General features: G+C 63.4%; 48 protein-coding genes and 8 pseudogenes (1 of these 56 running past the window's edge). 27 read left to right on the top strand and 29 right to left on the bottom strand.

The genetic code is table 11. The features are described 5' to 3' along the window. Positions 1 to 118: the 5' portion of a hypothetical protein gene (locus BF95_RS29090; RefSeq protein WP_235209702.1), read on the bottom strand. 74 nt of this gene lie to the left of the window's left edge; 118 of the gene's 192 nt are visible here — the first part of the coding sequence; it begins with the start codon at positions 116 to 118; its stop codon lies beyond the left edge, outside the window. Here BF95_RS29090 and BF95_RS29085 point away from each other — a divergent pair. The 3 genes and pseudogenes from BF95_RS29085 to BF95_RS12055 form a co-directional block, all read left to right on the top strand. Continuing rightward, positions 56 to 319: pseudogene (locus BF95_RS29085) on the top strand (sensor histidine kinase); the annotation flags it as partial. The gene BF95_RS29090 and the pseudogene BF95_RS29085 overlap by 63 nt on opposite strands. A 70-nt stretch (positions 320 to 389) precedes the next feature. After that, the gene (locus BF95_RS12060) at positions 390 to 1,166 is read left to right on the top strand and encodes a COG4705 family protein (RefSeq protein ID WP_043151663.1); all 777 of its coding nucleotides are present in this window, start codon (positions 390 to 392) and stop codon (positions 1,164 to 1,166) included. Positions 1,167 to 1,213: 47 nt separating this feature from the next. Further along, complete coding sequence (locus tag BF95_RS12055; RefSeq protein WP_043151646.1) at positions 1,214 to 1,810, top strand: DedA family protein; 597 nt, start codon at positions 1,214 to 1,216, stop codon at positions 1,808 to 1,810. A 598-nt stretch (positions 1,811 to 2,408) separates the two neighbouring features. Here the strand turns inward: BF95_RS12055 and BF95_RS12050 are convergent. Continuing rightward, positions 2,409 to 2,952, bottom strand: a pseudogene (locus tag BF95_RS12050) (thiamine phosphate synthase); the annotation flags it as partial. Positions 2,953 to 2,975: 23 nt separating this feature from the next. On the opposite strand from BF95_RS12050, the gene BF95_RS12045 reads away from it, so the two are divergent. Further along, the gene (locus BF95_RS12045; protein ID WP_043151645.1) at positions 2,976 to 3,710 is read left to right on the top strand and encodes a YggS family pyridoxal phosphate-dependent enzyme; all 735 of its coding nucleotides are present in this window, start codon (positions 2,976 to 2,978) and stop codon (positions 3,708 to 3,710) included. Here BF95_RS12045 and BF95_RS12040 read toward each other — a convergent pair. Further along, positions 3,688 to 6,489, bottom strand: a complete 2,802-nt coding sequence (locus tag BF95_RS12040; protein WP_043151644.1) for a TonB-dependent receptor — start codon at positions 6,487 to 6,489, stop codon at positions 3,688 to 3,690. The genes BF95_RS12045 and BF95_RS12040 overlap by 23 nt on opposite strands. A gap of 188 nt (positions 6,490 to 6,677) precedes the next feature. Then, the gene (gene pdeM / locus BF95_RS12035; protein ID WP_043151642.1) at positions 6,678 to 7,337 is read right to left on the bottom strand and encodes a ligase-associated DNA damage response endonuclease PdeM; all 660 of its coding nucleotides are present in this window, start codon (positions 7,335 to 7,337) and stop codon (positions 6,678 to 6,680) included. 67 nt (positions 7,338 to 7,404) lie between these two features. Between pdeM and trhO the strand changes: the two are divergent. Then, positions 7,405 to 8,055: pseudogene (trhO, locus tag BF95_RS12030) on the top strand (oxygen-dependent tRNA uridine(34) hydroxylase TrhO); the annotation flags it as partial. 169 nt (positions 8,056 to 8,224) lie between these two features. Here trhO and BF95_RS26390 read toward each other — a convergent pair. The 4 genes from BF95_RS26390 to BF95_RS12015 are packed head-to-tail and all read right to left on the bottom strand — an operon-like array spanning position 8,225 to position 10,266. Further along, positions 8,225 to 8,485: a hypothetical protein gene (locus BF95_RS26390; protein ID WP_081764139.1), complete on the bottom strand. Its 261-nt coding sequence runs from the start codon at positions 8,483 to 8,485 to the stop codon at positions 8,225 to 8,227. A gap of 5 nt (positions 8,486 to 8,490) precedes the next feature. Next, positions 8,491 to 9,231, bottom strand: coding sequence for a M48 family metallopeptidase (locus BF95_RS12025; RefSeq protein WP_081764138.1), 741 nt, complete (start codon positions 9,229 to 9,231; stop codon positions 8,491 to 8,493). Further along, complete coding sequence (locus BF95_RS12020; RefSeq protein ID WP_043151640.1) at positions 9,188 to 9,625, bottom strand: YcgN family cysteine cluster protein; 438 nt, start codon at positions 9,623 to 9,625, stop codon at positions 9,188 to 9,190. Before BF95_RS12020 ends, BF95_RS12025 begins: the two co-directional genes overlap by 44 nt. Beyond that, entirely contained in the window at positions 9,613 to 10,266 is a 654-nt protein-coding gene (locus BF95_RS12015) for an SCO family protein (protein WP_043151638.1), read from the bottom strand. The genes BF95_RS12020 and BF95_RS12015 overlap by 13 nt, the downstream gene beginning before the upstream one ends. A 42-nt stretch (positions 10,267 to 10,308) precedes the next feature. Here BF95_RS12015 and BF95_RS12010 point away from each other — a divergent pair, with 42 nt between their 5' ends. After that, the gene (locus BF95_RS12010; protein WP_152542680.1) at positions 10,309 to 10,920 is read left to right on the top strand and encodes an ankyrin repeat domain-containing protein; all 612 of its coding nucleotides are present in this window, start codon (positions 10,309 to 10,311) and stop codon (positions 10,918 to 10,920) included. A 170-nt stretch (positions 10,921 to 11,090) separates the two neighbouring features. On the opposite strand, the gene BF95_RS12005 is transcribed toward BF95_RS12010, so the two are convergent. From BF95_RS12005 to BF95_RS11955, 11 genes and pseudogenes are all read right to left on the bottom strand, one after another. Further along, complete coding sequence (locus BF95_RS12005) at positions 11,091 to 11,585, bottom strand: MmcB family DNA repair protein (RefSeq protein WP_043151661.1); 495 nt, start codon at positions 11,583 to 11,585, stop codon at positions 11,091 to 11,093. Between the two features lie 109 nt (positions 11,586 to 11,694). Next, entirely contained in the window at positions 11,695 to 12,366 is a 672-nt protein-coding gene (locus BF95_RS12000) for a cell wall hydrolase (protein WP_043151636.1), read from the bottom strand. 179 nt (positions 12,367 to 12,545) lie between these two features. After that, positions 12,546 to 12,857 carry a DUF1491 family protein gene (locus tag BF95_RS11995; protein WP_051519979.1) on the bottom strand — a complete coding sequence of 104 codons (312 nt, stop codon included), beginning with the start codon at positions 12,855 to 12,857 and terminating at the stop codon, positions 12,546 to 12,548. A 28-nt stretch (positions 12,858 to 12,885) separates the two neighbouring features. Continuing rightward, positions 12,886 to 13,353: a PaaI family thioesterase gene (locus BF95_RS11990; RefSeq protein WP_051519975.1), complete on the bottom strand. Its 468-nt coding sequence runs from the start codon at positions 13,351 to 13,353 to the stop codon at positions 12,886 to 12,888. A 1-nt stretch (position 13,354) separates the two neighbouring features. After that, positions 13,355 to 13,822, bottom strand: a complete 468-nt coding sequence (locus tag BF95_RS11985; RefSeq protein WP_043151634.1) for a PTS sugar transporter subunit IIA — start codon at positions 13,820 to 13,822, stop codon at positions 13,355 to 13,357. A gap of 129 nt (positions 13,823 to 13,951) precedes the next feature. After that, positions 13,952 to 14,557, bottom strand: coding sequence for a ribosome hibernation-promoting factor, HPF/YfiA family (gene hpf / locus BF95_RS11980; RefSeq protein ID WP_043151633.1), 606 nt, complete (start codon positions 14,555 to 14,557; stop codon positions 13,952 to 13,954). Between the two features lie 78 nt (positions 14,558 to 14,635). Continuing rightward, entirely contained in the window at positions 14,636 to 15,328 is a 693-nt protein-coding gene (dnaQ, locus tag BF95_RS11975) for a DNA polymerase III subunit epsilon (RefSeq protein ID WP_043151632.1), read from the bottom strand. A 33-nt stretch (positions 15,329 to 15,361) separates the two neighbouring features. After that, on the bottom strand, positions 15,362 to 15,955 hold the full coding sequence (gene coaE, locus BF95_RS11970) for a dephospho-CoA kinase (RefSeq protein WP_043151631.1): 594 nt from the start codon (positions 15,953 to 15,955) through the stop codon (positions 15,362 to 15,364). After that, positions 15,955 to 16,778: pseudogene (gene aroE / locus BF95_RS11965) on the bottom strand (shikimate dehydrogenase). The gene coaE and the pseudogene aroE overlap by 1 nt, the downstream one beginning before the upstream one ends. Beyond that, positions 16,775 to 17,380, bottom strand: coding sequence for a Maf family protein (locus BF95_RS11960; protein ID WP_043151630.1), 606 nt, complete (start codon positions 17,378 to 17,380; stop codon positions 16,775 to 16,777). Before BF95_RS11960 ends, aroE begins: the two are co-directional and overlap by 4 nt. Before the next feature lie 10 nt (positions 17,381 to 17,390). After that, the gene (locus tag BF95_RS11955; protein ID WP_043151628.1) at positions 17,391 to 18,218 is read right to left on the bottom strand and encodes a pyruvate, water dikinase regulatory protein; all 828 of its coding nucleotides are present in this window, start codon (positions 18,216 to 18,218) and stop codon (positions 17,391 to 17,393) included. 296 nt (positions 18,219 to 18,514) lie between these two features. Between BF95_RS11955 and hemE the strand changes: the two genes are divergently transcribed. Together hemE and BF95_RS11945 are read left to right on the top strand one after the other, a co-directional pair. Continuing rightward, a complete protein-coding gene (gene hemE, locus BF95_RS11950; protein WP_043151627.1) occupies positions 18,515 to 19,570 on the top strand; it encodes a uroporphyrinogen decarboxylase in 1,056 nt (351 codons plus the stop codon). Next, entirely contained in the window at positions 19,570 to 20,010 is a 441-nt protein-coding gene (locus BF95_RS11945; RefSeq protein WP_043151626.1) for a CopD family protein, read from the top strand. Before hemE ends, BF95_RS11945 begins: the two co-directional genes overlap by 1 nt. A gap of 192 nt (positions 20,011 to 20,202) precedes the next feature. Here BF95_RS11945 and panC read toward each other — a convergent pair whose 3' ends face one another. Further along, positions 20,203 to 21,048 (bottom strand): pantoate--beta-alanine ligase, encoded by an 846-nt coding sequence (panC, locus tag BF95_RS11940; RefSeq protein ID WP_043151625.1) that lies wholly within the window; start codon positions 21,046 to 21,048, stop codon positions 20,203 to 20,205. A 110-nt stretch (positions 21,049 to 21,158) separates the two neighbouring features. On the opposite strand from panC, the gene BF95_RS11935 reads away from it, so the two are divergent. From BF95_RS11935 to BF95_RS11880, 12 genes are all read left to right on the top strand, one after another. Beyond that, on the top strand, positions 21,159 to 21,965 hold the full coding sequence (locus BF95_RS11935) for a division plane positioning ATPase MipZ (protein WP_043151624.1): 807 nt from the start codon (positions 21,159 to 21,161) through the stop codon (positions 21,963 to 21,965). Next, on the top strand, positions 21,965 to 22,387 hold the full coding sequence (locus tag BF95_RS11930; RefSeq protein ID WP_043151623.1) for a J domain-containing protein: 423 nt from the start codon (positions 21,965 to 21,967) through the stop codon (positions 22,385 to 22,387). The genes BF95_RS11935 and BF95_RS11930 overlap by 1 nt, the downstream gene beginning before the upstream one ends. Further along, a complete protein-coding gene (gene pgmG / locus BF95_RS11925; RefSeq protein ID WP_043151622.1) occupies positions 22,384 to 23,757 on the top strand; it encodes a phosphoglucomutase/phosphomannomutase PgmG in 1,374 nt (457 codons plus the stop codon). The genes BF95_RS11930 and pgmG overlap by 4 nt, the downstream gene beginning before the upstream one ends. 408 nt (positions 23,758 to 24,165) lie before the next feature. Next, positions 24,166 to 25,464 (top strand): OmpP1/FadL family transporter, encoded by a 1,299-nt coding sequence (locus tag BF95_RS11920; RefSeq protein WP_043151621.1) that lies wholly within the window; start codon positions 24,166 to 24,168, stop codon positions 25,462 to 25,464. Positions 25,465 to 25,574: 110 nt separating this feature from the next. Further along, a complete protein-coding gene (gene ispG, locus BF95_RS11915; RefSeq protein ID WP_043151619.1) occupies positions 25,575 to 26,735 on the top strand; it encodes a flavodoxin-dependent (E)-4-hydroxy-3-methylbut-2-enyl-diphosphate synthase in 1,161 nt (386 codons plus the stop codon). 8 nt (positions 26,736 to 26,743) lie between these two features. Then, positions 26,744 to 27,652, top strand: coding sequence for a DMT family transporter (locus BF95_RS11910; RefSeq protein ID WP_043151657.1), 909 nt, complete (start codon positions 26,744 to 26,746; stop codon positions 27,650 to 27,652). After that, the gene (locus BF95_RS11905) at positions 27,649 to 28,134 is read left to right on the top strand and encodes a GNAT family N-acetyltransferase (protein WP_043151618.1); all 486 of its coding nucleotides are present in this window, start codon (positions 27,649 to 27,651) and stop codon (positions 28,132 to 28,134) included. The genes BF95_RS11910 and BF95_RS11905 overlap by 4 nt, the downstream gene beginning before the upstream one ends. Positions 28,135 to 28,393: 259 nt before the next feature. After that, complete coding sequence (locus BF95_RS11900) at positions 28,394 to 30,712, top strand: DNA translocase FtsK (RefSeq protein WP_043151617.1); 2,319 nt, start codon at positions 28,394 to 28,396, stop codon at positions 30,710 to 30,712. A 101-nt stretch (positions 30,713 to 30,813) separates the two neighbouring features. Next, positions 30,814 to 31,449 (top strand): LolA family protein, encoded by a 636-nt coding sequence (locus BF95_RS11895; protein WP_043151616.1) that lies wholly within the window; start codon positions 30,814 to 30,816, stop codon positions 31,447 to 31,449. Between the two features lie 244 nt (positions 31,450 to 31,693). Next, positions 31,694 to 32,491: an exodeoxyribonuclease III gene (xth, locus tag BF95_RS11890; RefSeq protein ID WP_043151615.1), complete on the top strand. Its 798-nt coding sequence runs from the start codon at positions 31,694 to 31,696 to the stop codon at positions 32,489 to 32,491. After that, a complete protein-coding gene (gene ribA, locus BF95_RS11885) occupies positions 32,491 to 33,552 on the top strand; it encodes a GTP cyclohydrolase II (RefSeq protein ID WP_043151614.1) in 1,062 nt (353 codons plus the stop codon). The genes xth and ribA overlap by 1 nt, the downstream gene beginning before the upstream one ends. After that, a complete protein-coding gene (locus BF95_RS11880; protein ID WP_043151612.1) occupies positions 33,549 to 34,052 on the top strand; it encodes a L,D-transpeptidase family protein in 504 nt (167 codons plus the stop codon). Before ribA ends, BF95_RS11880 begins: the two co-directional genes overlap by 4 nt. Here the strand turns inward: BF95_RS11880 and BF95_RS11875 are convergent. Then, positions 34,049 to 36,809 (bottom strand): annotated as a pseudogene (locus BF95_RS11875) ([protein-PII] uridylyltransferase). The gene BF95_RS11880 and the pseudogene BF95_RS11875 overlap by 4 nt on opposite strands. A gap of 9 nt (positions 36,810 to 36,818) precedes the next feature. Continuing rightward, positions 36,819 to 39,460: pseudogene (mutS, locus tag BF95_RS11870) on the bottom strand (DNA mismatch repair protein MutS). A gap of 123 nt (positions 39,461 to 39,583) precedes the next feature. Between mutS and BF95_RS11865 the strand changes: the two are divergent. The 4 genes and pseudogenes from BF95_RS11865 to BF95_RS11850 all read left to right on the top strand — a co-directional run bounded on the left by BF95_RS11865 (position 39,584) and on the right by BF95_RS11850 (position 44,727). Then, a pseudogene (locus BF95_RS11865) lies at positions 39,584 to 41,844 on the top strand (NADP-dependent malic enzyme). Positions 41,845 to 41,896: 52 nt separating this feature from the next. Then, a complete protein-coding gene (locus tag BF95_RS11860; RefSeq protein WP_043151611.1) occupies positions 41,897 to 42,394 on the top strand; it encodes a flavin reductase family protein in 498 nt (165 codons plus the stop codon). 141 nt (positions 42,395 to 42,535) lie between these two features. Next, positions 42,536 to 43,516, top strand: a complete 981-nt coding sequence (locus BF95_RS11855; protein ID WP_043151656.1) for a polysaccharide deacetylase family protein — start codon at positions 42,536 to 42,538, stop codon at positions 43,514 to 43,516. Further along, positions 43,513 to 44,727 (top strand): carboxylate--amine ligase, encoded by a 1,215-nt coding sequence (locus BF95_RS11850; protein WP_043151610.1) that lies wholly within the window; start codon positions 43,513 to 43,515, stop codon positions 44,725 to 44,727. The genes BF95_RS11855 and BF95_RS11850 overlap by 4 nt, the downstream gene beginning before the upstream one ends. On the opposite strand, the gene BF95_RS11845 is transcribed toward BF95_RS11850, so the two are convergent. Then, complete coding sequence (locus tag BF95_RS11845; RefSeq protein ID WP_043151609.1) at positions 44,696 to 45,247, bottom strand: arsenate reductase/protein-tyrosine-phosphatase family protein; 552 nt, start codon at positions 45,245 to 45,247, stop codon at positions 44,696 to 44,698. The genes BF95_RS11850 and BF95_RS11845 overlap by 32 nt on opposite strands. An 807-nt stretch (positions 45,248 to 46,054) precedes the next feature. Here BF95_RS11845 and BF95_RS11835 point away from each other — a divergent pair. Beyond that, positions 46,055 to 47,017 (top strand): amidohydrolase family protein, encoded by a 963-nt coding sequence (locus BF95_RS11835; RefSeq protein ID WP_161774288.1) that lies wholly within the window; start codon positions 46,055 to 46,057, stop codon positions 47,015 to 47,017. 125 nt (positions 47,018 to 47,142) lie between these two features. On the opposite strand, the gene BF95_RS11830 is transcribed toward BF95_RS11835, so the two are convergent. The 6 genes and pseudogenes from BF95_RS11830 to BF95_RS11800 form a co-directional block, all read right to left on the bottom strand. Continuing rightward, on the bottom strand, positions 47,143 to 48,501 hold the full coding sequence (locus BF95_RS11830; protein ID WP_152542677.1) for an efflux transporter outer membrane subunit: 1,359 nt from the start codon (positions 48,499 to 48,501) through the stop codon (positions 47,143 to 47,145). Then, positions 48,501 to 51,583: pseudogene (locus BF95_RS11825) on the bottom strand (efflux RND transporter permease subunit). The gene BF95_RS11830 and the pseudogene BF95_RS11825 overlap by 1 nt, the downstream one beginning before the upstream one ends. A gap of 20 nt (positions 51,584 to 51,603) precedes the next feature. Further along, positions 51,604 to 52,683: an efflux RND transporter periplasmic adaptor subunit gene (locus BF95_RS11820; protein ID WP_043151604.1), complete on the bottom strand. Its 1,080-nt coding sequence runs from the start codon at positions 52,681 to 52,683 to the stop codon at positions 51,604 to 51,606. A 715-nt stretch (positions 52,684 to 53,398) separates the two neighbouring features. Continuing rightward, positions 53,399 to 54,462 (bottom strand): IS630 family transposase gene (locus BF95_RS26380; RefSeq protein ID WP_152542675.1). Its coding sequence is split into 2 segments (ribosomal slippage): positions 53,399 to 53,968 and positions 53,971 to 54,462, totalling 1,062 coding nucleotides; the frame shifts between segments, so codons are not numbered across the junction. Positions 54,463 to 54,735: 273 nt separating this feature from the next. After that, on the bottom strand, positions 54,736 to 55,515 hold the full coding sequence (gene map / locus BF95_RS11805; protein WP_043151600.1) for a type I methionyl aminopeptidase: 780 nt from the start codon (positions 55,513 to 55,515) through the stop codon (positions 54,736 to 54,738). A gap of 1 nt (position 55,516) precedes the next feature. Continuing rightward, positions 55,517 to 55,723 carry a ParD-like family protein gene (locus BF95_RS11800; protein ID WP_043151598.1) on the bottom strand — a complete coding sequence of 69 codons (207 nt, stop codon included), beginning with the start codon at positions 55,721 to 55,723 and terminating at the stop codon, positions 55,517 to 55,519. A gap of 304 nt (positions 55,724 to 56,027) precedes the next feature. On the opposite strand from BF95_RS11800, the gene BF95_RS11795 reads away from it, so the two are divergent. Both BF95_RS11795 and BF95_RS11790 read left to right on the top strand, forming a co-directional pair. Next, positions 56,028 to 56,588, top strand: a complete 561-nt coding sequence (locus BF95_RS11795; protein ID WP_327195449.1) for an AraC family transcriptional regulator — start codon at positions 56,028 to 56,030, stop codon at positions 56,586 to 56,588. 65 nt (positions 56,589 to 56,653) lie between these two features. Next, entirely contained in the window at positions 56,654 to 57,301 is a 648-nt protein-coding gene (locus BF95_RS11790) for a glutathione S-transferase family protein (RefSeq protein ID WP_043151597.1), read from the top strand. Positions 57,302 to 57,494 lie beyond the last annotated feature (193 nt).

Genomic DNA, 57,494 nt, shown 5'->3' with positions numbered 1-57,494 from the left:
TATGGAAGCAAGCGGCCATCTGCTCGTCACAGCGATAGCCCCCGCGATATGGACGATGGGCGATCGACGGCTGCTGCAACAGCTTGTCACCAATCTCCTCGACAACGCGCTTCGCCACACCCCCCCTGGGACGACGGTTCGCGTCGAGCTGGAGCGTGATGACGCCATTGCTCGCTTAACGGTCGCCGATGATGGACACGGTGTAGCACCCGAAGATGCGTCCCGGCTGTTCCAGCGGTTCGCGCGCGCGGAACGTAGCCGATCGTCGGAAGGTCATGGCCTGGGGCTGGCACTCGTCGCTGCGGTCGCGACCGCGCACCGGGGCACGGTTTCGCTGCTCGCGCCGCCCGGATTTGGGGTTGTCGTCGAACTACCAGTTGGGAAAAATGATGAAGATCGGCGACAGGCGCGAACTCCTGAGCAAGGTGCCGGCGATCACGCTGGGCTTCTGGATCATCAAGATTCTGGCGACGACGCTCGGCGAAACCGCTGGCGATACCGTCAGCATGTCGATGAACCTGGGCTATCTTGTCGGCACCGCGATCTTCCTGACGGCGTTGATTGCGCTGGTCTGGTGGCAGGTAGCGGCGACGCGCTTCCACCCGTTCCTCTATTGGGGGACGATCATCGCATCGACCACCGCGGGAACGACGATGGCGGATTTCGCCACACGGTCGTTGGGCATCGGTTATCCCGGAGGTTCGACCCTGCTGTTCGTATGCGTGCTGGCGTCCCTGTTCGCCTGGTATCGCACCCTGGGCTCGATCTCGGTCGATACCGTGCGGGAACCCAAGGCGGAGCTGTTCTACTGGCTCACCATCACCTTTTCGCAGACGCTCGGCACGGCGCTCGGCGACTGGACAGCGGATACCGGGGGCCTCGGCTATCTGGGCGCAGCAGCGATCTTCGGCGCGATGCTGGCGATACTCGCTGGCCTCTACTTCTGGACGAAGGCAAGCTGGATATTCCTGTTCTGGGCAGCGTTCATCCTGACCCGGCCGCTCGGCGCGGCCGTAGGCGATTTCCTCGACAAGCCGATCGCAAAGGGCGGGCTCGATTTCAGCCGTCCGCTTGCTTCGGCAGTGCTCGCGGCGGCCATCCTGGCCCTTATCCTGATCCTGCCACAACGCGCAAGCCAACATCCTGGTGAGAACGGGGCCGGGTAAATTGAACCGGTTTCTCGCCACGACACCCGACCATTGAAAGACTGCCTGTGTTCGATCGCCTAATCGAGTTCCTTAACGAAGCCGGCTACCTTGGAATTGCCGCGCTGATGTTTCTTGAAAATGTGTTTCCGCCAATCCCCTCCGAAATCATTATGCCCGCTGCCGGTTTTGGCGCGGGGCAAGGGCGATTGAATCTGTTCGGCGTGATCATGGCCGGCGCGGGCGGCTCGGTCGCGGGCGCGCTGTTCTGGTACTATGTTGGAAAGTGGATTGATGCCGATCGGCTGCGGCGCTGGGCCGAACGGCACGGGCGCTGGCTGACGCTTGCACCACGGGATATCGACCGCGTAGACCGCTGGTTCGATCGACATTCCGGTAAAGCCGTGTTGCTCGGTCGGCTCGTCCCGGCGCTGCGAACGCTGATCTCGGTACCAGCAGGCGTGTTCGGTATGAGTCTACCGCGTTTTCTGCTGTTCACGACGCTTGGGACCGCGCTCTGGACGACACTGTTAGCAGTGGCCGGCTACCTTCTTGAAGGGCAATACCGGATCGTTGCCGCCTACCTGAATCCGATTACCAACATCATCGTCGGGCTGGTGGTCGCCGCATATCTTTATCGTGTGGCGACGTGGCGTGCCACCTAAAGTCAAAACCGAACGGTTGTGACACCGAGAAACGGCGGCTTTCGACCGTTCCGATCTTGGAAGCTGTCTGGCGGGAAAGTCCCAAGGTCCGGCCATTCCACCGGCCATGAAGGACCGTGCGCCGATTGTCGCTCTTAGCCGAAGGACGGCTCCTGTCCGATCCGGACACTCGCTACAACCTTGGTGAACGACTTGGCTTGGTCGCGAACTGCCCTAAGGCCGCGTCGAAGCAATGGTGATATGCAAATTCACGTTCGTCATGTGCAGATTGCTGTGGATTATGGTAGACGCAGATAGATAGAAAAAAATTGTCAGAGCGGCGAAAATGGGCATCGCACCGCGCTGCTTTTTTGCTTGCGGGTACAATTGAGGGTATCCACACAAGTCATTTTCGACGACTAAGATTTTAAAACAATTGAGTAAATTCTCAATTCGAGTCCTCTTCTGGCACCATTTTTCATTTGTTGATAACGCTTGAGCATCGTCGTCCGGACGGTCCTCTCAGCGCGTCCTGTCTCGACGGTTCTCGCAGCCGCAGGGACTTTGGCGCTACTGGGTTGGCAGCACCCATGCGCGGCCTACGCGCCGCTACCCACCAACCGTCGATTGCTGCCCAGCCATCCGCGCCGATGCCACGCAGCATCCGTCGATGGCATGGCTTCACTCCGCCCAAAGCGATAACCGGCACGTCCGCCTGCCCCGCCAAGGCGGCAAAGCGCGCTCGCCCCAGGCTCGCGGCGCCGGGGTGCGATCGGGTTGGGAAGAGGGGTGAGAGCAATATGAGGTCCGCCCCGCACCGCCGCGCCGCGGCCATTTTCGCGCGCATCATGCGCGGCCATGCTATGCACCATCGGCCGCGCCAACTGCTGCGTGTCGCGCCCATGCCAGCCATCGGCCTGCCACGCGGCCGCCGTCTGCGCGTCGCTCGCGAGCAGCAGCACCAGCCGCCGCTGCCGCGCGATCCCCCGCACCGCCTCGAACAACGCCCGCCGCGCCTTACCCTCGGTCCGATAATGCCGGACCACAATGCCCGCCCGTCCCTTGGGCAAACGCGCCACCGCCGCCAGCAACGCCGCGTCCGCGATCCGCTCGTCGGTCATCAGCCAGATCGTCGGCAGTTTTTTGCGGTGGCGGCGGGTCATGACCCTGCCCTATAGCAGCGCGCATGACGACCGACAGCCCGCAAGCCGCCCTCCGCCTTTCCACTCTGCGCGACTCGATCGATCGGGCCGCCCGCCTGACCAATCGCAGCGGCGACGCCATCACCCTGATCGCCGTGTCCAAGACACAAGGGGCCGACGCCATCCGCCCGCTGATCGCGGCGGGCCAGCGGGTGTTCGGGGAAAATCGCGTGCAGGAAAGCCAGGAGAAATGGCCCGCCCTGCGCGAAGACCATCCCGATATAGCACTGCATCTCGTCGGCCAGTTGCAATCGAACAAGGCCGCCGATGCGGTTGCCCTGTTCGACGTCATCCACAGCCTCGATCGTCCCTCGCTCCTGACCGCGCTGGCCAAGGCGATGGACGCGGCCGACAAGCGCGTCCCCTGCTATATCCAGGTCAATATCGGGGCGGAGGCGCAAAAGGGCGGCTGCGCCATCGCCGACGTGCCCGCGCTGATCGCCGCCGCGCGCGATGCGGACATTCCCCTGCTCGGCCTGATGGCCGTGCCCCCTGCGGACGTCGAACCCGCCCCCTATTTCGCGCTGCTCGCAAAAATGGCGCGGGAAGAGGGCCTCCCGCGCCTGTCGATGGGTATGTCGGGCGATTATGAAACCGCCATCATGCTGGGCGCGACCGATATTCGTGTCGGCACCGCTCTGTTCGGCGATCGTCCAACCCCCGCCCGCCCTGTGCCCAAGAGCGGCCGGGGAATGATCAGAAACTCCCCCGCAACGTGATGCCATAGGTGCGTGGTTCGGCCAGATAGGCGGAGATCAACTGGTTGGCCATCGGCGCGCCCTGAGCGAATTGACCCGTGGTCGACGTGCCGGGGCTGCTGGACTGGAGCGGACTGCTGAACGCCACCTGGGTATAATCCTGGTTGAAGATATTCTGGCCCCACAATTCGATCGCCCAGCGCTGGTTCGGGCCACGCAGGCCGACGCGCGCATTGACGACGGCGAAGCCGTCCTGATTCTTCTCCGGGAACAGGTCAGACCCGGTGTTGAAGTCGCTGGTCATGCGGCCATCGACATAGAAGAGCGCCGAGAGGCCGCCTGAACCGATGTCCGGGGTCCACGCCGCGCTGGCGGTCGTCACCATCTTGGGCGCATTGCTGTTGATGGATCCGGGCAACAGGAACAGCGCCGGGTCGAGCGGCACGCTGCCATCGCCGCTGCCCACCAGACGGCTGGCGAACTTGGCTTCGGCATAGGTGAAGCCACCGGTCACCCGAAAATTGCGCGCCGGGGTGGCAGTCATTTCCAGTTCGACGCCCTGGCTGATCAGCCCTGGCCCCACATCGTCCGACCCGCACGTGCGCGCGGCCGACAGCGCGCTGTCGCAACCATTGATATTCTGCACGACGAAGCTGGTGCCGTTGAAGGTGTTCAGCTGGAAATTCTTGAACTCCTGACGGAAGGCGGCGACGTTCGCGCTCCATTTGGGCTGGCTGTATTTCAGGCCGATTTCAAACGCATCGACCTTTTCGGCGGCGAAGCGCAGACTGGTGACGTCGGCATTGGTGCGCGGCGCGAAGACGGCGGGAACGGCATTCAGCCCGGTCGATCCCAGCTGGAAGCGGTCAAGGTTGAAGCCGCCCGCCTTATAGCCCTTGGAATAGCTGCCATAGAGCAGCAGATCGTCGGTTGCCTTCCACGACAGGACCGCCGTGCCCGACAGTTCGCCGTCGCTGATCTTGTCATTGAGGTCGAGCGCATTGAGGCTGGTCGAAGCATTGCCAAGGCAGCCGAGGGTCAGGATGCCGCCCGCCAGCGTCGCTGCACTGCCCAGCGCCGGGTTGGTGGCAAGGCCCGGCAAAGCGGAGGACTGCAACGCCGCACACGTCGCGTTATTATTGTTGAGGTCCGCTGAAAAGCGCTTGCTTTCATGGGTGTAACGCAGGCCGAGCGTCAGATCGAGCCGCTTGGTCACGTGAATGATATTATGGGTGAAGATCGCCCAATTCTCGCTCTTCTGGCGATAGATCGACCCAACGTCGCCCGTGCCTGACGGGATCGCAGCCAATGCGCGCAGGCCATTGCCCAGGCCCGTCGAGATTGCGCCCGCTTGCCCCGCCGCAACTGGGGCTGGCAGTCCGGCGCTGATCAACGCCGCGGTCAGCCCGGCATTGAGATTGGCCTGCGTCCCCGCGATCAGCGGCTGGGTGGCCAGGCCACTGCCGCAAGCCGCAAGTTGCTGTGCGGTGAAATTGCTGTTCACCCCGGCGCCTGCCATCAGGCGGCAGGCGGCAAAGCGGCCATAGTCCGCCCCGAAGCGGATATTGTCCTGCAAGGTCAGCCGTTCATTGGCGTAATAGCCGCCAACCAGCCAGTCGAGCGCGTCGTTGAACGCCGACCCCTGCGCACGCAATTCCTGGGTGAAGGTCTTGAACTGGCGATAGGTGCCCGGATCGCGATAGAGAAGATCGGCGCGATTATAGTCATAATCGCCATAATCGCTGGACTTGTAATCGCGATAGGCGGTGATGCTGGTCAGCGCCACGCCGCCGAGGTCGTAATTGATCTCGCCCGAAACGCCCCAGTCCTTCAATTTACTCACATAGTCGCGGCCCGGCGTGATCGTCAGGTCGCGGTCATAGGGGTCGGCGGGAATGACGCTGCCCTGTCCGGCCAGGATCGCCGCGATCCGGTTGAACGGCGCATCGGTGAAGCCACCGCCTGCGGCGGGGCGACGCTCCCGCGCTTCGGTATAGGTCGCGCCGCAGCAGCTTTCATCGCGGTTGGTATAATCGCCGATCAGGCGGATCGACAGATCATCATTGGGTTCGATCAGCGCCTGCCCGCGCAAGAAATAGCGGTCGCGATCATTGGTATCACCGACCTTCTCCCCCGCCGTATCGCGCAGCGTGAAGAAGCCGTCGCGCTTGGACCATACGCCATCCAGGCTGAGCGCGATGCCGTCCGCCACCGGCCCGGTCACGCGGCCCGACAACCGCCAATAATCATAATTGCCATAGGTGATCTCACCCTTGGCATGGAAGGTCTGTTCGGGGGCCTTGCTGATGATGTTGATGAGGCCCGCCGATGCATTACGGCCAAACAAAGTGCCCTGCGGCCCGCGCAGCACTTCGACCCGTTCGATCTCGCCCAGTTCGTTGAGGCCCGCGCCCGTGCGCGAACGATAGACGCCGTCGATGAACACCGCGACCGAACTTTCGAGGCCGGGATTGTCGCCGACCGTGCCGATGCCGCGGATACGCGCCGATGCATTGGCTTCGGACCCGGTGGAGGAAACGAGCAGCGAGGGGGCAAGCTGGTTGAGCGTGCGGATGTCGCTTGCGCCGCTATTCTGCATCGCCTGCGCGCTGACCGCCGACACGGCGATCGGCACGTCCGACAGCGCACTGGCGCGGCGGGTGGCGGTGACGATGATTTCCGCTGAGTCCTGCTCGGCGGCGGCCTGCGGTGCCGCACTGTCCTGCGCCTGCGCGCCGGTCGCACCCATGACGAGCGCAATCACCGCAGCGGTCGATGCCCAAAGGCTCTTGTTGGTCATGATGGTCAATCCTCTCCTGCCCGCGCGGCTTTTTGCCGGGTCGGGACGTGCGGGTGATTATGCTGCCACAGCAGGGTGAAGGCAAGAGACCCTAGCATTTCTGCGCTTTTTTGCGGATGCGGTGACAGAATATTCATGCTCTGTTGCTTATCGGCAACGGCTTAATTTCCGGTTTCCGTAGCGTCGCTTTACGATAACGGAAAGCGCAGCATTCGGTCCGCAACCGGCACCAGCGCGGCTGCACCCGGCCCCACGGCCCGGCGAATCTCGCCATGGTCCGCATCCAGCCCGCCAGTCAGGGCTCCCAGCGCAGGCAGAATCAGCTTCGTTTCCGACGCAACGAAGCAGCGCCGCGCCACATGGCGCCCGCGCAGCGACAGGCGCAGCTTGGGGTGGAAGTGACCGGATATTTCGGGCCGCACATCATCGCGCGCCGCCTCATGCCGCAGCCAGACCCCCTCGACCAGCGCTTCGGCGACCCGTCGCCCGCCCGGCATCGCCGCCATGCCGACATCATGATTGCCCGTGATCCAGGTCCACTCCAGCCGCTGCGTCAGCGCATCGAGCCGGGCGCGCGCCTGCGGATCCAGCCGCGCCGCGCCATCGGCATCGTGGAAACTGTCGCCCAGCGACCAGACCGCCCGCGCACCCGTGCGCGCGACCAGCGCCTCGATCACGTCCAGCGTCGCTTCGCTGTCATGGGGGGGCAGGAACTGACCGAAACGGGCATACCAGCTCGCCTTTTCGAAATGCAGGTCGGCAACCAGCAAAGCGCCCTGCGCCGGCCAGAACAGCGCGGCTTCGGGCAGCGCGAGGAAAGCATGACCAGCGAACGAAAGGGGAACCATGCCCCTGCCTATGCGCCTGTCCGTGGCCGCTTTCAAGAGGCCGCCCAAAGCCCTATAGGCCACCCCCATGTCCTATACCGTCGCTGCCCTCTACCGGTTCGCCACATTCCCCGATCCCGACGCCATTGCCGCCGATCTGCGCGCGCGCTGCGCCGATCTTGGCACCTGCGGCACGCTGATCGTCGCGCGCGAAGGGATTAACGGCACCGTGGCGGGCAGCGCCGAGACAATCGCGCCGCTGGTCGCCCATATCCGCACCCTGCCCGGCTGCGCCGACCTCGACGTCAAATATTCGACCGCCACCAGCGCGCCCTTCGCCCGGATGAAGGTCAAGGTGAAGCCGGAGATCGTCACGCTAGGCGTCGACGACCTTGACCCCGCGAGCCAGGCGGGCACGCATCTCGGCCCCGCCGAATGGAATGCGCTGATCGCCGACCCCGACACGATCCTCATAGACACGCGCAACGCCTATGAAGTCGCGATCGGCACGTTCGAGGGCGCGATCGATCCTGAAACCCGCGCCTTTCGCGATTTTCCCGGCTGGTTCGACGATTTTGCCCAAAATCTGCGCGATCAGGGCCGGACGCCCAAGATCGCGATGTTCTGCACCGGCGGCATACGCTGCGAAAAATCCACCGCGCTGGTGAAGGCGCGCGGCTTTGACGAGGTCTATCATCTCAAGGGTGGCATATTGCGCTATCTAGAGGAAATGCCGGAGAGCGAAAGCCGCTGGCAGGGCGATTGCTATGTCTTCGATGAGCGGGTCGCGGTGGGCCATGGCCTCACGCTCGGCGACTATAGCACCTGCCGCGCTGTGGCCTGCCCTATCCCAATGATGCCGAGCATATATGCGAGGCCGATGGGTCAGGGGTGTGGCCGCATCGGGGCTAAGCTGGCGTCTCGACCAACTCCGCAATCTCGAAGCTATAGCTTTTCCACCCCCGCATCCGCGCGCCATCCTCCGCCGCTGTCCGCTTCTTGCGCGCCTCGGCCAGCGAACGCGCGTGGCCCCAGAACGCCTCCGTCTTGCCATTGTCGAGCAAGGCGACGATCCGCCAATAATGGGTGAAGGGGTCCGCCGTCGGCCCGATCGTCTTGACATAGCCGTCCGCCATCGTGGCCGTCAGATAGCGTTTTTTGCGCGCCATGCGCCCTACCCCGTATAGCGATGCAGCCCGGCCCCATGCGCGCGCAGCCACGCGCGCGCAGGCTTGGGGTCGGCACCATAAATGCGCGCATGGGCGGCGTGGAACGCCGGGCTGTGGTCCATGTGCAGCAGATGCGCCAATTCATGTGCCACCGTCGCGCGCCGCACGTTGGGCGGGCACAGGATCAGCCGCCAGCTATAGCGGATCGCGCCCGACGACGTGCAACTGCCCCAGCGGCTGCGCGGATCGCCCACGCCCACTGACGCAACGATCAGCCCATGGTCGCGCGCCAATTCTTGCGTCTCGGTCTCCAACACCGCTTTGGCCCGCCGCACCAGCCAGCGCAGCACCCGCGCACTGACCGATTCCGCCGCGCCGCCCAATAGCAGCCGGTCGCCCTCCAACCGGATCGTCCGGCTCGCGCCCGCCTCCCAACAGATACGCACCTCGCGCCCCTCCAGCGGAAAGACCGCGCCATCGATCAGCGGCGTCAACACAGGCTGCCGCGCGAGTTGCTGCCGCACCCAACCCTCATGATCCTGCGCCCAGCCCAGCGCCCGCTTCAAATTCGCGCGCACCGGCATCGACAGACGCAATTCACCCCGCGTCCCGTCAATCGTCAGCCGGTAAGCGCGCGCTCGTGCCGACCGTCGCACCCGTACCGGCATCGGAACGCCGTCGATCAGGATCGCGGCGTCGGGATCAGATGTCCCGGTCGACAAGATGATTCTCCCAGTCGCCCGCATCGGCCTCCGCCACGGTCCAGCCGCGCACCGATTCGCGCGCCCGATGCACCGATTCCCGGTCGCCCGACAGCAGATAATGCCAGTCGGGCAGCGGCAACCCCTCCCCGCGCAGCCGATAGGCGCAGGTGCGCGGCAACCAGCTGATCTGGCGTACGTTGGCCGGAGTCAGCCGCACGCAATCGGGCACGAACTTGCGCCGATTCTTATAATTACTGCACTGGCCACTTTGCCGGTCGAGCAGGCGGCAAGCGACATTGGTGGGATAGATGCGCCCGCTATCCTCATCTTCGGCCTTGTGCAGGCAGCATTTGCCGCACCCGTCGCACAAGGCTTCCCATTCAGCGCGGTCGAGCTTGTCGAGCGGCTTTTCCCAGAACGGCGTCACTTGATCCATTTTTCCAGAAACGCCAGCACTGTGTCGGGCGCGCCCTCATCGACTTTCGGCGTGCTGGGGTCATCCACCGGCACCAGCGCCATCGGCTTGCCGTCGGGATCGAACAGATAGGGTGTGCGGCTATGCCCGACCAGATAGTCGCTCATGCCCGGCTCGCCTTCCTTATTGTAGATGACGACGAAATCCTTGGCGACCTTGGCGATCTGTTCGGGCGTACCGGTCAGGCCGACGAGACGGGGATGGAACGCCGCGACGTAGGTTTTCAGAACGGCCGGCGTGTCCCGCTGGGGATCGACGCTGATCAGGATCGGCTGCACTTGTGCGGCGCGCTCGGGCGCAGCCTTTTCGAATTGAGCAAAAGCCTGCATGATCCGTTGCAGATCGACCGGGCAGACGTCGGGGCAATAGGTATAGCCGAAATAGACGAGCCGATACTGGCCCTTATAATCCTCCCAGCGCGCAGGCTTGCCATCCTGATCGGTCAGGGTGAAGGGCGCGCCGATCCGCGCACCGACCAGTTCGCCCTGCACGCTGTCCCCGCTTGATGCATTGCCCCCGCCGCCCATATTACAGGCAGCCAATAGGGCGAGACAGGGCAGGGTGAGGAGCATCCGGGCTTTGTTCATGGCGTGGCCAGCCATGCCCTGCTAGGGATGGATTTGCAAATGCAACGGGGCGCGACGATGAAGACCAAGTTTGTTTCCGCTATGATGACCATGATCGCGCTGGCGCTTTTGGTGCCCGGCCCCGCCCAGGCGCAATTTTCCGACGCCTATAATTTCCTGAAGGCGGTGAAGGACAAGGATGGGGAGAAGGTCACCGACCTGATCCAGAAACCCGGCTCCACCGTCATCAACAGCCGCGACATCAACAGCGGTGAAAATGCCCTGCATATCGTGGTCGCGCGCCGCGACGCGACCTGGCTGTCCTTCCTGCTCGCCAAGGGCGCGAACCCCAACCTGACCGACAGCGACGGCAATACCCCGCTGATGGACGCGGTACAGGGCCGGTTTGAGGAGGGTGTACAGACGCTGCTCGCCAACAAGGCGCAGGTCGACAAGACCAATGGCAGCGGCGAAACCCCGTTGATCCGCGCCGTGCAATTGCGCGACCTCGGCCTGGTCCGCCTGCTGGTGGCGCAGGGCGCCAACCCCGACAAGCGCGACAGTATCGCCGGCATGTCCGCGCGCGACTATGCCGCCCGCGACGGCCGCACCCCCGGCCTCATCGAAGCCCTCGCCGCCGCCAAGCCTGCCGCCAAGCCCGCAGGCCCAGTGCAGGGTCCGGTTTTCTGATAGCGAGCTAGGCTGGTCTCCCTTCCTCCGTTCGCCCTGAGCCTGTCGAAGCCTGTCCTGAGCGCCTGCCTTAACAGGCAGTCGAAAGGGGCTTTTCTTCTTATTGAGGACGAATGGCAGGGCTTCGACAAGCTCAGCCCGAACGGATTTTCGGGTAGCTCATTTCCCCCTTACCAGCCGATCTCCGCGGCATGGTCCGGGTCGTTGATCGCGGTCAGCCGCCGCGCGGCCCTGCGGGCGAAGCGCAGCGTCTCCGCCTTGCGCCGCGCCGCCGCCAGCGGTTCGATCGGCGCGGGCCGTACCAGCTCAGCATCATATTGATCGGCGACGATCAACCCGGTGCGCGCGGGCCATAGCGCTTCGCTGTCGAACAAAGACAGGTCGAACCCCATTGGCACCGCCCAGAAATAGCGGTCGCAATAGTCGAAATAGTCGGGCCATTTCATGTCGCCGAGCAAGTCGGCGCGGCTGCACTTGATTTCGACGATGGTCAGCCGCCCAGCCCCATCGATCGCCATGATGTCGGCACGCCGCCCGTTGGGCAGCGGCACTTCCATTATCCCGCTCATGTCGTGGCGGAAGAACAGGCGCAGCGTCCCCCGCGCTACCGCCAGCGCCGTGCCGTCGGTCAGGGAGGAACAAGTCTCGGTCAGGGCTGCGGTCATGCGGCAATCATAGAACAAGGCAGGAACAAAAGAAAAGGCCGATTCGAAAAAATCCGAACCGGCCTTTTTTGATGTGTACCGAAATGTGCCTCAGCACATTCCGCAATACTCAGCGATAGAAGATATGATTGTCGATCATCGCCAGCTTCGCCTTGCCCCAGCCCGGCGAAACGCGGCGGGCGTGAAAGAAGAGCGCGCCTTCGGCCCGGCTGTCCCAGCTGTCGGTCATCGCGATCTTGGCGATGGCGACGGCTTGGCGCCAGCTGCGGCTTTGCGTGCGGATCGGCGGCATACCACCGCCGCGCACGAAGCTGAACTGGCTGGGCTGATACACGACGCCGCACAGGCTGTTGGCGAACCGGCCGGACTCGGCGCGGTTGATGATCACGCGCGCAACGGCCAGCTGGCCTTCCAGGCTTTCGCCCTTGGATTCGAAATAGACCGCTCCGGCGAGGCACTGCATCTCGCCGTCAAGCTGTTCGGGCGCGCCATGGGCGTCGACCAGCGCAGCGAGGCTATCGGCCTGCATCTCCGAAAAAGTGGAAGAATTATGATCGGCCTTGGGGGCCGTAGCCAAAGGCTGCACGATCTCGCGCGGCGCGGCAAAAGTTACGGCGGGCTTGGAACCGGCCGAAGGCGCCATGGTCAGCGCATCGTCCCTGGAGAGGGACACCGAAGAGGGGATGGATTCACCCGCCATCGACATATCGGACGCCGTGACCGCGGCAGCGGCGGACAAGGCAAAGGCCGCGATGATCGCAGCTCTTAGACGAAAACTCATTTTTACTCAAAAACATGCGGTTCTTGGCCGGAAACGTCGTCTTTTTTAACCCACTTTGTCCGACGACCGGCCGCCCCCCGTCTGCGTGTTTACCGCGCCCGCCCCCCTTGGACGATTGCGGCAACCTGCGCGTTCAGCGTGGGCGGGCCTCTGCACGGGCCATTGCGCTATGTCAACGATCAGCAGATTGTTTCAGCGGCGAACCGTTCCGCTTCCGGGATGTCGAGTTCGATCACCCACAGGTCGGGGTCCGACCTGCGACGCCGCTCGACATAAGCAGACATGGCCTGCGCACCGTCGTCGGGATCAGGTCCACAGCGCATCAACGCATAACCGCCGGTAAAGTTCGATACCCGCTCGAACAGCCCGGTTTCGCGCCCCTTTTCCAGCGCTTGGACCAGAATAACGCCGCTGATGTCGTCACCCTTGACCAGGATCGTGGCAAAGCCGCCATCCGCCGCCGCCCGCCGTCGCAAAGCGCCGATCAGCATCGCGCTGGTCAGCCGGGCGGGGGGCTGCTCAGCCACGATATCCCGGGAGCGACGAAAGGGGGAATTGAGAGCGCATGAAGGTGCCGGTGCCCCGCCCGACCTCTTCGCCATGCGAATCGACCAGGCTGGCTTCGGCGACATAAACGCGGCGCTTGCCGCTGATCCAGCGGCCCTCGGCGCGGATTCGCCCCGGCGCAATCGGCCGGGTGAAGAGCAGGTTGAAGGCGGTGGTGAGCAGGAATCGATCGCTCACCAGGCTGTTGGCGGCATAGAAGGCCGCATCGTCCAGCATCTTGAAATAGACCGTGCCATGCACCGCGCCAGCGGCATGGAACTGGCTCTCGTCGACATCGAAGTCGATGGTGCAGCGCCCCGGCTCGCTGATTGCGATCTCCGACCGGAACAGCTGGTTGATCGGCGCGGAGCGGTAGAGATTTTCGAGCGCCCGGAAATGCGCGGTTTCGCCGCTGTCCGGTGCGCCAACCGCCGCATGCATGTCAGGCTGCGTCACGCGCCCCGCCACCAGACAGCAAGGCGTGCAGTGCAGCGGTCGAGCGCGCGCCACGCAACCGGGCAATCTGCGCCTCGTCGCGCAGGTAGCGCGACACCCGCGCCAACGTCTTCAAATGCTCTGCCCCGCTATCGACCGGCGACAGCAGCGCAAAGACGATATCGACCGGCAGATCATCGACCGCATCGAAGGGTGCAGCCGGATCGAGCAGCACGACGATGCCGCACATCTTGTCGAGACCGGCAATCTTCGCATGGGGAATGGCGACACCGCCGCCAAAGCCGGTGGACCCCAGCCGCTCGCGATCGAACAGCGCATCAGCGACCATGTCCGCGTCCAGCCCATAAGCACCCGCCGCGAGCACAGCGATCTTCTGGAACAACTGCTTCTTGCCGTTCACCGACAGGCCCGTGGCGAGCGCGTCTGGCGAAACGATATCGTTGAAATGCACCATCACATATCCGATCCGACCGAGCCGCGCCCAGTCGGGGACATTACGCGCTTATGCTCGGGGAATTAAAGCCCGGCCCCTTAAGCCGCCTGCACCCTTAGGTCAACAGGCGGCCCTTGGGCCGGGCGGCGTTCAACTCGCCTGGATACGCGGTTCGACCCAGCCGATCGTCCCGTCATTGCGGCGATAGACCATATTATAGGCCGCCGTTCCGGCATTGACGAACAACAGCGCATTGGTGTTGCGCAGGTCCAGCATCATCACGGCGTCCGATACGCTGGCTTCGGGAATATCGACACGGGTTTCCGCGACGATCAGCGGCGCATCCGCCACGTCCTCCTGCTCGTCCGCAGGTGAAGCAAAGATGGTGTAGCCCGCGCCATCGATATCATCGATGCTGAAGCTGCTCACCCGCTGCGCTTCGGCAGCAACGGCCTGGCCGTGACGATCCTTCAGGCGGCGCATATAGCGGCGCAGCTGCTTTTCGATGCGCTCGGCCGCCTGGTCGAAGGACGGATGCGCCTCCTGCGCTTCGCCCGCCCCTTTCAGGATCAGGCCGGTCATCACATGGCAGACGATGTCGCAGTGAAAGGCACCGTGCGGGGCCGGTCGAAAGGTCACATGCGCGGAGATTGTGCGGGAGAAATATTTCTCGGCTATCGCTTCCATCCGGGTCGCGACATGCTCCTTGAGCGCTTCGCCCGTATCGACCTGATGCCCGGAAACACGAATATCCATAAGCCTTCTCCTTGTTTTTGCGGGCCGCAGGACGCGGCCCGGTTGACATGGGGGCATGGGCGCGGAGTGTCAGTCCGGCTATGCCCCCTCCAGCCAGAGCGGCTTGTCGAGCGTCGCGATAAACGCCGCATGCCGTTCCAGCTCCGTCGCGCTCGCCGCAAAGACGCGCGCGGGACGAACAGGGCGAACTGCGGCCTGCGCCGCGAGTTCCGCCCCAAACTCTTCTTTTGCTGCCTCCTGTGCCAGACCCAGGCCGATCTGACGGCCACCGGTCAATTCGATATAAAGCTGCGCCAGCAATTCGGCATCGAGCAGCGCGCCATGTTTGATGCGATGGCTGCGGTCGATGCCATAGCGGGTGCAGAGCGCGTCCAGGCTGTGCTTGGCGCCGGGATGCATCGTCCTTGCGATCGCGACCGTGTCGATCATCCGGTCGAGCGACACTTCACCCCGCCCGCACAACCGCAATTCATGGTTGAGGAAGCCGAAATCGAAGCGCGCATTATGCGCGACCAACGGGCTGTCCTCCAGAAAGGCGAGCAGTTCGACGACGCCGCTGGCGAACAGCGGCTTATCCGACAGGAAATGGCTCGACAGGCCGTGCACAGCCTCGGCGGCGGCGGGCATGTCGCGCTGGGGGTTGTAATATGCGTGGAAGGTCCGGCCGCTGGGCACACGATTGATAAGCTCGATACAGCCGATCTCGACCATTCTGTCGCCGGATGCCGGGTCAAATCCCGTCGTTTCGGTATCGAATATAATCTCGCGCATCGCCCTCTTCATATCGACTCTGTGGGCTAACCCTTATCTGCCTGTCTTGCGGCCAAGGCAAGCGACCAGACGTCGCACCTGCGCGCGCGTTTCGGCAAAGGTCGTGCCGGTCTGGATGATATGATCGGCGCGACGGCGCTTCTCGGCGTCGGGGGTTTGCAAATGCACGATCTGGCGGAATTTGGCGATCGTCATACCCGGTCGCGCCAGGACGCGCTTGCGCTGCTTCCACGCGGGCGCAGTCACCACGATCACGCCCGCCAACCGCTTCTGCCCGCCCGTTTCGAACAGCAAGGGAATGTCGAGCAGCACGAATTTGCGCGATCTGTGGCGGCGCAGGAACCGGCTGCGCGCCTCGCGCACCGCCGGATGGACGATCGCTTCGAGCGCTTTGCGTTCGTGCGGATGCCCGAACACCGCCGCGCCCAGTTTCGCGCGATCCACACCCTTGGGGCCGGTCGTACCAGGAAAACGCGCCTCGATTGCGGGCAGCAGTGCCCCGCCCGGCCCCTGCAGCCGATGCACCTGCGCATCAGCGTCGAACACCGGCACGCCTTCCCGGGCGAACATCGCCGCGACCGCCGACTTGCCCATGCCGATCGATCCGGTCAGGCCATAAATCTTCATCAGTCCGCCGCGAGCAACAACGCGCGCAGGTCAGCGTCCAGTTCGCGGGGCGCTTGCGCATCGAAGAAAATATCGAAGGCCAGCGCCGCCTGCCCGATCAGCATTTCCAGCCCATCGAGCGTCTTGAGGCCACGATCCCGCGCCGCCTTGAGCAATCCCGTCTCCAACGGCGCATAGACGATGTCATAGACCGTCGCGCTGGGCGGCAATGGCGTCAGGTCCAGATCCAGCACCGGCTGCCCCACCATGCCGAGCGAGGTCGAATTGACGAGCAGGTCGACGGCCGGCAGGGACTCGCCCATGCCGATCACCGCACCCTTCACCCCGGCATGGTCGAGCATCGCCTGCGCCTTGGCCGCATCGCGCGCCATGACTGTGATGTCGGGCACGCCAAGCTGGTGAGCGCGAACAATATCGCCCGCGCCGCACCGCCCGCGCCGATCAGCACCGCGCTGCGCCCCTTCCACCGGTCGCGAAGCAAGGGCTGGAGGAAGCCGCCCGCATCGGTATTGGTGCCAATGAGCGGCCCACCGGTCTCGCTGGCGATCGTGTTCATCGCCCCGATCCGCTCGCGCACCCCGCCCGGATCGTCGGTAAAATCCATCACCGCCATCTTGTGCGGAATGGTGACATTGCACCCCAGCCAATCGGGGTCGGCCCGCCGCTGCAGGAAATAGCTCGCCAGCCCGTCGGGCGTCACATGAGTCTTGCGATATTCCGCCTCGATATCCAGCGCATTGAGCCAGAAATTATGGATGAGCGGCGATTTGCTGTGCGCGATCGGATCGCCGATCACTTCGGCATAGGGCAGGGTATCGGTCATGCCGCTAGAACGCCCCGCACGCGCAAAAAGTCAAGCAAGGGCAACAGCGGCAAGCCCTGGATCGCGAACTGGCTGCCTTCGACCTTGGCGAACAATTGCGCACCCGGTCCCTCGATCCGGTAGCAGCCCACGCACCACCGGCATTCGTCCCAGTCGCCATCCAGATAAGCGGCGATGAAGGCGTCAGACAAAGGCCGCACCGTCATCCGCACTCGCTCGATATGCCGCCAGATCGGCTCGCCATTCAGCACGATCACCGCCGCACTGTGCAGATGATGCACCCGCCCTGACAGCAGGCGCAATATGCGTTCGGCATCCGCGCGATCGACCGCCTTGTCGATCATCATGCCCTGTTCTTCGCCGCCATCCAGGCTCAGTGTCTGGTCGCATCCCAGCACCAGCGCGCCCGGCACCCGGCGCGACACTTTGCGCGCCTTCAACTCGGCCAGCGCATCGGCCAGGGCGCGCGCATCCAGCCCATCGGCGCGCAACGCCTCCTTGGCCGCATCCTCGTCCACGCCGGGCGACAGCGCCTCGAACGGCACCTGCGCCGCACTCAGCAGCGCGCGGCGGCTTGCGCTCTGCGACGCCAGCACGATCATGCCCAAAACCTCATAAAGCGTCGCCTTCCGCCAATTCCCGGTCGTTGAACAGGTTGATGATCGCCGCTGCCGCTTCCTCGATCGACCGGCGGGTCATGTCGATCACCGGCCAGCCATTGTCGGCGAACATGCGCCTGGCAAAGGATAATTCCGCCTGCACCTTGTCATTGTCGACATAGGCGGTTTCGGGCGCCTGGTTGAGCGAAAGCAGCCGGTTGCGGCGGATCTGGATCAGCCGTTCGGGACCGACGGTCAGCCCTACGACCAACGGATGTTTGAGGCTGTAGAGATTTCGCGGCGGCGGCGATTCCGGCACCAGCGGAATATTGGCGGTCTTATAGCCGCGATTGGCGAGGTAGATCGACGTCGGCGTCTTGGACGCGCGCGACACGCCCGCCAGCACGATGTCGGCCTCCTCCCAATTTTCATGCCCCACCCCGTCATCATGGGCGATGGTGAACTGAATCGCCTCGATCCGGGCGAAATAGGCTTCGTCGAGCACATGTTTGCGCCCCGGCCGGGTGCGGGTTTCCTGCCCCAATATGTTGGACAGCGCATCGGCCACGCTGTCGAGCGCCGCGACATGGGGCAGGCCGAGCGCACGGCAGCGTGCCTCCAACCGCTTGCGCAGCAGATGATTGGTCAGGGTAAACAGGACCAGTCCCGGATTGGCGGCAATCTCTTGCATGATCCGATCGAGATGGACTTCGGATCGCACCATCGGCCAGAAATGGCGGATCGCATCGACATTTTCGAACAGACCGATCGCCGCCTTGGCGATATTCTCCAGAGTCTCGCCGGTGGAGTCTGAAAGCAGGTGGAGATGGATGCGCGCCATGGCCTGTATCTCTGTGCATAGGCTGTGGATAAAGCAAGGGACGAAATGGGGAGGAATGGACCCATAATTTTCGCTCCACGCTGTCCAGACTCTTATCCACAGGCCCCCAACAGACCCGCTTTTCCGTCCACAACCTGTGGATAATGGGGATAAGTCAGGGGACTCGGACGGGCAAGGCAGGGCGGATCGGAGTCAAGCTGTTGGCAAAAGCGGGCACAACGAATAAACCCCGCTGCCAACGCCCCTACTATCTCCAACATTCCTATTTGAATCTTAATAGAAGAGAAGAGAGTCCGATGCCCTTCGACCCGATGGCCGACCCCGTGGCCAAGCCGCTCCTTGGCGTCCTGCGGGGGGAACGCCCCGCCGTGCCGCCCATGTGGCTGATGCGGCAGGCCGGGCGTTATCTGCCCGAATATCGCGCGCTGCGGGCCGAAAAAGGCGGCTTTCTCGAACTCGTCTATGACAGTGCGGCGGCGGCCGAAGTCACGCTCCAACCGCTGCGCCGTTTCGGCTTCGACGGTGCGATCCTCTTTTCCGACATATTGATCGTCCCCTATGCGATGGGGCAGGATCTCTGGTTCGAGACCGGCGAAGGCCCGCGTCTCGCCCCGATCCTCAGTGACACCGACCTCTCGACCCTGAAACCCGATTTCAGCCGTTTCGAGGCGGTCTATGAGACGGTGCGGCAGGTGAAGGCAGCCCTCGACCCCTCCGTCACCTTTTTGGGCTTTGCAGGCAGCCCCTGGACCATCGCCACCTATATGGTCGCGGGCCAGGGCAGCAAGGATCAGGGCGCGGCCCGTCGCCTCGCTTATGGCGATCCCGCCCGCTTCGGTGCGCTCATTGATGCAATCGTCGATGCGACCGTTACCTATCTGTCAGGCCAGATCGAGGCCGGGGTCGAAGCGGTGCAATTGTTCGACAGCTGGGCCGGCAGCCTCGCCCCGCTCCAGTTCGAACGCTGGGTCATCGCGCCCAATGCCGCGATCGTGCGCCGGTTGAAGGCGCTCCATCCCACTATCCCGATCATCGGCTTTCCCAAGGGCGCGGGCGCGAAACTCGCCGATTATGCCGCGGGCACGGGTGTCGATGCGATCGGCGTCGATGAAACCGTCGATCCCCACTGGGCCAACCATGTGCTGCCGCAAGGGATGCCGGTGCAGGGCAATCTCGATCCGCTGGCCCTCATCGCCGGCGGCCACGCGGTCGAGCAAGCCGTGGACAATATCCGCGCCGCCTTCGCCGACCGGCCGCACATCATGAACCTTGGCCATGGTATTTTGCCCGACACCCCCATTGCGCATGTCGAAGCATTGCTTAGCTATGTGCGGCAGGAGGAACATGTCTGATGGCCTATCTCGGTGCTGCCTATCTCTGGGTGAAGGCTGCCCATCTCATCTTCGTCATCTTCCTGATGGCGGGGCTGTTCATGATACCGCGCTTCTTCGTCTATCATCAGGAAAGCGCCGTCGGCTCGGACGAGGATCGCAAATGGATCGACCGTGAACAGCGTTTGCTCAAGATCATCCTCAACCCGTCGCTCGTGCTGGTGTGGGTCTTGGGCCTGATGCTGATGGTGGAAATCGGCGCGTGGAGCTTTGGCTGGTTCCACCTCAAACTGCTCTTCGTCATCGCCCTGTCGGCCTATCATGGCTGGATCGCCAGCTATGCCAAGAAGCTCGCCAGGGGCCAGCGCACGATGACCGACCGCCAATTGCGCCTGCTCAACGAAGTCCCCGGCGTCGCAGCGGCGGTGATCGTCATCGCGGTGATCGTAAAGCCGTTCTGATCCTCCCCAGCGGGACGCTCGATACCGTAAAACCAACCCCACCCCCGTTCGGGCTGAGCCTGTCGAAGCCCCCTTCTTCTTCATGAAGAAAAGCCCTTCGACAGGCTCAGGGCGAACGGAATATGGCTTGCACCTACGCTCCAAAACCCAGCAAAATAGCCCTATTAGATAGTTAGCTAACTATCGAAAGCGCTAAATTGGCTCGACCGCAATATTGTCGATCAGCCGCGTCGTGCCGAGCTTCGCCGCCCCCAACAATCGGGCCGGACGGTCCAGCACCGTCATCGGCGCCAACGTCGCGGCATCGCACAAAGCGACATAGTCGATCGGCCCGAACCCGCTATTTTCCAATATAATCATGGCTTTGGCGGTCGCAGATTCGACACTCTCGCCCTTCTCCATCAACCGCTTGGCCTCGCCCAAAGCGCGCGGCAGCGCCAGCGCGGCCTTGCGTTCCGCGTCGCTCAGATAGGCATTGCGGGACGAGAGAGCGAGGCCATCTTCGGCCCGCTGGGTCGGCAAACCGATAATATCGATACCTATGTCCAGGTCGCTGTTCGCTTGGCGGATCACCGCCAGTTGCTGATAGTCTTTTTCGCCGAAAATCGCGACGTCGGGCCGCACCTGGTTGAACAATTTGAGGACCACGGTGGCGACGCCATCGAAATGGCCCGGCCGCGCCGCGCCATCCAGCCCCTCGCTCACCCCCGACACGCTGACATTGGTAGAAAAGCCTGTCGGATACATGACCTCGACCGACGGCAGCCATAACAGGTCCACGCCCGCCGCCGCCAGCATCGCGGCATCCTTCGCCTCGCGCCTTGGATAGGCGTCCAGATCCTCGGTGGGGCCGAATTGTTTGGGATTGACGAAGATCGACACCACGACATGCCGCCCATGCCGCTTCGCTTCCTCGACCAATGCCATATGCCCGTCATGCAAAGCGCCCATGGTCGGCACCAGCGCCAACGGCTTTCCGTCGGCTTTCAGCGCCGCGACGGCAGCGCGAAGGGCGGGCAGGTCAGACAGGGTTTGCACGGGGGGAACGGCTCCGATAAGGGCAGGGGGACAAACGGTCGACCTGCTAGGCTGCGGCCTTGGCGACCGTCAAGAATCATTGCGACAATCAACGGGGTTATCAAGGTCCAATGGCCAATTCGCAGCCGCATCTCATCGTCTTCGCCAATGAAAAGGGCGGCACCGGCAAGTCGACCACGGCGGTCCACACCGCGATCGCGCTGACCGTGCTGGGGCATAATGTCGGCATGATCGATCTCGATCCGCGCCAGCGCACCGTCACCCGCTATCTGGAAAACCGCGCCGAAACCGCGCGCCGCCGTCAGATCGACTTGCCCGCGCCCGACTTTGCAGTGCTGAAAGGTGATACGATCGAAGCGTTGGACGCCGAAGTCGCCGCCCTGTCGGACGGCAAGGATTTCCTGATCGTCGACACCCCCGGCCGCGACGATGTCTTTGCCCGTCACATGGCCGCCCGCGCCAATACGCTGGTCACGCCGATGAACGACAGTTTCGTCGATTTCGATCTGATCGGCCAGGTCGATGCCGAAAGCTTCAAGGTCCGTCGCCTGTCCTTCTATTCCGAACTCATCTTTGAAGCGCGCAAGACCCGAGCCAAGGCGGATGGCGTGTCGATCGACTGGGTCGTGCTGCGCAACCGGCTCCAGCATCATGACGCCCGCAACAAGAAGCGGGTCGGCGATGCGCTGATGGAATTGTCGCGCCGGGTCGGTTTCCGCGTCATTCCAGGCCTGTCGGAACGCGTCATTTTCCGCGAACTCTTCCCCTCGGGCCTCACCCTGCTCGACAAGGGGCATCTGGGTGAACTGGGTATCAGCCACATCGCCGCGCGGCAGGAATTGCGTGAAATGGTGTCGGGCCTTGCCCTGCCGACCCGCGAAGGCGCGGTGCCGGTGGAACTGCTCGGCGCGGCCTGATGGGCTGGCTGGCACTGCTGCTCGTGGGCCTTGCCGGTTGGCTGATCTGGACCGGAAGGCTGCAACGCATGACGGCAAAGGATGGCATGGCGCTTGGCGCAGCACTGGTTGGCGCGGTGCTGGCGGCCAAGGGCAAGCCCGTGATCGGCGCACCGGTGCTGATCGGTGCCGCGCTCTTTCTCCTGCGCCAATATAAGCCCCGCCGCCGTCCGCCGCCTGCCTCGCCGCAGCGCCGGATCGATGATCTCGCCCAGGCGCGCGCGCTATTGGGGGTTACGCCCGATGCCGATCCCGCCGCCATCCGTGCCGCCCATCGCCGCTTGATCGCCTCGGTCCATCCCGACAAGGGCGGCACCGAAGCGCTGGCGGCGCAGATCAATGCCGCGCGCGATCTGTTGCTGGCCGACCGGCAGCAGGGGTGAGCCATCACTTCCACCCGACGCTGCTGCGCGACTATGATTTGCGCGGGACGGTCGGGAAAACGCTCGACGCCGCCGACGCCTGGGCCTTGGGCCGCAGCTTTGGCACCATCATCGCGCGGGCAGGGGGATCACGGATCGCGGTCGGCTATGATGGCCGGCTCAGTTCCCCCATGCTGGAGGCCGCGCTGGTCGACGGGTTGACCGCCAGCGGCGTCGATGTGCTGCGCATCGGCCTCGGCCCAACCCCCATGCTTTATTATGCCGAAGCGGTCTGTGAGGTCGATGGCGGCATTCAGATAACCGGCAGCCATAATCCCGGCGACCAGAATGGCTTCAAGCTGGTGCAGAACCACGCGCCTTTTTTCGGCGCGGACATCGTTCGGTTGGGGCAAATGGCGGCGGCGGGCGACTGGGACGGCGTGGCAGGGCGGGCCGACACGATCGCCCTGATGGACGGCTATGTCGCCCGGCTGATGCAGGACTTTGACGGTCGCGCCTGGCGCATCGGCTGGGACGCGGGCAATGGCGCGGCCGGGCCAGTGGTCGATAAACTCGTGCAATTGCTGCCGGGTGAGCATCACCGGCTCTTCACCCAGATAGACGGCAATTTTCCCAACCATCATCCCGATCCCTCCGTGGAGGCGAACCTTGCCGATCTGCGCGCGCTCGTCCTCGACAAGCAGCTCGATTTCGGTGTGGCTTTCGATGGTGACGGCGACCGGATCGGCGTGATCGACGGGCTGGGCCGCACCATCGCGGGCGACCAACTGCTCGGCCTGTTCGCGCAGGATCTGCTCGAAACCCATCCCGGCGCGCAGATTATTGTCGATGTGAAGACCAGTCGGGCCGTGATCGATCGCATCGCGGCGCTGGGCGGACAGCCCGACATCTGGAAAACTGGCCATAGCCATATCAAGTCCAGAATGAAGCAGACTGGCGCCTTGCTCGCGGGCGAGATGACCGGGCATCTGTTCTTCGCCGATGACTATTATGGCTATGACGACGGCCTCTATGCCGCGACCCGGTTGATCCGCGCCGCGAGCGGGGCAGGGGGCAGCATCACCGACCGGCGCAGCGCGATGCCCGCGATGGCGGTGACGCCCGAACTGCACATCCCCGTCGATGATGTGCGCAAATTCACCGTGATCGCTGAGGTTTGTGCGCGGCTCAGAGTGATGGGTGCGGATATGAACGCGATCGATGGCGCGCGTGTCACCACCGCCGACGGCTGGTGGTTGCTGCGCGCCTCCAATACCCAGGCGGCGCTGGTGGCGCGGGCGGAATCGGCCGATGCGGCGGGATTGGCGCGACTGATTGCCGAAATTGATTCGCAGCTTGCGCAATCGGGACTCGATTCGGTCGAAATCTGACTATTTTGCTCCCAAACCCGACCGCCCGGATTCCTTTCCGATCCCGGTTTCCGCTACGGAATGTAAATTCCATGCCAACGATTGCATGAAACGCAATCAGGCGTGTCCGTTTCGCATTTGCAACAAAGCCATCTGACTCGCAAAAGGAACGGGCCTTTCAGGCATCCTCTCCTAAAACTTTACAAGCCGTCCTCCGGGGCGGCTTTTTTTGCCCTTTTTCGTTCACTCGTCCGACCCCTCGCCGTAACGTCAGACGCGCAATGATCCGTCAAATGGCCGGAATCGCACGGACCAGTCACCGCTAAACACTGGAATTTAACCATGGTGTTGGTAAGCGGCCTGCGTCAAAGGCTCGCGCCATGCCTATTCGGCTGCCCGGGCTATAAAGTCGCCAGTAGAGGATCTGCCATGTCGTTCAGCCGCCGCCTCCCATCCTTCCTGCTTGCCGCAGGTGCGATTACCGCGCCCCTTCCCGCGCTGGCTGGTGGCTTCTATCTTCAGGAACAATCGCCCAAGGAAACCGGGCGCGCCCTGTCGGGTGGCGCGGCTGCGGGCGATGATCCCTCGACCGTCTATTTCAATCCCGCCGCGATGACCGAATTGCCGGGTATTCAGACCTCGATCGGCGGCGTCGCCCTGTTCGCTAAGGCGCAGCAGACCAATCGTGGCACCACCCGCACGGTTCCCGGCGTGACCACGCAGGTGCCGGTCAGCGGCGTGAATGGTGGCAATGCCTTTGAAAGCGTGATTCCCATCCCCAGCTTCTATGCCACCGGCCAGGTCAGCGACCGGCTGTGGGTTGGTGTTGGCGTCAATGCGCCCTTCGGTCTGAAGCTCGAATATGAGGATGGTTATTTCGGGCGCTATGACTCGCTCTATACCGACCTCAAAACCTATAATATCCAGCCATCGGCCGCCTATAAGCTGACCGACAACCTGTCCGTGGGCGGTGGTGTCGATGTGCAATATGTCAAGGTGACGCTGACCAACGCGCTGCCGCAACTCTCGCCGCTGCTGGCCGACGGCCACGCCTCGGTCGAAGGCGACGACTGGTCGGTCGGCTGGAATGCCGGGTTGTTCTACCGGGCGGGCGACACCCAGTTCGGCGTCCATTATCGCTCGCGCATGAAGCACAGCCTGCAGGGCGAGCAGGTGATTTCGGGTCTGGTCGGTCCGCTTGCCGGTGCCAATGGCAGCTTCGCCGCCACGGCCCCGCTGACCCTGCCCGATATCGCGACCCTATCGATGACGCACCGGCTGACGCCGCAATTGCGCGCGATGCTGACGGCGCGCTGGTATAATTGGTCGGTGATGGAATCGATCACCATCAATGCGACCAACGGCACGTCGGTCAAGGAACTGGAATATCATGACAGCTATAGTTTCAGCGCGGGTGGCGAATATGACGTCAATGACAAGCTGACGTTGCGCGCCGGTACGATGTTCGACCGCTCGCCCACCAATCCCCAGCACCTGACCACCCGCGTCCCCGATGGCGACCGGGTCTGGCTGAGCGGTGGCGCGACCTGGAACCTGTCGCAGGCTTTCGCTCTGAACGTCAGCTACGCGCACACCTTCGTGGAAAAGGCGAACATCATTCGCCCGGACAGCTATTTCCCCGCACCCGCCACCGTCACCGCGACGACGCTGGCCCAGACCAGCGGCAATGCCGATCAGGTCGCTGCGTCGCTCACGATACGGTTTTAAATGAGTGGTCCGGTGCGGTCCGGCTCAGCCCAACTGAAACACCAAACGGCACGGTTTTAACCGTCACCAAACATCCCTATAGGGGCTTCGTAACCACGGAGCCCCTTTTCATGTCCGACCATAATCCCGGCCTGCGTCCTTGGCGCGATATTGCCCGTCGCCGCAGCCGACAGATCATGGTCGGCAATGTTCCCGTCGGCGGTGATGCGCCGGTCACGGTCCAGACCATGACCAATACGCTGACCCACGACGTCAAGGGCACGATCGACCAGATTCGCCGTTGCGAGGAAGCGGGCGTGGATATCATCCGCGTCTCCTGCCCCGACGAGGAGTCGACGGCAGCGCTCCAGCAGATCGTGCGCGCGGCCCGGGTGCCGATCGTCGCGGACATTCATTTCCATTATAAGCGCGCGCTGGAAGCGGCCGATGCTGGCGCTGCCTGCCTGCGGATCAACCCCGGCAATATCGGGTCGCAAGCGCGGGTGAAGGAAGTGGTCGATGCCGCCAAGGCCAATGGCTGCGCCATCCGCATCGGCGTCAATGCGGGCAGTCTCGAAAAGGACCTGCTCGAAAAATATGGCGAACCCTGCCCCGAAGCGCTGGTCGAAAGCGCGCTCGACCATATCAAGCTGCTCCAGGACCAGGATTTTCACGAATATAAAGTCGCGGTGAAGGCGAGCGACGTGTTCCTCGCGGTCGCCGCCTATATGCAACTGGCCGAAGCGGTCGATTGCCCGCTCCACCTTGGCATAACCGAGGCAGGCGGGTTGATCGGCGGCACGGTCAAGAGCGCGATCGGCATCGGCAACCTGCTCTGGGCAGGCGTCGGCGACACGATCCGCGTCTCGTTGTCGGCGGAGCCGGAAGAGGAAGTGCGGGTCGGCTATGAAATCCTTAAATCGCTCGGCATCCGTACCCGCGGGGTGAAGGTCATCTCCTGCCCCAGCTGCGCGCGGCAGGGCTTCGACGTGATCCGTACCGTGCAGGCGCTGGAGGAACGGCTCCAGCATATTCACACGCCCTTGTCGCTCTCGGTGCTCGGCTGCGTCGTGAATGGTCCCGGTGAAGCCCGCGAAACTGATATCGGCCTCACCGGCGGCGGCAACGGTAAGCATATGGTCTATCTGTCGGGCATTACCGACCATACCGTACAGGACGAAGCCCTGGTCGATCATATCGTCCGACTGGTCGAGGACAAGGCGGCCGAGATCGAAGCGGCCAAAGCGGAATCGGCGATGACCGACGCGGGCAAGGCGCAGGCGGCGGAGTGAGGCCTGCCATGGGGGCGTCGCGTCCCGCCGTTGGTTTCGCCATCCCCTTTGCCGTCTGCTGCGCTGGCGTGGCGCTGTTTGCCGTCATGGATGCGGCGATGAAGGGGCTGAGCCTTGCTATCGGCCTCTACAATGCGCTGTTCTGGCGGGCGGTCGCGGGCACGCTTCTCGGCCTCGCGCTGATGTTGCTAACGCGCCAGCGCTGGCCTTCGCGCGCCGTGCTGCGCATCCATCTGCTGCGCGGCACGGTGGTCGCGCTGATGGCCGGGCTGTTCTTCTGGGCGATCATGCGGATGCCGCTCGCCGAAGCGATTGCCCTATCGTTCATCGCACCGCTGATCGCGCTCTACCTTGCCGCGCTGCTGCTCAAGGAACGAGTCGGGCGACGGGCGATCGGCGCATCGCTGCTGGGGCTGGTGGGTGTCGGTGTCATCCTGTCGGGCCGGTTGCAGGGGCAATATGATGCCGACGCGCTGCTGGGTGCAGGGGCGGTGCTGGCGTCGGCGGTACTCTTTGCCTGGAACCTCATCATCCAGCGGCAGCAGGCGCAGCTTGCCTCGCCCATCGAGGTCGCTTTCTTCCAGCATCTCGTCATGCTCGGCGTCTTTGTGCTGGGCGCGCCGTTTCTGCTGGTCCTGCCGCCGCTGCCTTCCGTACCGCTGGTGCTGCTCGCCGCCAGTCTCGCCTTCACTTCGCTTGCGGCGCTGTCCTGGGCCTATGCGCGGGCGGAGGCGCAGCGGCTGATCCCGGTCGAATATAGCGCCTTCGTCTGGGCGGCGATTATAGGGTGGCTGGTGTTTGGCGAACGGATCACGCTGCCGACTGTGGCGGGTGCCTTGTTGATCATTGTGGCCTGCCTTATCGCCGTGCGCGCGAAACGGCCGGAACTGGCCCATGTGGAAGCAGGAACGGCATGACCGATGACATTATGATCCGCGTGGCCGAACCGGGCGACATCGACGCCATAATCCAGTTCATCCGCGACCTCGCCGCCTATGAGAAACTGGCGCATGCGGTGAAGGCGGATAGCGATACGCTCGCCCGCTATCTCTTCGGTTCGCGCCCGATGGCCGAGGTGCTGATCGCGGAGCGGCAGGGCGATGCCATCGGCTTCGCGCTCTTCTTCCACAATTTCTCGACCTTTGAAGGGCGGCCGGGGCTTTATCTTGAAGATTTGTTCGTTCGGCCCGAAGCGCGGGGATCAGGCGCGGGCAAGGCGCTGCTCGTCCGATTGGCGGAACTGGCGATCGAACGGGATTGCGCCCGGCTGGAATGGTCGGTGCTCGACTGGAACGAACCGGCCATCGCCATTTATCGCGCAATCGGTGCGGTGCCGATGGACGAATGGACCGTCCAACGGCTCGACGGCGATGCGTTGCAGGCGTTGGCCCGCAGTTAGTTCTTAAGCCGATCCTCGATGCTGACATACAGCATGGCGGCGGCGAAGGCGGCCATGGAAACGACGACGAGCGCGGGATAATAGGCAGCGAACATGGGACAGGTTCCCTTCGGTCCCGCTTTTGCGCTGGATCGCGGCACCCCTGCCATAAGGGTTGTTACGGATAAGGCGGGACGAGCCGATCGGTCGCAGGCTTGACGCGGACTCGCCGTCCGGCGCATTGTGCCGAAACGGAACATTTGGGGGACAAGGGTTTAGCATGGCTGTCAGCCGCACCGTGAAGCGCACGCCGGAATGGCGCGAAATGCTCAAGCGCAGCCTGCTTCGCAGCGGCGCGCTGATCGGCGCAATCCTGTTGATGCTGGCGACCTTGTTCGTGGCGTTGGCGCTGCTCAGCTATACGCCCAGCGATCCGTCGATGAATACGGTGGCCGGCGACCATGTCGCCAACATCATGCAGGGGCCCGGCGCGTGGAGCGCTGATTTCCTGCTCTGGCTGCTGGGCGTGCCGGTGGCGCTGATCCTGCCGTTGATGGCGGTGACGGCGCGCCGGATGTGGGGCGACCAGGATCTGAGCACATGGAAGGCGCAATTCGGCAAATGCCTGATCGGCATCGTCCTGATCGGCATTGCCCTGTCGCTATTCCAGGATGATCCGCTGGTCGGCCTGCCTGCCGGCTGGGGCGGGGTGATCGGCCTCGTCACGGCCAAGGGGATTGCCAGCCTGACGGCGCAGGCACCCGCCGCTGCCCCTTGGATAACCGGTATATTGGTCGTCATGACTCTGATCGCGGGCTTGATCGCCTGTTATCGCAGCCTGGCGCTGGAAAAGCCGATCATCGCGCTGCGCCGCCCATCACTGCCCAAATTGGCGCTACCCCGCCCCACTTTGGCACTGCCCGGCATCGGTGCCAGCGACGTCGAACCGGAAACGGATGGTGCCGAACGCGTTATCGCACCGCGCAAACAAGTGTCGAACGAACCCAAGCCACCGATCACCATCCAGAGCCCCAAGCCTGCGCCGCCGCAGCGGCAGATGGCCCCGATCTCGCAGGATGATCTGTTCGGCCATAGTTCGCTGCCCTCGCCCGACCTGCTCAACCCCATTCCCGCCAACCAGGGCGGCAAGATCGACAAGGCCGCGCTGGAGCGCAATGCCCGGTTGCTCGAATCGGTGCTCGATGATTTCCATGTGAAGGGCAATATCGTCGAGGTCCGGCCCGGCCCGGTCGTCACCATGTATGAACTGGAGCCCGCGCCTGGCATCAAGGCGAGCCGCGTCATCGCGCTGGCCGACGATATCGCCCGCAACATGTCGGCACTCTCTGCGCGCGTTGCGACGATTCCGGGGCGCACGGTGATCGGCATCGAATTGCCCAACGCCCATCGCGAAGGCGTGTCGTTCCGCGAACTCATCACCAGCGAGCAATTTGGCGGCGAAGGGACGCTGCCCATCATCCTGGGCAAGAATATTTCCGGCGAACCGATCATCGCCGACCTTGCCCCCATGCCGCATCTGCTGATCGCGGGCACCACCGGGTCGGGCAAGTCGGTCGGGCTCAACGCGATGATCTTGTCGCTGCTCTACCGCATGACGCCCGACCAGTTGCGCCTGATCATGATTGATCCCAAGATGCTCGAACTGTCGACCTATGACGACATTCCGCATCTGCTCTCGCCGGTCGTTACCGAACCGCAAAAGGCGATCCGGGCGCTCAAATGGGCGGTCGAACAGATGGAGGATCGCTATCGCATGATGGCGTCCATCTCCGTCCGTAACCTTGCCAACTATAACGAGAAGGTTCGCGCCGCCAAGGCCAAGGGCAAGCCGCTCGGTCGCCGGGTCCAGACCGGCTACGACCCCGAAAACGGCAAGCCGATCTATGAGGAGGAACAGCTCGACTTCCAGCCACTCCCCCAGATCGTGGTGGTCGTGGACGAACTGGCCGACCTCATGATGACCGCAGGCAAGGAAGTCGAATTCCTGATCCAGCGATTGGCGCAAAAGGCGCGCGCGGCGGGTATCCACCTGATCCTCGCGACCCAGCGCCCTTCGGTCGATGTCATCACCGGCGTCATCAAGGCGAATCTGCCGACCCGGATCAGCTTCTTCGTGACGTCGAAGATCGACAGCCGCACGATCCTGGGCGAGCAGGGTGCCGAACAGCTGCTGGGCAAGGGCGACATGCTTTACATGCACGGCGGCAAGGGCCTGACTCGCGTCCACGGTCCCTTCGTCTCGGACGATGAAGTCCGCGTCGTTGCCGACCATTGGCGCGCGCAGGGACAGCCTGACTATATCCAGGCGGTGACCGAAGAACCCGAAGAGGGCAGCTTCGCGCTCGACGGCGTGGATCTGGGCGACGACAGCCCCGACGCGCAGCTGTTCCGCAAGGCGTGCCAACTGGTGTTCGAAAATCAGAAAGCCTCGACCAGCTGGCTGCAACGTCAACTCCGCGTCGGCTACAACAGCGCCGCGCGCCTCATTGAGAAGATGGAGGAGGAAGGCCTGGTCGGCGCCCCCAACCATGTCGGCCGCCGCGAAGTGCTGCGCGACGAAAATGGCAATCCGTTATAATGGTTCGGACAAGTTGCTGAACGGCAGGGAACGGGCGGGTTCACAGGTCGTTCAAGCCGCGCCGCCTAAACCGCATCCGTAACAACCGGAGTTCCTGTCTGATGAAGCGCATCTCTCTGGCGCTGGCCATGGCGCCAGTCGCCCTCGCCCTGCCGATCGCAATGCCCGCCATTGCGCAGGCGGACCAGTCCGACCTGACGAAGGTCAACGCCTATGTCCGCGCCGTCACGACGATGACGGCGGATTTTACCCAGACCGACCGCAATGGCCAGAATTTGACTGGGCAGTTGACGATCAAGCAGCCGGGCAAGATCCGCTTCCAATATCAAAAGGGCGTGCCGCTGCTGATCGTAGGCGATGGCAAGGCGCTGACGATGATCGACTATGAAGTGCGGCAGGTGCAGCGCTGGCCGATCGGCAACTCGCCGCTCGGCGCGTTGCTCGATCCGTCGAAGGATCTGTCCAAGTTCGGGAAGGTCGTGCCAACTGGCGACCCAAGCATCTTGAGCGTCGAGGCCCGGGATCCCAAGCGCCCCGAATTCGGCACTATCACGATGATCTTCAAGCGCAATGTCGCCAGTCCGGCGGGCTTGCAGCTCTATGGCTGGGTCGCGCTCGATTCGCAGAATAACCGCACGGCTGTTCGGCTGACAAACCAGCGTTATGGCGTGACCGTCGCCGATTCGGCCTTCCGCTGGACCGACCCCCGGCCGCGCGGTCGGTCGGCTGGGGGCTGAACCGAGCGCCTGATGCGGCAGATCGATCGCTTTTCAAAACCGTTCATCTGCCGCTCATATGGCGGCCGCTAATTATAACTCAACGGCGCGAAACGGTATCGGGATTTCCCCCCTGTTACCCGGTCCGCTCTCGCCGCGAAGCGCTTCAAGGGCGCGATCGAGACCCCCGTTCCATGCCCCCGGAGCGGGGGTCTTACTCTGTCTGGCGCTTGCGTGCGTCAACGCGGCCTTCTAGGGCAAACCCATGGCCGACACTCTCTCCATTTGCTCCTGGAACATCAACAGCGTCCGTGCGCGCATCGACATCGTCGAACAGCTACTGCAACAGGAAGCCCCCGACATATTGTGTCTGCAGGAAACCAAGGTGGTGAACGAGATTTTCCCCACCGACATGTTCCGGCGCATGGGCTATGTTCATCAGGTGCTGAACGGCCAGCGCATGCATCATGGCGTGGCGATCATGAGCAAGGTGCCGATCCACGAAGATGACCGGTTCGACTGGCAGTCCAATGGCGAAGCGCGCCATGTGGGCGTGCGGCTCGATAATGGCGTGCGGATCGAAAATGTCTATGTGCCCGCCGGCGGCGACATCGCCGACCGCACGGTCAATCCCAAGTTCGGGCAGAAACTCGATTTCCTTGAACGGATGATCGAATGGTCGGCCGCGCTGGACAACAAGCCGACCATCCTGACCGGCGACTTCAACATCGCGCCGCTGGAATGCGATGTGTGGAGCCACAAGCAATTGCTCAACGTCGTCAGCCATACGCCTGTGGAATGCGACATATTGGCGCGGCTTCAGGCATCGAACGATTGGGTCGATATCGGCCGCCATTTCCATCCCGCGCCCGCGCGCCTTTATACCTGGTGGAGTTATCGCGCGAAGGATTGGGCCGAATCGGATCGGGGTCGTCGGCTCGACCATATGTGGATGACGCGCGACGTCGCGGACAAGGCGGTGAGCCACCGCGTGGTCGAACCCGCGCGCAGCTGGATCAAGCCTTCCGACCATATCCCCATCATCACCGACTTCGTGTTCTGATGCGCGCGCGCGACGCGGCTCGGGCGATTGACGCGCTACGGCGCGGCTGGGCGATCAGGATAGTGGGCGACGATGGCGCCATCCGCTTGATGGCGATCGAAGGGGCGGATGCGGTGACACTTGCCGCTTTCGATCCCGCCGCCCGCGCCGATATCCTGATCTCCGCCGCCCGCGCCGAAACGCTCAAGCTCGCCAATCAACCGGCCGCTGCCGATCCCGATCAACCGGTGCTGGTCGAGCGCGCGCCATGGATCGATGCCGACGTCGCGACGGCCATCTCTGACCCGGTGCTGGACCTCGCCTCGCCGCTCAAGGGGCCGTTCCGCGCCCGCCCACTCGCCGCCCCACAGGCGGCGAAAGCTGCGCTGCGGCTCGCTCGCCTTGCCGGCATCCTGCCCGCCTATTTCGTGACGGAAGGGGATGAGGCCGTGGATGTCACGGTGCAGGCCGATGATATCGACGCCTATGATGATGCGATTCATCTTGCCATCGCCACGCGCGCCCGGCTGCCGGTGTCGGCCAGCGAAACGGCTGAGATTATTGCCTTTCGCAGTCCCGACGAACCGCGCGAACATGTCGCGCTGGTGGTGGGCAAGCGCGATGCCTCGCCGCCTGTCGTTCGTCTGCACAGCGAATGCCTGACTGGCGACGTGCTCGGCAGTCTCAAATGCGATTGCGGGCCGCAACTGCATCAGGCGTTGGACCAGATCGCCGATGCGCCTTGGGGCGTGCTGCTCTATCTGCGGCAGGAGGGGCGGGGGATCGGCCTCGTCAACAAGCTGCGCGCCTATGCGATGCAGGATCAGGGGTTCGACACAGTCGATGCCAATGTGCGCCTCGGCTTTGCGATCGACGCGCGCGATTTTTCGGTTGCGGCGCGGATGTTAGACCTGCTCGGCGTGGCGCAGGTGCGGCTTTTGACCAACAACCCCAACAAGGTAGCGGGGCTGGAAGCGGCGGGCATCGGCGTGATCGAGCGCTTGCCGATCATCCTGCCGACCAACCCGCATAATGAACGCTATCTCGCCACCAAGCGGGACCGGACCGGCCACCAGCTATGAGCGTCATCCGCGTCGATGGCGGCGCGGGTCGCCTGACCTTTGGCACCATGGTCATGGATTGCACCATCGGCCGAGGCGGCACTTGTGCGGGGGCGGACAAGCGCGAAGGCGATGGCTGCACCCCGCTTGGCCTCTGGCCGATCCGTGGCGTGTTGCTACGGCCCGGCAAGGTCGATGCCGTCGCTATCCGATTGCCCTGGCGCTGGATCAGGCCTGGTGATGGTTGGTCGGACGACCCCGCCGACCCCGCCTATAATCGCCCCGTTCGCCTGCCGCGCGGCGTCTCGGCCGAAAACCTGATTCGCGCTGACGATGCTTATGATATCATCGTGGTGCTGGGCCATAATGACGCGCCGCCCATACCGGGCCAAGGGAGCGCGATCTTCTTCCACCTGTCCGAAGGCCGCCCTACCGCTGGCTGCGTCGCTATCGATCGCGACGACATGCTCCGCCTGTTACCGCTGCTCGCGCCGGGCGATGGTATGGAGATCGTTGCCTAGGCGCGTGCCAGCGCCTCGCCGACTTCGCCGCCGGCGCCTTCCAGCAGCCGCCGCTCCAAAGTCTGGAGCCGCGCCTTGCTCTCGATCTTCCCGCCGAACAAATCAGTAACGTAGAAAGTATCCACCGCACGCTCGCCATAGGTGGCGACATGCGCGCTATGCACTGTCACCTTCGACTGGAACAATCCATTGGCGAGGCTGAACAGCAGCGCCGGCCGATCGCGCGCATTGACCTCGATCACGGTGAAGCGATTCGACGCCTTGTTGTCGATCAGCACATTGGGCTCGATGCGGAAGGCTTCGGCGCGAGTCCGGGTCAAGGGACGCGCGCTCAGCTTGGTGATCAGCCGATGCCGGTTCGAGAGCGAGTCCTCAATCGCGTTGCGGATGCGGGTGAGTTGCTCAGGGCTGTGGAACGCGCCGCCCATCGGATCCTGCACCAGGAAATTATCGATCGCGACCCCATCGCGGGTAGTGTGGATGCGCGCATCGATGATGTTGCCGCCCGCCAGATGGATGGCCCCTGCAATGCGATAGAATAGCCCTGGATGGTCGGCGGCATAGACGGTGACCAGCGTCGCGCCACGCTGCGGATAATAATGTGCCGCGATCGACAGCGGCGCGTCGCCCGCCGCCAGCATATGTTCGGCATTATGGATCAAGATGTCGTCGGGCTCGGCGATCCAGTAGGATTCGGGCAATCGTTTGCTGAACGCCTCGAACGTGGCTTCGTCCATATGGAGCGCCTGGCGCAGCGTCTTCTGCTTGGCGGTCACCCGCTCGCTGCGCCCCTTCTGCTTATGACCCAGCCGCAGCAGTTCCTCGGCTGAATCATACAGATCGCCCAGCAACTGCCGCTTCCAGCTGTTCCAGACGCCGGGGCCGACCGCGCGAATGTCCACCACGGTCAGGCACAGCAGCAACCGCAACCGTTCGGGGCTTTGCACCACGTCAACAAAGTCCACGATCGTCTTATAATCGGCCAGATCGCGTTTGAACGCGGTCGCCGACATCAACAGATGGTAGCGTACCAGCCAGGCGACGGTTTCGGTTTCCGCCGGGGTGAGGCCGAGGCGCGGGCAGAGCTGCTCGGCCACCTGCGCGCCCAATATGCTGTGGTCGCCGCCGCGCCCCTTGGCAATGTCATGCAGCAGCACGGCGATGTAGAGCACCCGGCGCGAGAGCAATTTGCCCATCAGGTCGGTGGCCAGCGGATGATCCTGCGCTAGTTCGCCCTTCTCGATCCGCGACAGCAGGCCAACCGCGCGGATGGTATGCTCATCGACCGTGTAATGATGATACATGTCGAACTGCATCTGTGCGACGACCCGGCGGAAGTCGGGCACGAAGCGGCCGAACACGGTCGATTCGTTCATCCAGCGCAGCACCGTTTCCGGGTCTCGCGGACTGGTCAGCACATCCATGAAGGCGGCGTTGGCACGCGGGTCCTTGCGGATCTTGGCCGTGATCAGCCCCGCATCCCGGCTCGCCGCACGCATTGCGGCGGGGTGGATGGACAGGCCATGGCGATCGGCCAGCGCGAATATTTCCACCAACCGCACCGGGTCGGCTTGAAAAAATCATCGCTTGGCAGAGCCAGCCGCCCCCGGTCGAGCACGAAGCCGTCGAGCTTCTTGGGGCGACGGAAGATGGCGGGAATATAGCGCCGCCCCTTCGGCCCCATCTGGTCATCCAGATGGGCCAGGAACACGGCGGTCAGGTCGCCGACGACCTTCGCATTCAGGAAATAATAGCGCATGAACCGCTCGACCCCGGACTGGCCGTGCCGCCCGGTAAAGCGCATCCGTGTCGCGGTTTCGAGTTGCAGGTCGAAGGTCAGCCGGTCCTCGGCCCGCCCGGTGATGGTGTGCAGGTGACAGCGCACCGCCCAGAGGAAGTCCTCCGCTTTCTGGAACTGGCGTAATTCGATCTGGGTGAGCAGCCCGACATCGACCAGTTCGGCGACCGATCGCACCCGGTTCACATATTTGCCGATCCAGAACAGCGTGTGCAGGTCGCGCAGCCCGCCCTTGCCTTCCTTTACATTGGGTTCGACGACATAGCGGCTGTCGCCCATTCGCTTGTGGCGCTCGTCGCGCTCGACCAGCTTTTCGGTGACGAAGGCGCGGGCATTGCCCTGCATCACCTCGGCATCGAAACGGACGGAGGTTTCCTCATAGAGCGCTCGATCGCCCCAGACATAGCGCGCCTCCAACAAAGCAGTGCGCACCGTCAGGTCCGACTTGGCCATCCGCATCGTCTCGTCGATCGACCGGCTGCTATGCCCGACCTTCAATCCCAGATCCCAGAGCGAATACAGCATCGATTCGATCACCTGCTCTGTCCAGCCGGTCGCTTCCAGGGGGTGATGAAGCCGATATCGACGTCGCTATGGGGTGCCATTTCGCCCCGGCCGTAGCCGCCCACCGCGATCAGCGCGATCCGCTCTCCGGTGCTGCGATTGCCCGATGGATAAAGATGATGCGTGGTTGCGTCGTAGAGCAGGCGCAAAATCTGGTCGATCAGGAAGGCGAAAGCAGTAACCGTCTCGCGCCCGCGCGTGGGCCGCGCCTCCAGCCTTCGGGCAACTTCGACCCGTCCCTCTTCCAGCGCGGCCTTGAGTTCCCCGACGATCAGCCCACGCAGACGCATGGGGTCGCCCTTATGCGTGTGCGCAAGAGCGTTGATGCTGTCGGAAATCGCGCGTCGGTCGATGATCGCACGGCGCGATCCCAAGGCGGAGAACTGCATGACCATGCGGGTTCTCTAGTCGCGCGTCGCGTCCGCTGCCAGTTGTTTCAATCGATATATGTGATCGAGTGCTTCACGCGGGGACAGCGCGTCAGCGTCGATCGCGGCAATGGCCGCGCGCACCGGGTCGGGCGCAACCTCTTCCTGCGCGGCGGCGGCGGCAAACAGCGGCAGGTCGTCCAGCCCCGCCGCGATACCGCCGGTCTTCGCCTTGCCCGCTTCCAGCCGGGCGAGCACATCCTTGGCGCGCTTGAGCACTGGCGCGGGCAGCCCCGCCAGCCGTGCGACGGCGAGGCCATAGCTGCGGTCGGCCGGTCCCTGTGCCAGTTCATGGAGTAGCACCAGATCGCCCTTCCATTCGCGGGCGCGGACATGGTGGAGCGACAAGGCGGACAGACTCTCGGCCAGCCGCGTCAGTTCATGATAGTGGGTGGCAAACAGGCAGCGGCAGCGATTGACCTCATGCACAGCCTCCACCACCGCCCAGGCGAGCGCCAGCCCATCATAGGTGGAAGTGCCGCGCCCCACTTCATCGAGGATGACGAAACTGCGCGTGGTCGCCTGCGCCAGGATCGCGGCGGTCTCGACCATCTCGACCATGAAGGTCGATCGACCCTTGGCCAAATTGTCCGACGCGCCCACCCGGCTGAACAGGCGATCAACCAATGTCAGCGTTGCCGATTGGGCAGGGACATAGGCACCCGCCTGCGCCAGGATGACGATCAACGCATTTTGCCGCAGGAAGGTCGACTTGCCGCCCATATTGGGGCCTGTGACCAGCCACAGCCGGTCGTCGGCGACCAGGCAGCAATCATTGGCGACGAACGCCTGGCCGTCACGGCGCAGCGCGTCTTCCACCACCGGGTGTCGCCCGCCGCTGATCGACAGGCAGGGGTTCGACCCGTCATCGGCGATCAGATGCGGTCGTTGCCAGCCGCCTTCTGCCGCCCGTTCAGCGAGGGCCGCCGCGACATCGAGCCGGGCGAGCGCCTGGCCTGCGCGCGCGATATCGGCTTTGCGGCCCAGCACGGCGGCGATCAGCTCTTCGAGATGCGCGGCTTCCGCGACCAGCGCATGCGCACCCGCCTGCGCCACGCGCCCGGCTTCCTCATGCAGATCGATTGAATTGAAGCGCACGACGCCAGCGAGCGTCTGGCGGTGGGTGAAACCGCTGGTCGGCACCATTAGCGCATCGGCGGCGCGGGCAGGCACCTCGACATGATAGCCCAGCACGCCATTATGGCGGATCTTGAGGGTAGAAATGCCCGTCTGCTCGCGATATTTGGCTTCCAGCGCGGCGATCGCGCGGCGGCCGTCGCCTGCCATCCTGCGCAGTTCGTCGAGCGCGGGATCATAACCATCGGCGATATAGCCGCCGCTTGCCGTCTCGGTTGGCGGCGCAGGCACCAGCGCGCGCGACAGCGCATCCACCAGCGCGCCATGGCCATCGAGTGCGGGCAGCAGCCGCGCCAGCAACAACGGCGGGTCGGGAAGATGCCCCAGCCGTTCGCGCAACAGCCGCGCTTCGCCCAGACCGTCGCGTAGTTGCCCGAGGTCGCGCGGCGAGCCGCGGCCGACCGCCACCCGTCCCAGCGCGCGGCCGATATCGGGCAGCGCCCGCAGCGCCGCGCGCAACTGGTCGCGCAATCCTGCATCGTCATGGAAGAGCTGGACCAGCCCCAGCCGCGCCTCGATCCGGTCGAGGTCCATCAGCGGCGCCGACAAATCCTGCCCCAGCAGCCGCGCGCCCGCGCCCGTCACGGTGCGATCGACCGCCCCTAAGAGGCTGCCCGCGCGCGCGCCGCTCGTGGTTGCGACGATCTCCAGACTCTCGCGCGTCGCCGCATCGATCGCAACATAGCCGCCGCTCGTCTGGCGCAAAGGTGGCGCCAGGAAGGGCAGGGTGCCTTTGCCCGCATGGTCGAGATAGGCGATCAGCCCGCCCATCGCCGCCAGCTCCGCGCGGCCGAACTGGCCGAACCCGTCCAGCGTCGCGACCGCGAACAGCCGCTTCAGCGCCGCTTCGGCACGAGTGCTGGAAAAGGCCGCGCGATCGAACATATGCAGGTCGGGAAGGTCGAGCGACGATCCTTCCGCCACCACTATTTCGCTGGGGCGCAGGCGCGCGAGTTCGGCATGAAGGTCGGCGGCGCGGCAGGTCATCGTTTCGAACCGGCCAGTCGAAATGTCGGCGGCGGCGATCCCGATTTCGCTGTCTCCGCCCACCTGCGCCAGCGCGACGAGCATATTGTCCCGCCGGGAATCGAGCAACGTCTCCTCGGTCAGCGTGCCGGCCGTCACGTATCGCACGATGTCGCGCGCCACGAGCGTCTTGCCGCCACGCGCTTTGGCTTGCGCCGGGGTTTCGGTCTGCTCGGCGATGGCGACGCGATGGCCCGCCTTGATCAACCGCGCGAGATAGCCCTCCGCGCTGTGGACCGGCACCCCGCACATGGGGATCGGCGCGCATCATGTTCGCCCCGACTGGTCAGCGCGATGTCGAGCGTGGCCGCCGCCGCCTTGGCATCGTCGAAGAAGAGTTCGAAGAAATCGCCCATGCGGTAGAAGAGCAGGCAGTCCTGCGCCTGGGCCTTGAGCGTCAGATATTGCGCCATCATGGGCGTAAGGGGTGGGGACGTGTCCGGGGCGCTGCGCATCCCGCCCGGATAGCGGCAAGGCGGCGCGCAGGAAAGAGCGCGAAAAAGCGGTCTTCTCGCACTTGCCCCCAAGCATGGCTTGCCGCTAGGGCCAGGGCAACGGACAGAAGAGGCGGATAATCGATGAGCGACAAGTCGAACGTGGAATTTTCCGAGCGCGAGGCGCTGTTTTTCCATTCGACGGGTCGTCCCGGCAAGATCGAGATCATCGCGTCCAAACCGATGGCGACGCAGCGCGACCTGTCGCTCGCTTATTCCCCCGGTGTCGCAGTGCCAGTGCTGGCGATCGCGAAAGATCCGGCCCTCGCCTATGACTATACGGCCAAGGGCAATCTGGTCGCCGTCATCACCAATGGCACGGCGATCCTGGGCCTGGGCAATCTCGGCGCGCTGGCGTCCAAGCCGGTGATGGAAGGCAAAGCGGTGCTGTTCAAGCGCTTCGCCGACGTCGACAGCATCGATATCGAACTCAAGACCGAGGATGTCGATCGCTTCATCGACGCGGTCGAACTGATGGAGCCGACCTTTGGCGGCATCAACCTTGAAGATATCAAGGCGCCTGAATGCTTCATTATCGAACAGACGCTCAAAGAGCGGATGAACATTCCGGTGTTCCACGACGATCAGCATGGCACCGCGATCATCGCGGCGGCGGGCGTCATCAATGCCGCGATGCTGACCGGGCGTGAACTCAAAGACCTCAAGGTCGTGGTCAACGGCGCGGGGGCTGCCTCGATCGCCTGTACTGAACTCATCAAAGCCTTGGGCGTCGCCGGTGACAATGTCGTCATGTGCGACAGCAAGGGCGTGATTTATCAGGGTCGCACCGAGGGCATGAACCAGTGGAAGTCGGCCCATGCGGTCAAGACCGACGCGCGCACGCTCAAGGAAGCGATGAAGGGCGCGGACGTGTTCTTAGGGCTTTCGGTCAAGGGTGCGGTGACGCCGGACATGGTCAAGGATATGGGCGACAAGCCGATCATCTTCGCCATGGCCAACCCTGACCCGGAAATCACCCCGCCCGATGCGAAGTCGGTGCGCCCCGAAGCGATCGTGGCAACCGGCCGGTCGGATTATCCCAACCAGGTCAACAACGTCATCGGCTTCCCCTTCATCTTCCGGGGCGCGCTGGACGTGCGGGCAACCACGATCAATGAAGCGATGAAGGTCGCCGCCGCCCATGCCATCGCCGAACTGGCGCGGGAACAGGTGCCCGAAGAAGTGGCCAAGGCCTATGGTCGTTCGCACAGCTTTGGCCCCGACTATATCATCCCCGCACCCTTCGACCCGCGCCTGATGGAAGTGGTGCCGTCTGCCGTCGCGCAGGCAGCAATGGACAGCGGCGTCGCGCAAAAGCCGATTGCCGATATGGCGGCCTATCGCCAGTCGTTGAAGGCCCGCCTCAACCCGACCACTTCGGTCCTGACCACGGCCTATGAAGTCGCGAAAGCCAATCCCAAGCGCGTCGTCTTTGCCGAAGCTGAGGAAGAAGTGGTGCTGCGCGCCGCTATCCAGTTCCGCGACCTTGGCTATGGCGTGCCGGTGCTGGTGGGGCGCGGCGACGTGGTCGACAAGCTCAAGGCGCTGGGCGTACGTGACCCGGAAAGCTTCGAACTGCACAATAGTGTTAATTCGCCGCTGGTCCCCGAAATGGTCGATGTGCTGTATGCCCGGCTTCAGCGGCGCGGCTATCTTCGCCGCGATTGCGAACGCATGGTCAATCGCGATCGCAACATCTTCGGCACGTTGCTGGTAAAGATGGGCGTAGCCGATGCAATGATCACCGGCATGACTCGCCCCTATGCGCAGACGCTACGCGAGGTGAAGCGGGTGATGGACCCGGCGGTCGGTCGCACCCCATTTGGCATCCACGTCATGGTGGCCAAGGACAAGACCGTGTTCCTGGCTGACACCACGGTCAACGAGCGCCCCACGGCGAGCGAACTGGCCGATATTGCCGAAGGCACCGTCGCGGTCGCCCGGCGCATGGGCCATGACCCGCGCGTCGCCTTCCTCTCCTATTCCAATTTCGGCAATCCGCCCGGTGCCTTTCTGGAAAATGTCCGTGGCGCGGTGAAACTGCTCGACGAGCGTGCCGTCGATTTCGAATATGAAGCGAAATGACCGCCGACGTGGCGCTCAACCCCGCCGTCATGAAGAGTTACCCGTTCAGCCGCCTGTCTGGTCCTGCCAATGTGCTGGTCATGCCGGGCCTGCAGTCCGCCAATATCTCGGCCAAGCTGCTGCGTGAACTGGGCGGCACGTCGATGATCGGGCCAGTGTTGGTCGGCATGGAAAAATCGGTGCAGATCGCGACCATGGCGTCCAATGCATCCGAGTTGCTGACGCTGGCGGTGCTGGCGGCGGGCGGTATCGCGCTCTGACGCGCGCAGTCTGTGCTATGCACGGCAGGATATGTTGCAGGAGCGACCGGGCATGAGTGAGATGATCAGTTTTGACAGCGCCACCTTTCGGCGGGTGCTCGGCCATTACCCCACCGGCGTCTGCGTCGTGACGGCCGTGGAAGCCAGTGGTGCGCCTGTCGGCATGGTCGTCGGCTCTTTCACCTCGGTGTCGCTCGATCCCCCGCTCGTGGCCTTTTTTCCCGCCAAGACGTCGAGCAGCTGGCCCCGGATCGAGGCGGTCGGCAAATTTTGTGTCAATATCCTGGCCAGCGATCAGCAGCCCTTGTGCCGCCAGATTGCCGCGCCAGGCCCGGACAAATTCGCGGGCATCGTGCATCGCGTATCCGCCAATGGATCGCCGATCCTGGACGATGTCGTCGCTTGGATCGATTGCGCGCTGGATGCGGTGCATGAGGCGGGGGACCATTATATCGTGCTAGGCCGGGTCGTGGCGCTGGAAGTCGACCGGCCAGAGCGGCCATTGTTGTTCTTCCAGGGCAGCTATGGCGAGTTTTCGTTGATTGCCTGACGGTTCGGCTGGGTATCCGTCGTCTGGTTGGAAAAGAGGCTGTTCTTTCCATCTATGACCGGCCAGACACATGCGGGACACATTACGGGTCCTTAACGCCTCCTTCCTATGCAGGTGCGTTGCCCTCTGACCGGACTGCCCATGACCGCGCTGCTCATCACCGTCGATACAGAACTTTCTTCTGCGCTGTATCAGCGTGGGATGCCCCTGGCCGACAATGTCAGTCGCTCGATCTGGGCGGAGGCACAGGGGCAGGCGCATGGCATCGGCTGGCAGATGGACATGCTGGACCGCCATGGGCTTAAAGGCGTCTTCTTCCTCGATCCCATGCCCACCCTGGTTCACGGCCCGGATTTCCTCATTCCCATCGTCGAAGCGATCGAGAGCCGAGGCCATGAAGTGCAGATGCATATTCACACCGAATGGCTCGCCTGGGCAAAGGAGTCTCCAGTCGGGGATCGGCAAGGACGCAATATCGGCGATTTCTCGTTGGATGATCAGATCGTCTTGCTGAGCCTTGCCAAGGCACTGCTGGAGCAGGCAGGCGCCTCACCCATTACGGCCTTTCGTGCCGGTAACTTCGGCGCGAATGACGATACGTTGCGGGCACTGGCCGCCATTGGCGTGGCGTGGGACAGCAGCGTCAATCCCGCCTATCTGGGACGCGAATGCGGCATCACCGTCGATCCGGCGCAGATTAGTGCTCTGCGGATGCAGGGCGTCGTCGAACTGCCGGTATCGGGCATTCATGACCGGCCCGGCAGTTTCCGTCCCGCCCAGATCTGCGCCATGTCGGCGGCGGAGATGCGCGCGGGGCTGCGCCATGCCGCGCGCGAGGGGCATGATGCCTTCACCGTCGTCACTCATAGTTTCGAAATGCTCTCACGCGATCGGGAACGACCCAACGCCATGGTCAAGGCGCGGTTCGCGGCACTGTGCCAGGAAGCCGTGCGCTTGCCGCAGGTGCGCGGGGCAGGGTTTCGCGACCTGTCCCCCGCCATTGCTGACGCTTCGCCAACGCCTCTGACTCGTGTGCCGCCCAGCCAGGTGCGGACCGGGCTACGGCTGGCGCAGCAGGCCTGGGCGACCTGGCGCTACGAACATCGGTTGGTTCCTGCGTGAGCCGCTATCCCGTCGCGCTCGTCCTGGGTCTGGAAAATGCCATCGGCCTCACGGTCGTGCGCGAGCTGGGCGAAAAGGGCGTCCCGGTCCATGGCATCGCGCGCGAATCGGCACCTATCGCCGCGGCATCGCGTCATTGCGCCGCCATGACAGCCCGCCCGCCCGGACCCATGGGCAACTGGCTCCCTGATCTGATCGCCCGGACCAACGCGGGGGCTGTGTTGGCGATTTCCGAATCCGACCTGCTGGAGCTTTCGGCGCTGCCGCCGGTCATCGGCGATTGCCATTTGCTGGTGCCCCGACCCGAGCCCCTGGCTAAAGTGTTGGACAAGCTTCGCACGCTGGAGATCGCGGCGGAGGTGGGGCTGTGCGTCCCGCAAACCTGGCAGCCGCGCGTGGGTGAGGATTTCGCCGCTCGTATCGCGACGATGCGCTATCCGCTCGTTGCCAAATGGGCCAATCCTCCTGAAATCATGCCGGTCCTTGAGCGGGCAGGGCTGGAATGGCTCAAGACCGATTATATTCGCTCGGCCCAGGAGTTGACGGCATTGCTCGACCGTTACGCGCCGGTCGGCCATTGGCCGCTGATCCAGCAATATTGCCGGGGCGTGGGTCTTGGTCAGATGCTTTATATGGACGATGGCCGGGCGACGGTGCGCTTCCAGCATCGCCGCTTGCACGAATGGCCGCCGGAAGGCGGCGTGTCGACGCTCTGTCGGGCCGAACCGACAGATGCGCATGCGGCGCAAATGGCGCTGTCCGAAGCCTTGCTGCGTGCGCTCGACTGGCAGGGCCAGGCGATGGTCGAATATCGTTATGAGGCCGAAAGTGGCCGATATTGGCTGATGGAAGTCAATGGCCGATTTTGGGGTAGCCTGGCGCTGGCGCGGCATTGCGGGGCGCTGTTCGCCTGGGAAGCCTATCGCCGCGCGGTTCTGGGCCAAACCGATGCCGCGCGGGTGCCCCGCGACACGCTGCGCGCCCGCTATATGGTGCCGGAAACAAAGCGGCTCGCGCGCGTCCTGTTGTCGCCGGGGCGGATCGGCGATCCCTTCTTCCAACGGCGCCCGCTGGCTGACCTGGCTGCCTATCTGCTGACCTTCTTGGATCCGCGCGCGCGCTATTATGTGTTCAGCCTGTCCGACCCGCGACCCTGGCTGCGCGACATGATGCAGATGCTCAAGAAAGCCGTGCGCCGGGGAAAGCCCTGACCAGCGCGCCCACGGCTTGTTCGATCCGGGCAAGGCACCGCGCCATATAGCGGTCATCCAGCGTATAAGGGTCATGCAGATGTGGCAGCATCGGGCGCGTCCAGCGACCTAGCAACATGCGGGGCAGGGTAGCCAGGCGCGGGTCAGCCGCCAGCCGGTGCAATTGCCGCACCTCCATCGCCAGCAACACGTCGCCGGGCTCCGGCACATAATCGACCAGATCGACGGCGCGATGGGTGCTCAGATCATGGCCCAGCGCCCGCGCCGCCGCGATAGCAGGGCCATGCGCCGCTCGCCCGGTGGTCGTCGATAACCCAAAGGACGCGCTGCGCAATCCAACGCTCTGCGCCACTACATCGGCAAAGGCGCTACGACAGATATTTCCCTGACACACGAATACCAATCGCCGCACCCTAGCAGGATCGGGCGCAACGCTGGCGGAACGGCCAAGCGCGAGCTGCGGATAAGACAAAGCAAGCCGTACCAGCCCGCGAAAAGTGCCGAACCGGGATCGGATCATGAGGTGAACCTGCGAGAAGAATTGGGGAGGAAGTAGGGGAACAGAACAGACATAAAAAACAGGAATTTTCTAGCGCAATTCGTCAAAACGTCACGAATTTTCGCTCATTTGGTGGAAGCGTGTTGCCCCATATTTGGGCCAATGCCTATTTAGCAAAATGCCAAAGCGAGCGCGTTGCCCCAAGCACTTTGCCCTCGCTTTTCGGGCCGCAGCGGGAGCCTGCCCCCTATACAACCGTCGGCTGTTACACCTGTCGCGCGGCACTTTGTCGTCATTGGTGGGAACGCCTCGGCTTTCCGCTACGTTATGATGGCTATGCATGACTAATGGGGCGATCTTTCCCATCGACAAACTGCTTTACCAGGATCGGCGGTTCACGCCTTCTCGACGCGATTTGCTGATCGGCGTCGGCGCGACGACGGCGCTGACCTTTTCCCCTGCCGCCGCGAATTCGGTATCAGACGAATATCTGATCCAAGGCGCTACGGTGCTGACCATGGTGCCCGGCGCTGCCATTTTGGTCGATCACGATGTCCATGTGCGCAATCGCCGGATCGTTGCCATAGGCAAAAATATCATTGCCCCCGCGGCGACGCGGCTCGATGCACGTGGTTCGATCGTGATGCCGGGACTGGTCGATACGCATTGGCATCTGTGGACGACGTTGCTTCGCAATCTGGCCGACAATAGCGACGCCAACGGCTATTTCGCGATGACTGGCCGTCTTGGTCGCCGCTTCGGCCCAAAGGAGATGCGGTTGGCGGCCATGCTCGCGGCCGCGACGCGCTTGATCATGGTATCACCACAGTGCACGATTGGTGCCACAATATCCGCAGTCCCGCCCATGCCCGCGGCGCGCTGGCGGGCTTGCGGGACAGCGGGCTCCGGGCGCGCTTTTCCTACGGCGCGACACGCCAGACGCCGTTCGACCAGCCGCTCGCTGCCGCCGACTTTGCGCGCCTGCATGCAGGGTGGGGGGAGTGGTCGGACGGTGGGCGACTAAGTCTTGGGATTGGCTGGCGCGGGGTTATGGCGACGATGGACGGTCGTGCGGTCGCGGTGCCCGATGCGGTTTGGCGCGCAGACCTTACTCTCGCGCGCGACCGTGGGTTGCCAGTCAGTGTCCATGCGAACAATAGCGCGGCGAACAGCGGGCATGTTCGGCGACTGGACGAACTGCGTCTGCTGGGCCGCGATATGCAGATCGTGCACGCCGTGAACGCGGAGGCGGATGAGATAGCAGCGTTGGCCAGAAGCGGCGCGAGCGTGTCGCTCGCCCCTTCTTCTGAATTGGCGGTTGGCTTCGGCGTGCCGCCCGTTGCCGCGCTGCGGCGCGCAGGCATCGTCATCGGCGCATCGATTGATACGCCGGCATTGGTGGGTGCCGCCGATCTTTTGCGCGAATTGCGGATCATCCAGGGTCTCGCCAATGCTCTGGCAGCCGATGAGATGGCGATGACGCCGCTGGATGCACTGGCGATCGGTACGCGCGAAGGTGCCGCATCCTTGGGATTGGATGGCGTCGCGGGGTCATTGGCGCCAGGCAAGTGCGCCGATTTGATCGTTGTTCGCCGTGATGCACTGTCGCTGCTGCCGCATGCCGATCCGGCAACTATGATCCTGCGCTCTCTACGCCCTGCGGATATTAGGGTGGTGATGGTCGATGGAACCATACTCAAACAGGACGGTCTGTTGACGAAGATTGATCGCGCCGCACTTACTGCCGATGTTTTGGAGACCAGTGCCCGACTGGCGCGTGATGCCGGTTAGGCTTTCCGCGATATATTCTGTGTCTCCTAACACTGGCGTTCGCATCAGGGCGGCCGGCTTACGGGGCCAGCGCGCTGACCTACCAAGACGCCATGTGACGGGCGCGGTGGCTATTGTCGATCGCTTTAGGTGCCGGTGGTTGCACCAACTGCGGCATATAGATCGATGATCGCGAAAGCGATTTGCGCGTCGCTATCGATCAACGACTGACGGCTGCCGATCAACTGGCGCTGCGCATCAAGGACGTCGAACAAAGATGTCAGCCCTTCGCGGTAGAGCGCATTCGACTGGTTGAAGGCGGACTCGCTTTGTTCGATCGCGTCGCGTAAACTTGCCGAGCGCGCGGAAAAACTGTCGATACCCACCAGGGCGTTCTCCACCTCTCGCAACGCATCAAGCAATGTCTGGCGATAATCGTTGAACCGCGCATCGGCCTCCGCGCGTGCCGCTGCGATTTCGGCGCGTCGTCGGCCTCCGTCGAATAGCGGCACGTCAAGGATGGCCCCCACTGTACCGATCAGGCGATCGATCAGCCCGAGACTGAAGCTGTCCCCGATTGAAATCCGGCCCGTTAGCGCAAGCGCCGGTAACAAATCGGCTTGTTCAATCCCTACGGTCGCCGCCGCTTCAGCCAGATTGGCCTCGGCAACCAGCAAATCGGGGCGGCGTCGCAGCAGGTCGGCGGGCACGCCCGTCGGCGGCCCTGCGCTGAAGCTGGGAATTGTCTGATCAGCCGAAGCCGGTGGCAATGGTTGCGGCACCTCGCCCAATAATACCGACAGCGCCCGCGCAGCCTGCGAACGCTGGAGCAGCAATATACCCCGTTGCGCTTCGGTTTGTGCCAAATCGGCGGCGGCGCGTCGAACGTCGAGATTGGCCGATAGGCCTGCGCCAAACCGCAACTCGACGATTCGCAGCGTCTGCTGCTGAAGATCGGTCGATTCCTCGATCAAGGTCAATTGCGCTTCAGATCTGCGCAGATCAATATATTGCTGTACCGTTGCCGCGACGACGAGCCGTCGCGCATCGGCGAGCAGATAGGCGGATGCTTGCGCGCGCGCAGCAGCGGCTTCGATTTCGCGCGACAGACGCCCATTCAGGTCAGGGTTGAACAGCACCCCCGCCCCCCCGGCGGGACTCGCGTTTAATCGATCGGAAACACCGCCAGTCCCGTCAATGCCTATGTCCCCGGAAATTGACGGCACGCGATCTGCCCGTTCCGCCAGCACCGCGGCGCGCGCGGCGCGCAAGCGATCGCGCGCTGCGGCGATCGTCAGATTGTCGCTCAATGCCCGCTCGATGATTGCGTCGAGGCGTGGGTCGTCGAATCCACGCCACCACAGATCATCGCCCTCGACCGAAAGGCGATTGCCCGTGAGGAAGGCCGATGGCACCGCAGCTGTGTCGATGACCGGCATCGGATCGTGAGGCGTTGCGCAAGCGGTGAGCAGGATGGATGCCACGGTAGCGCTGATGATACGCATCAATGCGCCCCCGCCGTTTGCGGACTGCCATCCGCTGCGTCGTCCAGTTCGCGATTAAGGCGCGTCAAATCCGCTTTGCGCGGCTTACCGAACTTGGCGATGACGATATACAGAACCGGCGTCAGGAAGAGGGTGAAGACCCCGGCGAGACCCAATCCACCGAAAATCACCCAGCCGATCGATGTTCGCGCTTCCGCCCCTGCGCCAGTCGCAATGATCAGCGGCACCGCCCCGACGACGGTGGAGATGAGCGTCATCATGATTGGCCGCAGCCGCAGCGTGGCCGCTTCCTCTGCCGCCTCGCGCACCGATTTGCCCTCCAGTCGCAATTGATCAGCGAATTCGACGATCAGAATGCCATTTTTGGCCATCAGCCCGATCAGCATCACCAGTCCGATCTGTGAATAGATGTTGAGCGACGTTCCCGAGAGGAACAACGCCAACACCGCTGCCGCCAGCGCGAAGGGCACGGTGAGCAGGATGACCAGCGCACTGGTAAGGCTCTCAAACTGCGCGACGAGCACCAGGAAGACGATGACCAGCGCAAAGCCGTAAGTGAGCAACAGCGCGTTGGAGGTTTCGGCAAGCGTCTCTGCTTCCCCCTGAAGGATAAGATCGGCCTCCGGGTTGCCGGTTGCTTCAGCGAGGCGCCGGATTTCGGTGACCGCTTCAGCAATAGTCCCGCTCGTTATGTCGGCGGTCACTTCGATCGCGCGGCGCTGGGCGACGCGGTCGAGCTGGGCGGCGACGCCTTCTTCCTTGATCGATACGATCGTGGAAAGCGGGGTTAACCCGCCAGCGGTCGTGCGGACATATAGATTGTTGAGGTCGGATGGGCTGGTGATCGTGGTCGTTTCCGACGTCAGCAAAATAGGTAGCGCCTGATCGCCGACGTTGAGGTCCACCACTTCGTCGCCCCCCACCATCGCACGCAGCGTTACCGACAATTGTTCCAGATCGACCCCCAATTCAGCAGCGCGGCGTCGATCAACGGCCAGCGCGATCTGTGGTTGAGTCGGCTGATAGGATATTTCGGCATTCGCCAACATATCCGAACGCGTATCGATGGCATCCGCAAGGGCGCGGGCGCGGCGATAGATTTCATCATAATCGGTGCCGGTCAGGGCCACTTCTATCTGTTCGCCGCCTCCCCCGCCAATATCGAGCGTGCCGCGTCCGCGCGGGCTGATCCGCGATCCTGGAATGCGCTCCAGTGGCGCGCGCAGGCTATCGACGAGTTCAGCTTGGCTTTGATCGCGATCGCTCCAGTCGGCGAGTTGCGCGGTTACTTGAATTCGGTTCGGATCCCAGCGACCGACAATGGAGAACGTCGAACGGATCACCCCCGATCGTTCGAGCGGCTCGATCACCTGCTCGATCGCATCCATCTGGCCGTCCATATAGGCAATGCCGACACCGTCAGGGCCAGTTGCATACACTTCCAATACGCCGCGATCCCCTTCGGGTACGACTTCGTTGGACAGGGTTGGATAAAGCAGGCCTGCGGCCGCGGCGGCCGCAACCGAAATCAGGATCACCAACATCGGTCGATCCAGCGACCAGCGCACCATCCGCCCGTAACGATCGTTGAGCGCGCCGCCAAAGCGCGCCAGCCGTCCGTCCCGACTATCGTTCGTCGACAGGTTCATCTTGGCGGCCAGCGCGGGAACGAGCGATAAGGCCACGAAGGAGGAGATCAGGACCGCCAGCGCCAATACGAAGCCGAATTCGCGGAACAACCGCCCCGCATCCGACGGCAGGAACGAGATAGGCACGAAGACCGAAATCAGTACGGCCGTCGTCGCGATCACGGCGAAGAACACCTGGCGGGTGCCGAGCACCGCCGATGCCTTGCGCCCCAGCCCCTCATTCTGCAGCCTTTGGGCATTTTCCAGTACCACGATGGCATCGTCGACAATCAGGCCGGTTGCCAGGACCAGGGCGAGCAACGTCAAAAGGTTGATCGAAAAGCCCGCCAACCAGATGCCGCCAAGTACCCCGATCAGCGCGATCGGATGGTGGTTGCCGGTATCAATGTCGCCTTGAACGATCGGAAGAACAACAGGATGGTGACAATCACCACGACCACCGTGAAGATCAGGGTGATCAATACCTCTTGCACCGACACGCGGATGAAGTCGGCATCGTCGGAGATGACCGCAATCGTGATGTCGGGGAAACGCTTGCTCACGCGTTCGACCGCAGCCTGAACCTCGTTCGAAATTTCAATGGTGTTCGACCCTGCTTGCCGGATAACCCCCAAGCCAATAATGGGTATGCCGTCGAGCCTGACGAAACTTGTTGCATCGGCGGGGGCCAGAAACACTTCTGCGACATCGCCTACCCGTGTGGTGCCGCGCACGGTTACGTCGCGCACCAATTCAGGCGTTGCGGCGGTGGCCTGTGCGCGTACCAGTAACTCCTGTGCGTCCGACCGGAAGCTGCCTGCGGGCACGTCGTATGGGGCGCGTTGCAATGCGGTCGCGACATCACCGACCGTCAGACCGAAGCGGTTGAGGCGCACCGGATCGATCGCAACGCGCATCTGTTGCACCCGCGCACCAAACTGACCGATGCTGGCGACGCCCTGCGCGCTCAGCAGTTCGGGCAGGATGTCATTGTCAATGATCGTGGTCAGCGCGGCTTCGTCGTAGCGACGGCTCGACACGGCCAGTTGCAGGATCGATCGCGCGTCTTCGTCGGCCTTGACGACGCGCACCTGCTCGACGCGATCGGGCAGGTCGTTGGTCACTCGGCTCACGGCCTCGCGCACGTCGGACGCTGCGGTGTCCAGATCAACGCCGGGGGAGAATTCGACGCGGACGCGGCTACTATTCTCCTCGCTTGATGACCGGATGCGCCGAACTCCCGTGACGCGCGCGGCGGCGTCCTCCAGCACGCTGGTGACTTCGGCATCGATCGTCTGCGGCGCAGCGCCGGGGAAGGTCGCGTTGACCGATACTACCGGGCGATCGACGTTGGGCAATTCGCGTATTTCGACGCCGAACAGTGCGGCGAGCCCTGCGATGACGATCAGCAGATTGAGCACTGCAATCAACAGCGGGCGTTTGACCGCCAGCATGGGAAGGTCGTCGCGTTGCTTCACTTCCCTTGGCCTGCTGCCCGAACGACGGCTTGCTGGGCCGGCGGGGCATTGCGCGCAACCAATTCGACGCGCTGGCCCTCACGTACCTTCTGCACGCCTTCGACAATGATACGGTCGCCGGATTGCAGCGCACCGTTGAACAGGACGAGGCCATCGCGCCTTGCCGCGATCGTCATCGGCACGCGGCGGGCAACCCCGCTCCGCACCGCCCATATATATGATCCGTCCCCGCCCCATATGATGGCGCTTTCCGGCACGGCAGGAAGCGTCCGACCGGGCGACGCGAAATTGGCGCGAAAGCTCATCCCGGGTCGATAGGCATCGTTTCGGTTGGCGATAACGGTGCGGACGGTGAAGCTGCGCGTATCGGCAGCGATCGAACTATCGACCGCCTCGACGCGCGCGTCGATGGTGCGCGCCGGGTCCGAATAAGGCACAAGCGAGACGATAGCACCCGAACGCAGCTGTTCGAATGCGGCTTCTGGCGCGGGAAAGTCGACGAACAGACGGGTACGGTCGTCAATGGTGCCGATCAATGTGGTCGGGGTCACTCGATCCCCGCGATCAATTTGCGGGATGCCCATATGCCCGGTAAAAGGCGCGCGGACGGTGCGATCGGCCAGCGCGACTTTGGCCTGCTCAAGCTCAATTTGCGCCGATTGCAGCGCGGTCACGCCCGCCTCGATCTGACTCGCCGACAGCGCCCCGGTATCCTCGATCCGGCGGTAGCGACCGAGCAGCTGATCCGCTTCGGCGACGGCAACGCTCGCCAGTCGTACCGCAAGCTGCTCGCGCCGGTCGTCCAGTTGCACCAGCGGCGCGCCGCTTTGCACATAATCGCCAGCGGTGAAGCGAACGGCGGTCACCAGGCCTGCCGCTTCAGGATATAACTCTGCGGCCGTCGCTGCGCGCGCCGTGCCGATCGCTTCGACCATCGACGTTTCCGCCACCCTTTGTGCCTTCTGAGCAACAACGCGGGCTGGTACATCCTCCCGGCTCGTCTGCGCGTCGGGCCCGCACGCGCCAAGTATAAGGTAGGAAGCCAGAATCACCGTCGTCTGCACAAAGTTCGTCATCGCACCACCATAGCGACCAATATACTCAGACCAACCCCGGCAATCCTGTGGAAGAATTTTGAAGCAAGCATCGCCGATCAGGCTGGGCCAGGAGAGAAATGGCGCAACCCATATGGCCTGTTCGTCGTCACCCCGATGCTATCGAGGTTTCCCCGCACGACTGCGGCCTCAGCTGCTCGCCGCATCGCTGACAGCGTTTTTTTCGCCCGCCCCGCATGCCAAAGTCCTGAAATGCATGAGATCCCTTATATCCACTATGATATTGGCGCCCTCTCCATAGATTCTGCACGGCATTGCCTCTTCTGGCTGGCCCTTATTCAATTTTGATCAGACTTGTTCGTTGCTGTTCGGTGAGAGATAAGCGACTGGGCCGATGCATCGTTCCTGCTTTGATTCATTTGACCGACAAAATGCGGGTGCAGCGGCGTTCTCGTCCAGTGAACAAAATCGCCCAATTCTTAACAATCGATATTCCCGCACGCCTTTACCACATGCCCAATCGGTCACCGCCTTATGCAAGAGGGTGAGGTGACGCGCGAATGGACCCGTGGCCGCCGGGCTCTTATGGTTTAATGGCGTTTGGGAAAACAAGCTGTTGTTGGAGATGCCGGGCTTGCCCTTATGGCGCTCGGGGCTACTAGTCTGTTGGATCGCTGCCTTCACCTCCATCGTGTGGCGTTGCTTGGGCGCAGGAACTAATACCAACCTGCATTGATCACGACCCACGTGCCCATTTGCGGCGTCCAATTGTCATGATGCGCCAGGGCTGATCGATCAGCCTGTTCCAGGCTTCGCAGCAAAGGTCGACGATGTTGTCGTGGGACGTGAAGATGCGGTTGGATAGCCAGTTATCGCGCATGAACTGCCAGATATTTTCGACCGGGTTGAGTTCAGGACATTTTGGCGGCAGCGGAACGATGCTGATATTATCGGGTACTTCCAGCTTCCCGGTCATGTGCCATCCGGCCTGATCCATCAGCAGCACGCCGTGGGCACCTGGTTCGATAGCGAGCGATATCTCCGCCAGGTGCAGCGACATGGTCTGGGTATTACAGAAGGGCAGGACCAAGCCAGCGCCCTTACCAAGCTCAGGGCAGATAGCGCCGAAGATGTAGGCTGATTTGGTCCTCTGATCCTTGGGCGCTGAAGGCCGGGTGCCGCGCCTGGCCCAGCGGCGGGTGATCTTGTTTTTCTGGCCGATACGGGCCTCGTCCTGGAACCATACCTCTATGGGCGTGTCGCGCGGGAGAGCGGCTTTGATCTTTGCCAGCTCGGCTGCAAAGCCCCCTTTTTGAAGTCCTCCATCGCATATTCGTTCTGGGCATGGTGACGTGGGCGTGCCGTCAATTTCACATAGCCCAGCTTTTTCAACTCTCGCCCTACGGTCGTTTCCGTCAGAGACACCCCAAATTCGTCATGAAGCCACCGCGCCAGGTCGATCAGCCGCCAACGCACAACTCCATGGATCGCTGGTATCGGTCCACTTTCAACGACCTCCGCGAGCGCTTGGCGCTGGGTATCATTCAGCAAGGGCGGCTTGCCTGGGGCCTTGCCGTCAAGGAGASCCGCTGGACCTCGGGCGTTGAACCGCACCACCCAATCCCGCACGATCTGCAGGGTCACTCCGCCGATGCGCGCGGCATCGCTGCGGTTCGCGCCATCATAGATTTCCGCCAAAGCTAGCAGTCGGCGTCCCTGGTTCGCGCTCTTTGTCGTCCGCGCCAGTCGCCTCAAGCCCGCTGCATCAAAGTCGTCTCGCAATCCAATCGCTGCACCCATGACAATGCCCTCCAACCCGAAGACATAGATTCATAGTTTCGCCGCTTTGGGAATCCCCCACGTGAGTCAGCATCACGGACGGATGGTATAACCACATTACAAAGTGTCAACACGTCTGCGCAGGCATTGGCCAAGATATGCGCAAAGCCAAAGGGTGGGATGGTGCGCCAACGTCGAGCCCCCTCATCCAACTTCGCCTAGGCGGCTGCGCCGCCAAGGTGCGTATCCTTCTCCCCGTGGGGGAGAAGGTTTGGGGGCGTGGGTAGGATTGGCTTACGCCCGGCGCGCCGAGAGCGGGGTTTCGTCGGGGCGGAGGGTTAGGACTTCGACGCCGGTGCGGGTGACGGCGACGGTGTGTTCGAATTGGGCGGAGAGTTTGCCGTTGTTGGTGACGACGGTCCAGCCATCATCCTGGGTCGAGACTTTGCGGCTGCCCTGGTTGAGCATCGGTTCGATGGTGAAGACCATGCCTTCGCGCAAGGGCAGGCCCGTGCCGGGGCGGCCGAAATGGAGGACTTGCGGCTCTTCGTGCATTTCGCGGCCGATGCCGTGGCCGCAATAGTCGCGCACGACGCTGTAGCCGTTGCGCTTGGCATGGCGCTCGATCGCAAAGCCGATATCGCCCAGATGCGCGCCGGGTCGGACCTGGGCGATGCCGTGCCAGAGCGCTTCCTGGGTGACGCGGACGAGGCGGCGGGCGGCGGGGGCGACGTCGCCGACAAGGTAGGTTTTGCTGGAATCGGCGATGAAGCCGTTTTTTTCCAGCGTGATGTCGAGATTGATGATGTCGCCGTCGCGGATGATGGTGTCGGCATCGGGCACGCCATGGCAGACGACATGGTTGATCGAGCAGTTCAGCACATATTGGAAGCCATATTGGCCCTTGCTCGCCGGGCGGGCGGCGAGGTCCAGGGTGATATAGCGTTCGACCAGATCGTTGACGGCCATGGTCGAGAGGCCCGCGAGCGGCTGGCGGTCGAGCATGGTGAAGACCGCGGCGAGCAACTGGCCCGATTGTCGCATCAGCGCCAGTTCGTCTGGGGTTTTGACCATGTCAGGCGGCGGCGCGCTGGGCCAGTTCGACATGGGCGGCGGCATATTGCTGCCGGACGATGTCGTTGAAGGACAGGGTCGGGTTGGCTTCGGCCAACATGCCGATCTTCATCCAATATTCCGCCTGCGCATTGATGGAGCGGCACATCGGCGCGCTGGCGCGGCGGGCTTCTTCGTGGAGGTCGTCGGCGATTTTTACGATGCCCATGGGGTGTCCTGATATATGAAACGTATATGAAGTGTATATGGTTCATATGGTTTGGGGTCAAGGTGGGCGGCGGGCGGCTGGCGTCGAGSCCCCCTCTTCCCACTTCGCCTAATCCCGGACTTGGCCGGGATAAGGCTGCGTATCCTTCTCCCCGTGGGGAGAAGGTTTGGGGTGGGGGCCAATGTCTCGGGACCGGATCGGGCGGGGCGTTTTGGGGATGGGGTAGGGGCGTTGGATCGACAGGAGGATCTGATGCGGGTTGCGGTTTTGACGTTTTGATGGGTTCAATGAGCTGGACAGTTTCGTGGCGCTGGCGTTGCTGAACCGGGTCAAGGGGTGGCGGGCGGAGATATGTGCGCCGGACGCCATAGTCACGTCGATGAACGGGGTCGAGGTGCGGACGCAGCAGCCGCTGGAATGGGCGGCGCAGGCGGATGTGGTGCTGGTCGGCAGCGGGGCGCGGCGGTTGGAGGTGGCCAATGATGCGGCGTTGATGGCGCGCATAAGGCTGGACCCGGCGCGGCAATTGATCGGGTCGCAATGTTCGGGCGCGCTGATCCTGGGGGCGCTGGGGCTGGTCGGTGACATGCCGGTCTGCACCGACCGGACGAGCCAGCCGATGGCGATCGCGGCGGGGCTGCGCGTGTTGGAAGCGCCGTTCGTGGCGCGGGGCAATGTGGCGAGCGCGGGCGGGTGCATGGCGGCGCATTATCTGGCCGCCTGGGCGATCGCGCGTGGCGCGGGGGTCGAGGCGGCGCGCAGCGTGATCGACTATGTCGCGCCGGTGGGCGAGAAGGCGGAGACGGTGGCGCGGGTGATGGCGGTGATCGCGCCGTTCGTGGCGGATGTTCCGCAGGCGGCATGACGGTTGCGATCTGCTACTGATCTGCCATGTTCGGGTCCGTGAGTCGAACCGGAGGAGATGGGTCTATGATCATTCATGGCGGGCGGGTGTCGCCCTTTGTACGCAAGGTCATCGTCTTTGCCGCCGAGAAGGGCATCGAGGTCGAGGTGCGGGCGGCCGGGTTCGGGCGCGGCGGCGAGGGCTATCTGAACGGGTCGCCCTTTGGCAAGATTCCGGCGTTGGAGGATGGCGATTTCCTGCTGAGCGATTCCACCGCGATCATAACCTATATGGATGCCCTACGCCCCGGCACGGAGATGATTCCGGCCGAGCCCAAGGCGCGGGCGCGGACCATCTGGTATGAGGAATTTGGCGATACGGTGGCGCAGCCGGTGGGGGCCAAGATCTTCTTCAACCGGGCGGTGGCCAAGAGGTTGAAGCGCGAGCCGGACCTGGTGGCGGCGGACAAGGCCGAGGCCGAGGAACTGCCGGGCCTTTATGATTATCTGGAGGGCGTTTTGCCCGATAGTGGCTGGCTGGTCGAGGATCGCTTCACGCTGGCGGACCTGGCGGCGGGTTGTCCGTTGATCAACATCGGCTATGTGTCGGACCGGCTGGATGCGGCGCGCTGGCCCAAGGTGGCGGCGTGGCTGGACGCGGTGAAGGCGCGGCCGAGCGTGGCGGCGGCGATGGCATTGGAAGCGGACGGGCTGCAGGCGATGTTGGCGAAATAACCTATATGGAACAATTTGCTTGACAGCGTCACGCTGTTCTGGCACATGTTGGCATAGTGGAAAAATGTGAGTCGCGGATGACGCGGCGAACGAAGGGCTGATCCGGGCGGGTCGGCCCTTTTTGCGTTTCGGGGGCGGGGATGGCGGACGAAGCGGGGGCGGAGGCGTTGGGGGCGGCGCTGCGACCGGGGCG

The organism is Sphingobium sp. Ant17, from assembly GCF_000588875.1.
Classification (GTDB): Bacteria; Pseudomonadota; Alphaproteobacteria; order Sphingomonadales; family Sphingomonadaceae; genus Sphingobium.
Note: the sequence above shows the minus strand (reverse complement) of the source record. Positions and strands in the feature narration are given on the sequence as shown.

Bases quoted from the DNA above. Each gene is read 5' to 3' on its own strand.
- BF95_RS11880 (WP_043151612.1), top strand. From the start codon at position 33,549: ATGAGCGTCATCCGCGTCGATGGCGGCGCGGGTCGCCTGACCTTTGGC.
- BF95_RS11895 (WP_043151616.1), top strand. From the start codon at position 30,814: ATGAAGCGCATCTCTCTGGCGCTGGCCATGGCGCCAGTCGCCCTCGCC.
- hpf (WP_043151633.1), bottom strand. From the start codon at position 14,557: ATGGATATTCGTGTTTCCGGGCATCAGGTCGATACGGGCGAAGCGCTC.
- BF95_RS11855 (WP_043151656.1), top strand. From the start codon at position 42,536: ATGACCGCGCTGCTCATCACCGTCGATACAGAACTTTCTTCTGCGCTG.
- BF95_RS12005 (WP_043151661.1), bottom strand. From the start codon at position 11,585: ATGACCGCAGCCCTGACCGAGACTTGTTCCTCCCTGACCGACGGCACG.
- BF95_RS11905 (WP_043151618.1), top strand. From the start codon at position 27,649: ATGACCGATGACATTATGATCCGCGTGGCCGAACCGGGCGACATCGAC.
- BF95_RS11845 (WP_043151609.1), bottom strand. From the start codon at position 45,247: ATGATCCGATCCCGGTTCGGCACTTTTCGCGGGCTGGTACGGCTTGCT.
- BF95_RS12040 (WP_043151644.1), bottom strand. From the start codon at position 6,489: ATGACCAACAAGAGCCTTTGGGCATCGACCGCTGCGGTGATTGCGCTC.
- BF95_RS12015 (WP_043151638.1), bottom strand. From the start codon at position 10,266: ATGGCTGGCCACGCCATGAACAAAGCCCGGATGCTCCTCACCCTGCCC.
- BF95_RS11920 (WP_043151621.1), top strand. From the start codon at position 24,166: ATGTCGTTCAGCCGCCGCCTCCCATCCTTCCTGCTTGCCGCAGGTGCG.
- BF95_RS11900 (WP_043151617.1), top strand. From the start codon at position 28,394: ATGGCTGTCAGCCGCACCGTGAAGCGCACGCCGGAATGGCGCGAAATG.
- dnaQ (WP_043151632.1), bottom strand. From the start codon at position 15,328: ATGCGCGAGATTATATTCGATACCGAAACGACGGGATTTGACCCGGCA.
- BF95_RS11930 (WP_043151623.1), top strand. From the start codon at position 21,965: ATGGGCTGGCTGGCACTGCTGCTCGTGGGCCTTGCCGGTTGGCTGATC.
- BF95_RS12060 (WP_043151663.1), top strand. From the start codon at position 390: ATGAAGATCGGCGACAGGCGCGAACTCCTGAGCAAGGTGCCGGCGATC.
- coaE (WP_043151631.1), bottom strand. From the start codon at position 15,955: ATGAAGATTTATGGCCTGACCGGATCGATCGGCATGGGCAAGTCGGCG.
- BF95_RS11960 (WP_043151630.1), bottom strand. From the start codon at position 17,380: ATGATCGTGCTGGCGTCGCAGAGCGCAAGCCGCCGCGCGCTGCTGAGT.
- ribA (WP_043151614.1), top strand. From the start codon at position 32,491: ATGCGCGCGCGCGACGCGGCTCGGGCGATTGACGCGCTACGGCGCGGC.
- hemE (WP_043151627.1), top strand. From the start codon at position 18,515: ATGCCCTTCGACCCGATGGCCGACCCCGTGGCCAAGCCGCTCCTTGGC.
- BF95_RS11995 (WP_051519979.1), bottom strand. From the start codon at position 12,857: ATGCTGATCGGCGCTTTGCGACGGCGGGCGGCGGCGGATGGCGGCTTT.
- ispG (WP_043151619.1), top strand. From the start codon at position 25,575: ATGTCCGACCATAATCCCGGCCTGCGTCCTTGGCGCGATATTGCCCGT.
- BF95_RS11935 (WP_043151624.1), top strand. From the start codon at position 21,159: ATGGCCAATTCGCAGCCGCATCTCATCGTCTTCGCCAATGAAAAGGGC.
- BF95_RS11910 (WP_043151657.1), top strand. From the start codon at position 26,744: ATGGGGGCGTCGCGTCCCGCCGTTGGTTTCGCCATCCCCTTTGCCGTC.
- BF95_RS11985 (WP_043151634.1), bottom strand. From the start codon at position 13,822: ATGGTGCATTTCAACGATATCGTTTCGCCAGACGCGCTCGCCACGGGC.
- BF95_RS12020 (WP_043151640.1), bottom strand. From the start codon at position 9,625: ATGGATCAAGTGACGCCGTTCTGGGAAAAGCCGCTCGACAAGCTCGAC.
- BF95_RS26390 (WP_081764139.1), bottom strand. From the start codon at position 8,485: ATGGCGCGCAAAAAACGCTATCTGACGGCCACGATGGCGGACGGCTAT.
- BF95_RS12045 (WP_043151645.1), top strand. From the start codon at position 2,976: ATGACGACCGACAGCCCGCAAGCCGCCCTCCGCCTTTCCACTCTGCGC.
- BF95_RS12010 (WP_152542680.1), top strand. From the start codon at position 10,309: ATGAAGACCAAGTTTGTTTCCGCTATGATGACCATGATCGCGCTGGCG.
- BF95_RS12025 (WP_081764138.1), bottom strand. From the start codon at position 9,231: ATGCGGGCGACTGGGAGAATCATCTTGTCGACCGGGACATCTGATCCC.
- BF95_RS11990 (WP_051519975.1), bottom strand. From the start codon at position 13,353: ATGCATGCGGCGGTTGGCGCACCGGACAGCGGCGAAACCGCGCATTTC.
- BF95_RS11790 (WP_043151597.1), top strand. From the start codon at position 56,654: ATGATCATTCATGGCGGGCGGGTGTCGCCCTTTGTACGCAAGGTCATC.
- BF95_RS11945 (WP_043151626.1), top strand. From the start codon at position 19,570: ATGGCCTATCTCGGTGCTGCCTATCTCTGGGTGAAGGCTGCCCATCTC.
- BF95_RS12000 (WP_043151636.1), bottom strand. From the start codon at position 12,366: ATGAGTTTTCGTCTAAGAGCTGCGATCATCGCGGCCTTTGCCTTGTCC.
- BF95_RS11860 (WP_043151611.1), top strand. From the start codon at position 41,897: ATGAGTGAGATGATCAGTTTTGACAGCGCCACCTTTCGGCGGGTGCTC.
- map (WP_043151600.1), bottom strand. From the start codon at position 55,515: ATGGTCAAAACCCCAGACGAACTGGCGCTGATGCGACAATCGGGCCAG.
- BF95_RS11820 (WP_043151604.1), bottom strand. From the start codon at position 52,683: ATGACGAACTTTGTGCAGACGACGGTGATTCTGGCTTCCTACCTTATA.
- BF95_RS11830 (WP_152542677.1), bottom strand. From the start codon at position 48,501: ATGCGTATCATCAGCGCTACCGTGGCATCCATCCTGCTCACCGCTTGC.
- pdeM (WP_043151642.1), bottom strand. From the start codon at position 7,337: ATGGTTCCCCTTTCGTTCGCTGGTCATGCTTTCCTCGCGCTGCCCGAA.
- BF95_RS11955 (WP_043151628.1), bottom strand. From the start codon at position 18,218: ATGGCGCGCATCCATCTCCACCTGCTTTCAGACTCCACCGGCGAGACT.
- xth (WP_043151615.1), top strand. From the start codon at position 31,694: ATGGCCGACACTCTCTCCATTTGCTCCTGGAACATCAACAGCGTCCGT.
- BF95_RS11800 (WP_043151598.1), bottom strand. From the start codon at position 55,723: ATGGGCATCGTAAAAATCGCCGACGACCTCCACGAAGAAGCCCGCCGC.